49 protein-coding genes and 1 pseudogene (1 of these 50 running past the window's edge) are annotated in these 57,671 nt (G+C 61.0%); 19 read left to right on the forward strand and 31 right to left on the reverse strand.

Annotation, left to right across the window (positions count from 1 at the left end):
- The 3 genes and pseudogenes from DET50_RS16215 to ald form a co-directional block, all read right to left on the reverse strand.
- Positions 1 to 221, reverse strand: a pseudogene (locus tag DET50_RS16215) (carbohydrate porin); the annotation flags it as partial.
- A 340-nt stretch (positions 222 to 561) separates the two neighbouring features.
- Complete coding sequence (locus DET50_RS16220; RefSeq protein WP_113863792.1) at positions 562 to 1,134, reverse strand: glutathione S-transferase family protein; 573 nt, start codon at positions 1,132 to 1,134, stop codon at positions 562 to 564.
- Between the two features lie 14 nt (positions 1,135 to 1,148).
- Positions 1,149 to 2,267, reverse strand: coding sequence for an alanine dehydrogenase (gene ald / locus DET50_RS16225; RefSeq protein ID WP_113863793.1), 1,119 nt, complete (start codon positions 2,265 to 2,267; stop codon positions 1,149 to 1,151).
- Between the two features lie 162 nt (positions 2,268 to 2,429).
- On the opposite strand from ald, the gene DET50_RS16230 reads away from it, so the two are divergent.
- On the forward strand, positions 2,430 to 3,233 hold the full coding sequence (locus DET50_RS16230; protein WP_113863794.1) for a dienelactone hydrolase family protein: 804 nt from the start codon (positions 2,430 to 2,432) through the stop codon (positions 3,231 to 3,233).
- Between the two features lie 39 nt (positions 3,234 to 3,272).
- Here DET50_RS16230 and DET50_RS16235 read toward each other — a convergent pair whose 3' ends face one another.
- From DET50_RS16235 to cysZ, 6 genes are all read right to left on the reverse strand, one after another.
- Positions 3,273 to 3,983: a lysophospholipid acyltransferase family protein gene (locus tag DET50_RS16235; RefSeq protein WP_258546154.1), complete on the reverse strand. Its 711-nt coding sequence runs from the start codon at positions 3,981 to 3,983 to the stop codon at positions 3,273 to 3,275.
- Between the two features lie 133 nt (positions 3,984 to 4,116).
- On the reverse strand, positions 4,117 to 4,323 hold the full coding sequence (locus DET50_RS16240; protein WP_008172950.1) for a cold-shock protein: 207 nt from the start codon (positions 4,321 to 4,323) through the stop codon (positions 4,117 to 4,119).
- 246 nt (positions 4,324 to 4,569) lie between these two features.
- Positions 4,570 to 4,950 (reverse strand): fluoride efflux transporter CrcB, encoded by a 381-nt coding sequence (gene crcB, locus DET50_RS16245; RefSeq protein WP_113863795.1) that lies wholly within the window; start codon positions 4,948 to 4,950, stop codon positions 4,570 to 4,572.
- 78 nt (positions 4,951 to 5,028) lie between these two features.
- Positions 5,029 to 7,479, reverse strand: a complete 2,451-nt coding sequence (locus DET50_RS16250; RefSeq protein WP_113863796.1) for an acyl-CoA dehydrogenase — start codon at positions 7,477 to 7,479, stop codon at positions 5,029 to 5,031.
- Between the two features lie 154 nt (positions 7,480 to 7,633).
- Positions 7,634 to 10,492 (reverse strand): RNA polymerase-associated protein RapA, encoded by a 2,859-nt coding sequence (gene rapA / locus DET50_RS16255; RefSeq protein ID WP_113863797.1) that lies wholly within the window; start codon positions 10,490 to 10,492, stop codon positions 7,634 to 7,636.
- Positions 10,493 to 10,535: 43 nt separating this feature from the next.
- Positions 10,536 to 11,285, reverse strand: a complete 750-nt coding sequence (cysZ, locus tag DET50_RS16260) for a sulfate transporter CysZ (protein WP_113863798.1) — start codon at positions 11,283 to 11,285, stop codon at positions 10,536 to 10,538.
- A 97-nt stretch (positions 11,286 to 11,382) separates the two neighbouring features.
- Between cysZ and DET50_RS16265 the strand changes: the two genes are divergently transcribed.
- Positions 11,383 to 11,787 (forward strand): VanZ family protein, encoded by a 405-nt coding sequence (locus tag DET50_RS16265; RefSeq protein WP_113863799.1) that lies wholly within the window; start codon positions 11,383 to 11,385, stop codon positions 11,785 to 11,787.
- A 411-nt stretch (positions 11,788 to 12,198) separates the two neighbouring features.
- Here the strand turns inward: DET50_RS16265 and DET50_RS16270 are convergent, their stop codons facing one another.
- Positions 12,199 to 12,858 (reverse strand): 50S ribosomal protein L11 methyltransferase, encoded by a 660-nt coding sequence (locus DET50_RS16270; RefSeq protein WP_113863800.1) that lies wholly within the window; start codon positions 12,856 to 12,858, stop codon positions 12,199 to 12,201.
- A gap of 133 nt (positions 12,859 to 12,991) precedes the next feature.
- Here DET50_RS16270 and mnmH point away from each other — a divergent pair, with 133 nt between their 5' ends.
- The 5 genes from mnmH (at position 12,992) to DET50_RS16295 (ending at position 17,577) form a co-directional block, all read left to right on the forward strand.
- Positions 12,992 to 14,095: a tRNA 2-selenouridine(34) synthase MnmH gene (gene mnmH, locus DET50_RS16275; RefSeq protein WP_113863801.1), complete on the forward strand. Its 1,104-nt coding sequence runs from the start codon at positions 12,992 to 12,994 to the stop codon at positions 14,093 to 14,095.
- A gap of 145 nt (positions 14,096 to 14,240) precedes the next feature.
- Entirely contained in the window at positions 14,241 to 15,074 is an 834-nt protein-coding gene (locus DET50_RS16280) for a mechanosensitive ion channel family protein (protein ID WP_113863802.1), read from the forward strand.
- 172 nt (positions 15,075 to 15,246) lie between these two features.
- Positions 15,247 to 15,801, forward strand: coding sequence for an aminoacyl-tRNA deacylase (locus DET50_RS16285; protein WP_113863803.1), 555 nt, complete (start codon positions 15,247 to 15,249; stop codon positions 15,799 to 15,801).
- An 81-nt stretch (positions 15,802 to 15,882) separates the two neighbouring features.
- Entirely contained in the window at positions 15,883 to 17,178 is a 1,296-nt protein-coding gene (locus DET50_RS16290) for an FAD-dependent monooxygenase (protein ID WP_113863804.1), read from the forward strand.
- Positions 17,179 to 17,211: 33 nt separating this feature from the next.
- Complete coding sequence (locus tag DET50_RS16295; RefSeq protein WP_113863805.1) at positions 17,212 to 17,577, forward strand: histidine triad nucleotide-binding protein; 366 nt, start codon at positions 17,212 to 17,214, stop codon at positions 17,575 to 17,577.
- Positions 17,578 to 17,707: 130 nt separating this feature from the next.
- Here the strand turns inward: DET50_RS16295 and phoU are convergent, their stop codons facing one another.
- The 5 genes from phoU to DET50_RS16320 form a co-directional block, all read right to left on the reverse strand.
- The gene (gene phoU, locus DET50_RS16300; protein ID WP_113863806.1) at positions 17,708 to 18,430 is read right to left on the reverse strand and encodes a phosphate signaling complex protein PhoU; all 723 of its coding nucleotides are present in this window, start codon (positions 18,428 to 18,430) and stop codon (positions 17,708 to 17,710) included.
- A 33-nt stretch (positions 18,431 to 18,463) separates the two neighbouring features.
- Positions 18,464 to 19,351 carry a phosphate ABC transporter ATP-binding protein PstB gene (gene pstB / locus DET50_RS16305; protein ID WP_113863807.1) on the reverse strand — a complete coding sequence of 296 codons (888 nt, stop codon included), beginning with the start codon at positions 19,349 to 19,351 and terminating at the stop codon, positions 18,464 to 18,466.
- A gap of 11 nt (positions 19,352 to 19,362) precedes the next feature.
- On the reverse strand, positions 19,363 to 20,637 hold the full coding sequence (gene pstA / locus DET50_RS16310) for a phosphate ABC transporter permease PstA (protein ID WP_113863808.1): 1,275 nt from the start codon (positions 20,635 to 20,637) through the stop codon (positions 19,363 to 19,365).
- Positions 20,630 to 22,018 (reverse strand): phosphate ABC transporter permease subunit PstC, encoded by a 1,389-nt coding sequence (gene pstC / locus DET50_RS16315; protein ID WP_113863809.1) that lies wholly within the window; start codon positions 22,016 to 22,018, stop codon positions 20,630 to 20,632. The genes pstA and pstC overlap by 8 nt, the downstream gene beginning before the upstream one ends.
- Positions 22,019 to 22,159: 141 nt before the next feature.
- Positions 22,160 to 23,212 carry a substrate-binding domain-containing protein gene (locus DET50_RS16320; protein ID WP_113863810.1) on the reverse strand — a complete coding sequence of 351 codons (1,053 nt, stop codon included), beginning with the start codon at positions 23,210 to 23,212 and terminating at the stop codon, positions 22,160 to 22,162.
- A 195-nt stretch (positions 23,213 to 23,407) separates the two neighbouring features.
- Here DET50_RS16320 and DET50_RS16325 point away from each other — a divergent pair, with 195 nt between their 5' ends.
- Positions 23,408 to 23,812: an acyl-CoA thioesterase gene (locus tag DET50_RS16325; RefSeq protein ID WP_092003211.1), complete on the forward strand. Its 405-nt coding sequence runs from the start codon at positions 23,408 to 23,410 to the stop codon at positions 23,810 to 23,812.
- A gap of 3 nt (positions 23,813 to 23,815) precedes the next feature.
- On the opposite strand, the gene DET50_RS16330 is transcribed toward DET50_RS16325, so the two are convergent.
- The 9 genes from DET50_RS16330 to DET50_RS16370 form a co-directional block, all read right to left on the reverse strand.
- Positions 23,816 to 24,808, reverse strand: a complete 993-nt coding sequence (locus tag DET50_RS16330) for a dihydroorotate dehydrogenase-like protein (protein ID WP_113863811.1) — start codon at positions 24,806 to 24,808, stop codon at positions 23,816 to 23,818.
- Positions 24,801 to 28,397 carry a pyruvate:ferredoxin (flavodoxin) oxidoreductase gene (nifJ, locus tag DET50_RS16335; RefSeq protein WP_113863812.1) on the reverse strand — a complete coding sequence of 1,199 codons (3,597 nt, stop codon included), beginning with the start codon at positions 28,395 to 28,397 and terminating at the stop codon, positions 24,801 to 24,803. The genes DET50_RS16330 and nifJ overlap by 8 nt, the downstream gene beginning before the upstream one ends.
- Positions 28,398 to 28,487: 90 nt before the next feature.
- Complete coding sequence (locus tag DET50_RS16340; protein WP_113863813.1) at positions 28,488 to 29,375, reverse strand: universal stress protein; 888 nt, start codon at positions 29,373 to 29,375, stop codon at positions 28,488 to 28,490.
- Positions 29,376 to 29,388: 13 nt separating this feature from the next.
- Positions 29,389 to 30,876, reverse strand: coding sequence for a SulP family inorganic anion transporter (locus DET50_RS16345; protein WP_113863814.1), 1,488 nt, complete (start codon positions 30,874 to 30,876; stop codon positions 29,389 to 29,391).
- 289 nt (positions 30,877 to 31,165) lie between these two features.
- Entirely contained in the window at positions 31,166 to 32,299 is a 1,134-nt protein-coding gene (locus DET50_RS16350) for a tRNA-queuosine alpha-mannosyltransferase domain-containing protein (RefSeq protein ID WP_113863845.1), read from the reverse strand.
- Positions 32,300 to 32,313: 14 nt separating this feature from the next.
- Entirely contained in the window at positions 32,314 to 33,498 is a 1,185-nt protein-coding gene (locus tag DET50_RS16355; RefSeq protein WP_113863815.1) for an MFS transporter, read from the reverse strand.
- 56 nt (positions 33,499 to 33,554) lie between these two features.
- On the reverse strand, positions 33,555 to 34,748 hold the full coding sequence (gene arsJ, locus DET50_RS16360; protein WP_113863816.1) for an organoarsenical effux MFS transporter ArsJ: 1,194 nt from the start codon (positions 34,746 to 34,748) through the stop codon (positions 33,555 to 33,557).
- Position 34,749: 1 nt separating this feature from the next.
- A complete protein-coding gene (locus DET50_RS16365; RefSeq protein WP_113863817.1) occupies positions 34,750 to 35,754 on the reverse strand; it encodes an ArsJ-associated glyceraldehyde-3-phosphate dehydrogenase in 1,005 nt (334 codons plus the stop codon).
- A 40-nt stretch (positions 35,755 to 35,794) separates the two neighbouring features.
- On the reverse strand, positions 35,795 to 36,559 hold the full coding sequence (locus DET50_RS16370; RefSeq protein ID WP_113863818.1) for a metalloregulator ArsR/SmtB family transcription factor: 765 nt from the start codon (positions 36,557 to 36,559) through the stop codon (positions 35,795 to 35,797).
- A gap of 144 nt (positions 36,560 to 36,703) precedes the next feature.
- On the opposite strand from DET50_RS16370, the gene DET50_RS16375 reads away from it, so the two are divergent.
- The 6 genes from DET50_RS16375 (at position 36,704) to DET50_RS16395 (ending at position 41,025) form a co-directional block, all read left to right on the forward strand.
- Positions 36,704 to 38,026, forward strand: a complete 1,323-nt coding sequence (locus DET50_RS16375) for a permease (RefSeq protein WP_113863819.1) — start codon at positions 36,704 to 36,706, stop codon at positions 38,024 to 38,026.
- 32 nt (positions 38,027 to 38,058) lie between these two features.
- Entirely contained in the window at positions 38,059 to 38,151 is a 93-nt protein-coding gene (locus tag DET50_RS19520; RefSeq protein ID WP_220150164.1) for a thioredoxin family protein, read from the forward strand.
- A 3-nt stretch (positions 38,152 to 38,154) separates the two neighbouring features.
- Complete coding sequence (locus tag DET50_RS19525; RefSeq protein ID WP_220150165.1) at positions 38,155 to 38,289, forward strand: thioredoxin family protein; 135 nt, start codon at positions 38,155 to 38,157, stop codon at positions 38,287 to 38,289.
- Positions 38,290 to 38,318: 29 nt separating this feature from the next.
- Positions 38,319 to 39,035 carry an arsenical resistance protein ArsH gene (gene arsH, locus DET50_RS16385; RefSeq protein WP_113863820.1) on the forward strand — a complete coding sequence of 239 codons (717 nt, stop codon included), beginning with the start codon at positions 38,319 to 38,321 and terminating at the stop codon, positions 39,033 to 39,035.
- Positions 39,036 to 39,044: 9 nt separating this feature from the next.
- Complete coding sequence (arsB, locus tag DET50_RS16390; RefSeq protein ID WP_113863821.1) at positions 39,045 to 40,109, forward strand: ACR3 family arsenite efflux transporter; 1,065 nt, start codon at positions 39,045 to 39,047, stop codon at positions 40,107 to 40,109.
- A 118-nt stretch (positions 40,110 to 40,227) separates the two neighbouring features.
- A complete protein-coding gene (locus tag DET50_RS16395; protein WP_113863822.1) occupies positions 40,228 to 41,025 on the forward strand; it encodes an undecaprenyl-diphosphate phosphatase in 798 nt (265 codons plus the stop codon).
- A gap of 190 nt (positions 41,026 to 41,215) precedes the next feature.
- Here the strand turns inward: DET50_RS16395 and uvrD are convergent, their stop codons facing one another.
- Together uvrD and DET50_RS16405 are read right to left on the reverse strand one after the other, a co-directional pair.
- Positions 41,216 to 43,381 (reverse strand): DNA helicase II, encoded by a 2,166-nt coding sequence (uvrD, locus tag DET50_RS16400; RefSeq protein ID WP_113863823.1) that lies wholly within the window; start codon positions 43,379 to 43,381, stop codon positions 41,216 to 41,218.
- A 276-nt stretch (positions 43,382 to 43,657) separates the two neighbouring features.
- Entirely contained in the window at positions 43,658 to 45,106 is a 1,449-nt protein-coding gene (locus DET50_RS16405) for an NAD-dependent succinate-semialdehyde dehydrogenase (RefSeq protein ID WP_113863824.1), read from the reverse strand.
- Between the two features lie 170 nt (positions 45,107 to 45,276).
- Between DET50_RS16405 and DET50_RS16410 the strand changes: the two genes are divergently transcribed.
- On the forward strand, positions 45,277 to 46,290 hold the full coding sequence (locus DET50_RS16410; protein WP_113863825.1) for a histone deacetylase family protein: 1,014 nt from the start codon (positions 45,277 to 45,279) through the stop codon (positions 46,288 to 46,290).
- 10 nt (positions 46,291 to 46,300) lie between these two features.
- Here DET50_RS16410 and thiI read toward each other — a convergent pair whose 3' ends face one another.
- Positions 46,301 to 47,755 (reverse strand): tRNA uracil 4-sulfurtransferase ThiI, encoded by a 1,455-nt coding sequence (gene thiI, locus DET50_RS16415; protein WP_113863826.1) that lies wholly within the window; start codon positions 47,753 to 47,755, stop codon positions 46,301 to 46,303.
- Positions 47,756 to 47,866: 111 nt separating this feature from the next.
- On the opposite strand from thiI, the gene ppnN reads away from it, so the two are divergent.
- The gene (gene ppnN / locus DET50_RS16420) at positions 47,867 to 49,249 is read left to right on the forward strand and encodes a nucleotide 5'-monophosphate nucleosidase PpnN (protein ID WP_113863827.1); all 1,383 of its coding nucleotides are present in this window, start codon (positions 47,867 to 47,869) and stop codon (positions 49,247 to 49,249) included.
- A gap of 27 nt (positions 49,250 to 49,276) precedes the next feature.
- On the opposite strand, the gene DET50_RS16425 is transcribed toward ppnN, so the two are convergent.
- The gene (locus DET50_RS16425; RefSeq protein WP_113863828.1) at positions 49,277 to 49,615 is read right to left on the reverse strand and encodes a c-type cytochrome; all 339 of its coding nucleotides are present in this window, start codon (positions 49,613 to 49,615) and stop codon (positions 49,277 to 49,279) included.
- Between the two features lie 221 nt (positions 49,616 to 49,836).
- On the opposite strand from DET50_RS16425, the gene DET50_RS16430 reads away from it, so the two are divergent.
- Positions 49,837 to 50,940, forward strand: coding sequence for an enoyl-CoA hydratase/isomerase family protein (locus tag DET50_RS16430; RefSeq protein ID WP_113863829.1), 1,104 nt, complete (start codon positions 49,837 to 49,839; stop codon positions 50,938 to 50,940).
- A 4-nt stretch (positions 50,941 to 50,944) separates the two neighbouring features.
- Here DET50_RS16430 and DET50_RS16435 read toward each other — a convergent pair whose 3' ends face one another.
- From DET50_RS16435 to DET50_RS16445, 3 genes are all read right to left on the reverse strand, one after another.
- Complete coding sequence (locus tag DET50_RS16435) at positions 50,945 to 51,637, reverse strand: ankyrin repeat domain-containing protein (RefSeq protein ID WP_113863830.1); 693 nt, start codon at positions 51,635 to 51,637, stop codon at positions 50,945 to 50,947.
- Between the two features lie 69 nt (positions 51,638 to 51,706).
- Complete coding sequence (locus DET50_RS16440) at positions 51,707 to 53,863, reverse strand: tRNA(Met) cytidine acetyltransferase TmcA (protein WP_113863831.1); 2,157 nt, start codon at positions 53,861 to 53,863, stop codon at positions 51,707 to 51,709.
- Entirely contained in the window at positions 53,863 to 54,240 is a 378-nt protein-coding gene (locus DET50_RS16445) for a DUF2237 family protein (protein WP_113863832.1), read from the reverse strand. Before DET50_RS16445 ends, DET50_RS16440 begins: the two co-directional genes overlap by 1 nt.
- A gap of 192 nt (positions 54,241 to 54,432) precedes the next feature.
- On the opposite strand from DET50_RS16445, the gene DET50_RS16450 reads away from it, so the two are divergent.
- Positions 54,433 to 56,751 carry an ATP-dependent helicase gene (locus DET50_RS16450; RefSeq protein WP_113863833.1) on the forward strand — a complete coding sequence of 773 codons (2,319 nt, stop codon included), beginning with the start codon at positions 54,433 to 54,435 and terminating at the stop codon, positions 56,749 to 56,751.
- Between the two features lie 159 nt (positions 56,752 to 56,910).
- Positions 56,911 to 57,671: the 5' portion of an OmpA family protein gene (locus tag DET50_RS16455; RefSeq protein ID WP_113863834.1), read on the forward strand. The gene runs 436 nt beyond the window's last position; the window shows 761 of its 1,197 coding nt (coding positions 1–761); its start codon is at positions 56,911 to 56,913; its stop codon lies off the right edge, out of view.

The following is a 57,671-nucleotide window of genomic DNA, read 5'->3' on the forward strand; positions in this document are numbered from 1 at the left end:
CTTTGCAGGTCGCCATTGAGCAACAGCCCGGAGCGGGCGTAGGTGTTGAAGGAAAACCCTTCGTCACCGGTAGCCTTCGGCTCTACTTCAGCGAGTTTTTCTTCCAGGGCCGCCAGGCGCTCCTCGACGGTCTGCTGCTGGGCGGCCAGGGACGTGCTGGCGAGAGCCAGGGTGACCGCAAGGGCCAGGGGGTTGGGGTTTGGTGCTTTACCAAAGATCATCTGTCGGAACCTCGTGTTGTTTTTGTAAGGTTTGATTTTCGTCCAGTCGATGCTGACTTAATGCATTAAGTCGATAGACCAAAAAAATGGGTCCGTCGGAGTCAGGTGTGGAGCGTCTCCTGTTCTGATGCCACGATCAATGCCTCAAGTCAGTGTCCTTGCTTAACCATCAAGCCAGAGACGGTGGTCCGAATCTGGTCTTAATTGATTAAGTGACAACCAAAGATAAAAGCGATAGTTCGCCTCTGCAACCGTCAGAAGGACTTAAATTCAACTTAAATTTCAGGGGCTCCGGATGGCCCGTAGCGGACCACCCGTAAGCAGGAAGGCAGGGGAAAGATCAGGCCTGGCGGGGATCGGTCTGGGCCACCCAGGGCTTGCCCTTGCGGCTGTCCCGGAACGCCAGCAGGCTTTCAACACCGGTGAAATCCACCAGATCCCGGAAATCCAGCCAGTCCACCAGGCAGTACAGGCAGATCGCCGGGTAGTTCCAGGCCTCGAACTGGCCTTCCTCGACCTGGGCCGCCAGGGTCCGCAGGGTGGTCATGATCCGTTCCCGCTGCAGGTTGAAGAACATCACGTCGGCCTCGACATCAACGCCGGAGCGCTTGGCCAACAGCAGAGTGACTGCGGAATCATTGGCGGCATCGATGAGGGTGAGCTGGTTCTGCTGGTCCCAGGTCAACGGATCACGGTTCTGTTTGGCGCTCAGGTAGCGGGCAATGATGCGGGAGTCGTAGAGTTCCTGGCCCTCATCCTCAAGCATGGGAATCTTCAGCGCCGGATTGTTGCGCCGCAGCTCGTCCCGGCCTTCCCCGTAGATATCCAGGTTGATGAACTCGTAGGGTTCCTCATCCAGCAGGATACGGATTCGGCGCACGTAGGGAGAGGTGGTGGATCCAATCAGCTTCATATCTGCTCCGGTTGTCAGGTTCCCAGCAGGGTTTCAGGGTTTGTATAGGTATACCCGGTGGCTTCGGCCACTTCCCTGTAGGTCACCTTGCCAGCCATCACGTTCAGGCCGGCCAGCAGGTGCGGATCATCCCTCAATGCCTGCCCAGGCCCCTTGTTCGCAAGGGCCGCGATGAATGGCAGGGTGACGTTGTTCAGTGCCAGGGTGGACGTTCTCGCCACCGCACCGGGCATGTTGGCCACGCAGTAATGTACCACACCATCGACTATGTAGGTCGGATTGTCATGGGTGGTGGGTTTCGAGGTCTCGGCACAGCCGCCCTGGTCGATGGCCACATCCACGATGACACTGCCCTCGGGCATGCGCCGGACCATATCCCGGGTGATCAGCTTGGGTGCCGAGGCACCGGGAATCAGCACGCTGCCGATCACCAGATCGGACTCGATGACTGCCTGGTCCAGGGTGTGAGCGGTGGAGAACAGGGTGGAAATCTGGTTGCCGAAACGGTGGTCCAGGTGCCGGAGCACCTCCATGTTGCGGTCCACCACCGTCACCTGGGCCCCCAGGCCAACGGCCATGGCGGCGGCATTCTGCCCCACCACGCCACCACCAATGATGGTGACCCGGGCCGGACTGACCCCTGGCACACCACCGAGCAGGACGCCCCGCCCACCGAGGTACTTCTCCAGGCAGTGAGCGCCGGCCTGGATCGACATACGCCCGGCAACTTCGGACATGGGCGCCAGCAGCGGCAGACGGCCGGCGTGATCGGTCACCGTTTCATAGGCGATGCAGGTAGCGCCGGATTGCACCAGGTCGTCGGTCTGCGCCTGGTCCGGAGCCAGGTGCAGGTAGGTGAACAGGGTGTGTTCCGGCCTGAGCATGGCCCGCTCGCCGGCCTGGGGCTCCTTGACCTTGACGATCAGCTCCGCCTGTTCGAACACCTCCTCTGCGCTGGCCACCAACCGGGCACCGGCCTGCCGGTAATCCTCATCGGAAAAGCCGATGGCCGCTCCGGCACCTTCCTGTACGTACACCTCGTGACCGTGGCCACACAGCTCATGAACCGACGCCGGGATCATACCGACCCGGTACTCATGGTTCTTGATCTCCTTCGGAACCCCGACTTTCATGGACAATCTCCCGCACTGTGCCAAAGTGAATCTGTGAGTTTCTGGCTCAAGTGTAGTAAAAAGGACGGTATTCCGGATGACGCAAATGAATGCATCGGTTTTCCGGCCAAGGCCGTATCAAACGGCACAAGAAAACCAGAACCAGAAGGAACAGGAGGAAGCATGAACCCGATCAGAACGACAACCCTGGCAACCGCTCTCGGCCTATCTCTGGCCAGCACAGGAGTCCTCGCCGAAATGCAGACCGAAACCATCGAATACACGATTGATGGCACTACCTTCACCGGCTATCTGGCCTGGGACGATGAGGATGAGGGCCAGCGCCCCGGCGTGCTGGTGGTTCACGAATGGTGGGGCCATAACGAGTTCGCCCGGGACCAGGCCGAAAAGCTGGCGGCCGCCGGCTACACAGCGCTTGCGCTGGACATGTACGGCTCGGGCAAGGTCACCGACCACCCCGACACGGCCCAGAAATTCATGCAGGAAGCCACCAAGGACATGGACCAGATGAAGGCGCGCTTCCTCAAGGCCAAGGAACTGCTGCAGAACCACGAGAGTGTCGATGGCGACCGTATTGCGGCCCAGGGATACTGCTTTGGCGGTGCGGTGGTGCTGAACATGGCCCGCCTGGGTGTGGATCTGGATGGTGTGGTGAGCTATCACGGCGCCCTGGGCAGCCCGATCAAGGCCCAGGCCGGTGAGGTGAAGGCCCAGGTCCAGGTCTACACCGGCGGTGCTGACCAGATGGTCCCCTCCGATCAGGTCGCCGGCCTGGTCAAGGAAATGCAGGATGCCGAAGTGGACCTGACCCTGGTGAGCTTCCCGGGTGTCCGGCACTCCTTCACCAACCCCGGTGCCGACAAGGTCGCCGAGGAATTCAACATGCCCATCGGTTATGACGAAGAGGCTGCCACCCGCTCCTGGCAGGGCACCATGGAATTCTACCAGCGAATCTTCAGCCAGTAAGCGGCAACCAGCGCGCCTCGGAAGCTCCGGGGCGCGCGCCTACCTTTTCTGCTCCAGAGCACCACCAATCGTTGCCCGCACCTCGTCCATAAGCACCTCCACCGGCTTGTCGGCTGCACTCACCGGGGGATGGATGACAATGTGGATTTCGCCACTGGTAAAGGCGGCATGGCCTTTGGGCAGCCGGTCATGGGAGCCAACAATGGTGATCGGCAGGATTGGCAGTCCACCATCCCGTGCAATCACGAACCCGCCCCGCTTGAAAGGCAACAGTTTGCCGTCCCAGGACCGGGTCCCCTCGGGAAACAACAAGATACCGGTACCATCCGGCAACTGGGCGACGCCCTGCTTGATGCTCTCAAGAGCGTCTGCGCCCTTTGACCGGTCGATGAACAGGTTGCGGGACGTTTCCAGCGCCAGCCCGAACAGGGGCACCTTGCGCAACTCCTTCTTGATCACCCAACGATACTGCAGGCCCAGGGCCAGTACCAGGGCGGGCGGATCGAAATAGGAGGCGTGGTTGCTGAGAATGACGTAGCGCTGGCCCGGCTGGATATGTTCCTTGCCACTGACTCGCAGGCGGATGCCACACACCTTCAGAATGATCCAGGCATAGATCTGGGTGCCGTGGAAGGCAGCATCACCCCGCTTGCCGGCAAGAGCGGCAATCACGATGGGCAGGAACAGGATCAGGGTAAGGAGGACTGCCCAGAACAGGATCCAGGTGGCTTTCAGAGTTCGAAACAGCATGAAGGGGTCCCTGTAATTCTCGACAACCGATTAAACGAGCAAAAGGGGAGCAAAGATTACATATTGCCGGGAAAATCACAAAAAAAGGCAGCCGAAGCTGCCTTTTTTCTGATGTTGCTGAATCCGTCAGGGATTACAGAGCAACAACGTTCTCCGCCTGAGGACCCTTCTGGCCCTGAGTTACGGTGAACTCGACCTGCTGGCCTTCGGCCAGGGTCTTGAAACCAGAGCCCTGAATGGCGCTGTAGTGAACGAATACGTCCGGGCCGCCTTCACGAGTGATAAAGCCAAAGCCTTTAGCTTCGTTGAAGAACTTAACAGTACCGGTAGTAGTAGACATACTTAAACTTCCTGAAATCAATCATTTACTCTACTGCCTCACGCCACAGCGGCGATTGGTCAGCGTTTGCGGAAATACAGAACTCGCTTAATCAAAAACAGGACGGCACTACTTACTACAGGTACGTCTTATTCATGAAACGCTTTACTGACTCTTTCCTTGAGATGCAACTCTACGCGGGAATCAGCGCAATGCCAAGCGAAATTTCAAAGATTTATGTAGGTAAAGATACCCACCACGAGGGAGTCAGCCCCGGATCAGGGAAAAGGTGTAAAAACCGAGGGCGGTCATCAGGATAGAACCCACCACGTGGGCGAGAACGCCGGCGATTGCCATACCCCATTTCCCCTCCTGGAGCGCCGCAAACATTTCCAGGGAAAAGGTGGAGAACGTGGTCAGAGCACCGCACAGGCCGGTGATGGCAAACAGGCGCCACTCGGGCGACAGCGAGGGGCCGTGCGTGAAGTAGCCCATGAGCAGTCCGATCAGCCAACCACCGCTGAGGTTTGCCAGCAGGGTGCCATAAGGAATGGCGTGGTAGGTGGTGTTGAGCCATAGCCCCAGGGCCCAACGGAGGTTGGCACCGATCACCGCCCCCATACTTACCGCCAGAAACGACAGCCACATACCTGCTTTCTCCACCCTGAATAACAGAAGGCGCCCGACGGGGCGCCCTCCATTACACTACGGAATATCCGGCCACGATCAAGCCGGATTATGGTCTATCACGGTTTCCTGGTTGCGGGCAAAGGCATCAAACGGGAAATCATCCACGGTCAACATTTCCAGCACAACCTCCTCGTACTGCCGCATGAAGTCCGCCTCTTCCTTGGTGTAGATCCCCGCCTTGAGAGCGGCTTCAAAGCGCTCTTCCGGATGCAACGCCGTCATCGGCAGCTTACCCTTGGCGTACGCTTTGGTTGCCTTGCGGTACAGCTGCTCTGCCTTGTCATAATCCTTCAGCAGTCCGTTATAGCGAGCCACCGGATTCTCGACCGTGCCCTCACCGTCCGTGCTCCAGATACTGGCCAGAAGTTTGTGGCGGATCGGGGTATCAGTGGAAATAGCCTTGGCCAGTTTGCGGGCCAGGCTGTCGTGCGGCGCATCCCATCGACGGCCCAGGGGCATGGTAATTGCCCGGAGCGTCATCGCCACCGGCCGGTTAGGCAGGTTCTGCAGGAACTCGTCCAGGGCATTCTCGGTGCGATTGATCAGGAGTTCCAGGCTGTACTCCATCACCTCGCGCTCGCCTTCGACCGGCTGGGTCTCATGCCAGTTCTTCAGCACCATGGACGCCAGGTACAGGTTGGACAGCATGTCCCCCAGGCGGGCGGAAATCAGCTCCCGCATTTTCAGCTCGCTGCCCAGGGTGGTCATCGCAGCATCGGCGCACAGGCCGAACGCGGCGCTAAATCGGGCCACCGCTTGGGCGTAGCGGCGGCTGGAGCTGTCAAAGGGCACATCGGCACGACCCAGCCCCAGGGCCTGGGTGAAGGCCCGGGACGCGTTGCCGAAGATCAGGCCGGCGTGGCCGAAAAATGCCTTGTCGAAGGCCCGGATATCGTCGTTGTCCTTGGCCGCCAGTTCCTCGAGAACGTAGGGATGGCAGCGAATCGCGCCCTGGCCGAAGATCATCAGGCTGCGAGTCATGATGTTGGCGCCTTCCACGGTAATGGATACCGCTGCGCCGCTGTAGCCGATGCCCAGGTAGTTACGGGGTCCCAGAGTCACGGTCTTGCCACCGTGGACATCCATGGCGTCGGTAAGGATCCCGCGCTGGAACTCGGTCAGGTGGTATTTCAGGATGGCCGACGGCACCGCCGGTTTCTGGCCGTTGTCGATCATGTTGGCGGTATGGTTCACCGCAGCCTGGGCAATGTAGGTCTTGGCGGCGATACGGGCCAGGGGCTCCTGCACGCCTTCCATCTCGGCCACCGGGGTGTTGAACTGGCGGCGGATACGGGTGAAGCCACCGGCTGTGCCCACCGAGTAGGCCGCAGCGCCCGCTGCACCGGACGGCAGGGTGATGCAGCGACCAACCGACAGGCATTCCACCAGCATGCGCCAGCCCTCACCGGCCATCTTCTGGCCGCCGATGATGTAATCCAGGGGAATGAAGACATCCTTGCCCCGGATCGGGCCGTTCAGGAACGGCGTACCGATCGGGCAATGCCGGCGACCGATTTCCATGCCCTTGGTGTCCCGGGGAATCAGGGCACAGGTAATGCCGTAGTCTTCGGTGTCGCCCAGCAGGCCATCGGGATCGAACATGCGGAAGGCCAGACCAACCACCGTCGCCACTGGCGCCAGGGTAATCCAGCGTTTCTCGAAGTTGAGGCGGATACCCAGCACTTCCTTGCCGTCCACTTCCTGCTTGCACACGATGCCGGTATCCGGCAGCGAGGTGGCATCGGAACCCGCGCGCGGGCCAGTCAGGCCGAAGCAGGGAATCTCCCGGCCATCGGCCAGGCGCGGCAGGTAATACTTTTTCTGTTCTTCAGTACCGTACTTGACCAGCAACTCGCCGGGGCCGAGGGAGTTCGGCACACCGACGGTGACCATCAGCATTTCGTTCGCCGCCAGCCTCTGCAGTACCGCCGTTTGGGCCTTGGCGGAGAATTCCAGGCCGCCATATTCCTTGGGAATGATCATGCCGAAGAACTTCTCTTTCTTCAGAAAGTCCCACAGCTCTTTCGGCAGGTCGGCCCGCTCCACCGCAATATCCCAGGAATTGCACATGGAGATGGCGTGGGTGCATTGGCTATCCACGAAGGCCTGCTCTTCCTCACTCAGGCCATTGTTGCGGTTGATCAGCAGGCTGTGCCAGTCCGGGCGGCCGGTGAACAGCTCCCCGTCCCAACCGACGGTGCCGGCTTCCAGGGCCACTTTTTCGGTATCGGAAACCTTGGGCGCCACCTTCTTGAACATGGCGAAGATACGGGGCGTCAGCCAACCCTGGCGAAACCCCGGCAAGCCGGCTGCGGCCGTGGCAGCGGCACCGAGAAACAGTATCAGCGCCAGCCAGCCGGAGGCGAAGATCCAGGACAGGAACCCGACCACCACCATCACACCGATGGCCGGTTTGGCCCCCGCCTCACGGCGCATGACGATCAGCAGGCCCGCGAGCGCTGCCACAAACAGAATGAAAGTCATCATAGGTTTTCTCTGTCCTCCATGGATTGCGAGAACTCCGGCGGCTGACGGCTGCCAGCCGGCCCCGGAGCACCAAGACTACACTGTGTTACGTTCACGGTACCTCATCAGATGAGGGCTGGCCAGCAATTGCTTCCCGGTCAGGGAGTTACCGCCATCAGGCAGTCACAATGACGCGAATACCCTCCAGCGCCAGGCTGGCATGACTGACCGCCTCCTGGGCCGCCGCCAGCTGGTTGCGGAAATAGTCGATCTCCTCATCCCGGATGGCCGGGTTGACCTTCTGCAGGGCCTCAAGCCGGCGAACTTCCGGGCCGAACACGGCCTCGACACCGGCCAGAGCTTTCTTCTTCATGGGTTCCAGGTGCGGTTCGGACAGGCGCTCGGCGTGATCCACCATGGTCTCCACCTGAGGCCGGATCTGGGGCACGATCGCCTGTGCGGTACGGCGGCGGATGTTGGAGCACAGCTCATTCAGCCGGTCGTGGGGCAAGGCGGCAGACAGCTCCTTGCCATTGACATCCACCAGTAACCGCAGGGGCGACACCGGCAGGTAACGGGTCAGCTGCAACGACTCCGGGGCCGGGCAGTGCACGGTAAACAGGGCCTCCATCAGCAGAGTCCCCGGCGGCAGCGCCTTGACCGAGAGGCTGGCCAGCGCGGCCTTGCCCAGACCGGAGCTGGTCACCGAATCCATCACGCCAGTCACCATCGGGTGCTCCCAGCTCATGAAGGCAAGGTCTTCCCGCTCCAGGGCCTGCTCCCGGCTCCAGGTCACGGTCAGGCCGTCTTCCGGCAAATCGGTCACATGCCCGGCGTGGTAATGCTCACCGGGCTTGAGCACATCCGAGTGCTCGCCGTGGTCTTCCACGTCCACGCCGAGGATGTCGAAGGCCTCGATCATGTAATCCCGGACCTCGGCGGAAGCCTCTTCCTCCTCGATCCGGCCGATCAGCTCCTCGGCCACGTCCCGGCGGCAGGAATTCAGTTCGATCAGGGCATCCCTGCCGTTCTGCAGCATGGTCTTGAGCCGCGTGGTTTCCCGGGCAGAGGCTTCGATCAGCTCCTCCAGTACACCCGTGTCGCCATCGATGGCCTGCTGCCACCGGTCCTGCACAGCCTCCTGCACGGCCACGCCCACGGCGCAACTTTCGGCGAAGGCATTCAGCCCGTCATGGAACCAGCGGTACTGGACCTCCTGGCTGGTGCCCTCCAGGTACGGGATATGGATCCGGATGGTGTCGGTCTGGCCAATGCGGTCCAGCCGCCCGATGCGCTGCTCCAGCAGGTCCGGATTGGCGGGCAGGTCGAACAGCACCAGGTGATGGGCAAACTGGAAATTCCGGCCCTCGCTGCCGATCTCCGAACAGATCAGAGCCTGGGCGCCCTGCTCGCTGTCAGAGAAATAGGCCGCCGCACGATCCCGTTCCACCAGGCTCAAATGCTCATGGAATGCCGCGCTGCGGATACCGGCCCGCAGCTGCAGATAGTGTTCCAGCGCCATGGCCGTTTCGGCGTGGGCACAGATCACCACCACCTTGGCCGGGCGCAGGCCCAGCAGGGTCTTCTCCAGCCAGGCAACACGCGGGTCCTCGGCCAGCCAGCGCTCCTCGGCGCGGCCATGCTCGGGGCTAAGCCCCTCCACCCCCACATCGAGGCCGTCATAGAGTTCCGGGCATGGCAGCGAAACCGGCTCCGGCTGGCGTTCGGGGAAGCCCCGGATCGCCGCGCGGGTGTTGCGGAACAGGATCCGGCCGGTGCCGTGGCGGTCGAGCAGCGCATCAATGATGTTCTGGTGGGTATCGCTTTCCTGCTCCAGCTGGTCCAGTTCATCGCCGAGCCAGCCGCGCAGGGCCTCGCGGTCGGCGTCACTGATCGCCTCGTCCTGTTGCAGGCGACGCACCACCTGGTTGATGGTTTCGTAATGGGCTTCCTCTTCCCGGAACGTCTCCAGGTCGTGGAAACGGGCCGGATCCAGCAACCGCAACCGGGCGAAGTGGCTGGCGATACCCACCTGCTCCGGTGTGGCGGTGAGCAGCAGCAGGCCCCGGGCCCGGGCCGACAGTGATTCCACCACCTCGTATTCCGGGCTCGCCGCCTCCGGCGCCCAGGCCAGATGATGGGCCTCATCGACAATCATCAGGTCCCAGCCAGCGGCCAGGGCATCCTCGCGGGCACCGGCGTTCCTGGTCAGGAAATCGAGACTGCACAGGACCAGTTGGTCGGTCTCGAACGGGTTTTCCGCATTCTCGTCACCAAAGATGTGGTTCACCAGGGCGTCAATGTCATCCTCGTCATCCTTGAGGGCGTCATAACGTTCCTGGTCGATGATGGAAAAACGCAGGTTGAACCGGCGCAGCATTTCCACCAGCCACTGGTGAATCAGGGAATCCGGCACCACGATCAGCGCCCGTTTGGCGCGACCGGTGTGGAGCTGGTAATGCAGGATCAGGCCAGCCTCGATGGTCTTGCCCAGACCGACCTCATCCGCCAGCAAGACCCTCGGCGCGTGGCGCCGGGCCACTTCCTGGGCAATGTAGATCTGGTGAGGCAGGTGCTGGGTACGGGCACCGATCAGTCCCTGGGCGGGCGAAGCCCGCAGACGATCCTGGTGCTGAACGGTGGCGTAACGCAGCCGGAACGCCCCGTTACGGTCAAACTGACCAGCAAACAGACGCTGGTGCGGAGCCGAGAAATTGACCGAGCCGGCCAGCTTCACCTCGGAGATCTGGTGGATGTTCTCGCCGTCATCGGCGTGGTACATGAGCACACCACCGACGTCCTCCACGGCGCGGACGGTGTAGCGGTCGCCGTCAAAGGTCTCGATCTCTTCGCCTATCTGGAAGACGATGCGGGACAGGGGCGCGTTGTCGATGGCATAGGTGCGCTCCTCGTCCGCGGCTGGAAAACCCAGGGTGACCCGACGCCCGGAAATATCTGTGACAATCCCCAGGCCCAGCCCGGTGTCGCTGTGACTGACCCAGCGCTGACCAATGACAAAATCCGATGTTTCCAAGAAGCCTCCAAACCGAAATTACTTGCCGAAATTTATGCAGAACTTATTTAAGGGCCGAGCCGTTTTCCCGCACCCAGTAAGCAGTTGCGCCGCAAACCGCCGCCGGCACCACCACCAGGTTCAGCACCGGCACCATCGCCGCCAGGGCCACCGGCAACCCGAATCCCAGGGCCGAGAGCCGGGTGTCACCCAGCAGCCGGCGCAGGGCGGGAAAGCTGACCTTGTGGTTATCCGCCGGGAAATCCACGTACTGCAGGGCCATCATCCAGCAGTTGAACAGGAACCAGAGCACCGCCGCCACCAGGTTGACCACGGGAATAAGACCGATGATGAACAGGCCGATGGCACGGGGCAGGTAATACAGGATTTTCTGGACTTCCCGCCACAGAGCGCGGGGAATGTCCTTGATGATGGTCGCCCAGCTGTCTTCGGTATTGATTTCCTGGCCGGTGAGATACTTCTCGGTAAGCTCTGCCAGATAACCGTAGAACGGGGAACCGATAAGATTGGCGACAATCACGAACCCGTAGGCCAGCATCAGCAGAATCACCGCGCCGTACAGGATCCAGAACAGCCAGTCGAGAGCCTGCAGCCAGGTCCAGTCCGGCAGGAATCCCATGGCCATGGCAATCAGCGCCGCAAAGCCCTCGGCCATGAAATAGAACAGAATGCCGAACAGGAAGATGTTGATAACAATGGGAATGACGACGAACAGGCGCAGGCCGGGCTGTCGAATCAGGCGGAAACCCTCCCCCAGGTAACCCAGTCCGCGAAAAAAGTTACCCTTGAGCATGGCTGGCTGATCCTCCGCTTCAATGACAGTGACGGGGCGCAAAGCATATCATGTTGGCAAATATCCCACAGCCCGGAAGGACTCTCGGAAACTCCCCATGGCATCATTGAAACAACACGGTCAGGCCCTGCTCCAAAACCGGACACTCTGGCGGGTCGCGGTGGCCGTGTCCCTCATCGCAATCGTGGTGCTGGCTACCATGGACACCCGCTACCCCATGCCCTCCACTCCCAGCGACAAGATCAACCACCTGATCGCATTCCTTGAGCTGACCATACTGACCCGTCTGGCCTGGCCGGAACTGCGGGCACTCTGGTACGTGCCGGCGCTGTTGCTGTTCGGCCTCGCCATTGAACTGGTGCAGGCGACCCTGCCCTACCGGGATTTTTCCCTGCAAGACCTGCTTGCCGATGGCGTCGGCATTGCCATTGGCCTGCTGCCCTGGCCGGGGCTGCCCAGGGCCGGAAAGCTGGATCTGAGAGATTCGCCCGAATCCTTGTGAGATATTTCCTACATTACTGTGCGAACTCTTAGCATCAATGAGTGCGACGGCATCAGCGAGCCCACTTATTGCACCCTAACCCATTGATCTAATTGAAACGGTCCGGAAGTGATACAGCATTGGGAAAGTAGGAATCGCTCACGTCACACGTTTGTCAACGTTCCCTTGCTATAGTGACTTCGTCAGGGATGACAGGGAAGTGGACGACGCATCGGATGCACCCCGGCAAGGAGCGCGGGGAGAGGCAGGGACACAGGGACGCCTCGCTTAAGGGAAAGTTAACCGGAAAGCCGGCTCGGATGCTGGCGCCAGGGATCGGAGACCAGGGACCAGCAACAAGGCAGTTGCCCCAGCGCATGGACGCGCCGACCTGTTCCGAAAGGGTGACCATGCGGTCACCCTTTGTTTTTTTCAGTCCCCGGCTTTTACCCGATAGATTCTCACCATGTTGAATTCCTCAAATTCGTTGAGATCCGGCCAGGTCCTGGCTTCAATCACGGCCTGTTTTTCATAACTGTCGTTACCGAGATTTCTGACCCGGGAATCCGCCAACAAGACCTCTGCCGCTGCGGCCCGAAATACCTCCAGCAAAGGGCGGTTCTCCGGATCATAGAGCACGTCCGCCGCCATCACCAGATCGATACCCTCGGGTCTCCGGTTCCAGTCATCACAAAACTCCAGGACCACGCCGTTGAGCTCCGCGTTGGCGGCCGCAGCATCCAGGGCCGCCGGATCCAGGTCGCACGCGATCACCCGCGCCGCACCGGCCAGCGCCGCCGCCACCGCAACCACCCCCGACCCGGTTCCGAAGTCCAGCACCACCTTGTCCCGAACGACGTCAGGATGCTCAAGGATCCATTGCGCCAGCACCTGCCCGCTGGCCCAGCAGAACGACCAGTAAGCCGGTTCCGCCACCACCGCCTGGGCCTCGTCATGGGACAGGGGGCCTTCCAGCACCGCCGGGTCAAACAGGTACAGGGGGATGTCCGGACAGCCCCCTGGCCGGGTTTCTGCCACTCGTCCGCGGCTCAGGGTCTTGCGCAAGTGTTCATTCAACCGTTCCGGTGACATTGCCCCTCCAGCTCCGGATCCAAACGGCCCGCCATTGTACCCGCCCGAAGGCCCGGAGGCAGCGCCGGATGGGCAGAAAGACGCTCGATCCGTTATACTCTCGCCTCACATTTTCAACCTCCAGGTCCGTGCAATGGCGACCCGACCCGACACCGACGACTACCTGTCCCTGTTCCTCAATGACGTGCCGCTGATGGACGTCCGGGCACCGGTGGAGTTTGCCAAAGGCAGCTTCCCCAGTGCCGAGAATGCTCCATTGATGAACGACGAGGAACGGCATCGGGTCGGGATCTGTTATAAGGAGAAGGGCCAGGACAAGGCGATCGAACTGGGCCACCAGTTGGTCGCCGGTGACATCAAGGCCCAGCGCATCGAGGCCTGGAAACGCTTCGTCGCCCGCCACCCGGACGGTTACCTGTTCTGTTTTCGTGGCGGCCTGCGCTCGCGCCTGACCCAGCAATGGATCAGGGATTCGGGCATCGATTACCCGCTGGTCAAGGGTGGCTACAAGGCCCTGCGCCGGTTCCTGATCGACAGCCTCGAGGAACTCATCGAAAAGAGCGAATTCCGGATTTTGAGCGGTCGCACCGGCACCGGCAAGACCCGCGTGCTGCATAAACTGCCCAATCCGGTGGATCTCGAGGGCCTGGCCAACCATCGTGGCTCGAGTTTCGGCCGCCAGGTCACACCCCAGCCTTCCCAGATCGATTTCGAGAACCGCCTGTCGGTGGCCATGCTCAAGGCGCATCATCTGACCGGCGGCCCGGTTTACCTGGAGGACGAGAGTCGCCTGATCGGCCGCTGCGCCCTGCCCGAGAGCCTGCGGGAGCGTATGGCTGGTGCGCCCCTGCTGGTTCTGGAGCAACCGATGGAGGAGCGGATCGCCATCATTCGCAAGGACTACGTGGAAGACATGCATGCCGACTACGTAGCCCGGGACGGCGAGGAGGCTGGCTGGCTGAACTTCCGCGACTACCTGTTGTCCGCCATGGACCGCATCCGCAAACGCCTCGGCGGCGAGCGCCACAAGCAGTTGCGGGCGCTGATGGAAGCGGCCCTGTCGACCCAGGAGCAGCACGGCGACCTGCACGGCCACGATGCCTGGATCGAAGCGCTCCTGACCGACTACTACGACCCAATGTACGACTACCAGCTCGGCCAGAAAGAGGGGCGGATTCTTGTCCGTGGAGGCCCCGAGGTGATTATCGAGCAAGCCAATCTGGCCCGGTCTGCGTAGATCTCCGGCCTTACCGGTTTTCCCTGCTGTTACACGCCTGACGCAAATGTCTGCTATAAACAAGGCTGGAAGGTACCGGTTTTATCAGCTTTTTTTCGACGTCCGAACTCACTCAGAAAAACTCTAAGGAACAAGGAGTCCCTTGATGGAAGACCTCATCGGCGCCAACGGGCGCGCATCCGAACTGCTGGACCAGGCGATCGCCCTGGTGATGACCTACGCTCCCAAGGTGGTGCTGGCGATCATTACCCTGGTGATCGGTATGTGGCTGATCAACAAACTGGTAGGTGTACTTGACGCCAAGCTCAGCCAGAAAGATCCCACCCTCAACAAGTTTCTCTGCGGCCTGATCGGGGCAGTCCTCAAGATCCTGCTGCTGATCTCCGTGGCTTCCATGGTAGGTATTGCCACCACCTCCTTCATCGCCATTATCGGTGCTGCCGGTCTGGCGGTCGGTCTGGCTCTGCAGGGCAGCCTGGCGAACTTCGCTGGCGGCGTGCTGATCCTGATATTCAAACCGTTCAAGGTTGGCGACGTGATCGATGCCCAAGGCTACCTCGGCTCCGTTCGTGAAATCAGTATCCTCTACACCATTGTCGACACCTTCGATAACCGCCGGATTGTCATCCCGAACGGCCAACTGGCCAACGCCAGCCTGACCAACCTCAGTGCCTATGAGACCCGTCGCTGTGACATGACCTTCGGTATCGGTTATGCCGACGACATCGACAAGGCCAAGGACATCTGCAAGCGCCTGATCGAGGAAGACGAGCGCACCCTGAAAGATCCGGAGCCACTGATCGTGGTGGGCGCCCTGGGCGAAAGCTCAGTCGACCTGACCGTCCGGGCCTGGACCAAGTCCGCTGATCTGTGGCCGTTCTACTGGGATATGCAGGAGCGTGTAAAGAAGGCCTTCGACGCGGAGGGCATCAGCATTCCGTTCCCCCAGCGCGACGTCCATCTGTATAAAACCGAGTGAACCGTATCGCAATTGATACATCCGGTTACTCGCAAACTGCGTAACCTCAACTAAGATGAGCAGTAATGGCAGGGTGTTGAACCGGCACCCTGCCGAAGCCCCCGGCGGAGCCAGGTTCCCCCGACGTTCAACGGCTCCGGGACGCTGTCATTGCTGGTAGGAGGTTGTCGCTATGCCGGTACAGCAGTTGAAGGAGTACCTCGACCAGGCAGGTGTGGAATACATGTGCCTGTCCCACCCCCCGGCGTTCACGGCCCAGGAACTGGCCCACCACGTCAAGATTGCAGGCGACCGGGTCGTCAAGACCGTCATCATCGAACTCGATGGCAAGATGGCCATGTTGGTGATGCCCGCCACCTGGCGTATCCGCTGGGACCGCCTGTCACAGATTCTCGATACCGATTTTGTCGATCTGGCCGATGAACAGGAATTCCAGGATCGTTTCCCGGATTGCGAGGTGGGCGCCATGCCACCGTTCGGCAACCTGTTCGGCATGACCGTTTATTGCGCCGAATCGCTGACGGAGCAGCCGGAGCTGGCCTTCGCCGCCGGCAGCCATACCGAATCGGTGCATATGAAGACCTCGGACTTCCTGAACCTGGTGCAGCCGATGGTGCTGAACCAGGGCTTCGTGAAACCCGGCGCCCGCAAACCGGCCTGGCTGGTGAAACGCCGCCGGCACCGGGAACTGGACGAAGAACGGGTTTCCGGCGCTGCCGGCTACTGACAACCCGGCGCCGGGTTGATCCGGGTCGCTTGTCTGAATGCCTCCATCGCGTAAACTGACGGCATCAGACAGGAACCCGCTATGACCCAAGCATTTGATATTGTGATTGTCGGCGCAGGCATGGTCGGCGCCGCACTTGCCACCGGACTTGGCCGCGAAGGTCTCTCGGTCGCCGTGATCGACCGGGCCTCTGCGCCTCCATTCAGCCCCGACGCAGCCCCGGATATCCGGGTATCAGCCCTGAGCGTCGGCAGTGAACGCTACCTGGACAGCCTGGGCGCCTGGTCCCGCATTCTCGACATGCGGGCCACGCCCTACCGTCGCCTGGCGGTCTGGGACGAGACTCCGCACCCCCTCAGCAAGCTGGTGCCGCGCCGATTAACGGAAGTGACCTTTGACGCCCTGGAGCTGGGCGCTCCACACCTGGGACACATCGTGGAAAACTCCGTCACCCAGCAGGCACTCTGGCAGGCGGCCGAGGCCGAACCGGGGGTTGCCATCCTGTCAGGCTCCGGCGTTGCCAGCGTCGCCCAGGATGGGGAGCAGGCGACGGTCACCCTGGAAGATGGCCAGACCCTGAGCGCCAAGCTGGTGATCGGTGCCGATGGCGCCCAGTCCCGCATCCGCGATATGGCCGGAATCGGCGTCACCCGGGACCAGTATGGCCAGCAGGCCATGGTCATTTCGGTGCGCTACCGCGGAGCGGTGGAAGACATCACCTGGCAGGGCTTCTATCCCTCCGGGCCCCGGGCCTTCCTGCCGCTGCACAGTGCCGGTGAAGCCTTCCCCGGGGAGAGCTGGGCGTCCCTGGTCTGGTATGACTCTCCTGAGCAACTGTCACGCCTGAAAAGCCTGGATGACGAGGCCCTGCTGGCGGAAATCCAGCGCGCCTTCCCGGAAGACCTGCCAGTACTGACCCACATTGATGCCCGGGCCAGTTTTCCCATTGCCCGCCAGCACGCCAAGCATTACTTTGCCGGCAGGATGGTACTGGCGGGGGATGCAGCCCACACCATCAACCCGCTGGCAGGCCAGGGCGTGAATCTCGGCTTCCAGGATGCCCAGAGCCTTCAGGCCATGATCCGGGAAGCCCTCCGTGCCGATGGCGATCCCGCCAGTCCCCACTGGCTGGCACGCTACGAGCAGGAACGCCGCCCCGCCAACCGGCGGATGATGATGACCATGGATCTGTTCTATCACCTGTTCAGCAACCGCATCCCGCCGGTGCACCTGCTGCGTAACCTGGGTCTGGGCACCGCCCGCGCCCTGCCCTTTGCCCGCAACCGGGTTGCCCGCTACGCCATGGGCATCGATGACCAGTTGCCGGCGGTTCTCAAGCAGCTTACCGAACGGCTGCCAGGCCTGGGCCAGCTTTGAACGATCACCACTGAAAACCAACAAGGAGCCACCATGTCAGAGACGATTTTCTCCAAGATCATCAACCGCGAAATCCCCGCCGACATCGTCTACGAAGACGACATCAGCCTGGCGTTCAGGGACATCAACCCGCAGGCACCGGTGCACCTGCTGGTGATTCCGAAAAAGGCGATTGCTTCCATCAATGACATCGAAGAAGGTGACCGGGAGCTGGTGGGGCACTTGTATTACGTGGCCAGCAAACTGGCGAAGGAGATGGGCTTTGCCGAGGATGGCTACCGTACCGTGATGAACTGCGGGGAGAACGCCGGGCAAACGGTGTTTCACATCCACCTGCACCTGCTCGCCGGCAAGCCGTTTGGCTGGCCGCCGTATACCGACAAGATGAAGCAGGCCTGAGGAGTGAAGACGGGGTCAGAAGAAAGCCTTCTTCTGACCCCAACTTGGCGGCAAATCCCGAGGCTTGAGCATGAAAAAGGGGTCAGATGAAAGCTTTCATCTGACCCCCGACCTCGGAGCAAACTCCGAGTCAGCGACCAACCACCCGCTCGGCTTCTTCCACCGGCGTGTGGCGCACGTCCTCGCCCTTGACCATGAAGATCACGTTCTCGGCGATGTTGCAGGCGTGGTCCCCCACGCGCTCCAGTGCTCGCAGCACCCACATCACCGACATGCACCGGGAGATGTTGCGGGTGTCTTCCATCATGAAAGTCAGCAGGGTGCGGGCCGCGGCCTGGTATTCCTCGTCCACCCGCTTGTCTTCCTTCATGATTCGCAGCGCCTGCTCGGAGTCGAGGCGGGCGAAGGCATCCAGGGAGTCGTGCAGCATACCGAGCACGTGGGTGCCGATGTGGCGCACTTCTACATAGCCCCGCGGCGCCTGGCCTTCCTCGGACAGCTTGATCGCCAGCTTGGCAATCTTCTTGGCTTCATCGCCGACCCGCTCCAGGTCCGCCACCATCTTGATCACGGAAATGACCAGCCGCAGGTCCCGGGCAGTGGGCTGACGACGGGCGATGATCAGGGTCGCTTCCTCGTCCAGGTCCATTTCCATCTTGTCGACCTGCTTGTCCTTGGCACGGATCTGCTCGGCAAGGTGGCCGTCGCCGTCCACCAGGGCCTGGACAGCATTCTCCACCTGGGCCTCGACCATACCGCCCATTTTCAGGAACTCGGTCTTGAGCTCCATGAGCTCGTCGTTGAACTTGTGGGAGATATGATCTCCGTAAACATCGTCCTTCTTTGTAGGCATACTATCTTTCTCCAAAATTCCCCGGTTCCGGAATCAGCCGAAGCGACCGGTGATGTAGGATTCGGTCAGTTCATGTTCCGGCGAGGTGAATACCTTGTTGGTCTCGTTCACTTCCACCAGGTGGCCGAGGTGGAAATAGGCGGTGCGATGGGATACCCGGGCAGCCTGCTGCATGGAGTGGGTCACGATCACGATGGTATAGCTCTCGGACAACTCGGCAATCAGCTCTTCCACCTTGGCAGTAGCAATCGGATCCAGCGCAGAACAGGGCTCATCCATCAGCACCACTTCCGGACTGACGGCAATAGCCCGGGCGATACACAGGCGCTGCTGCTGGCCACCGGACATGCCGGTCGCGGTGGCATCCAGACGGTCCTTCACCTCATCCCAGAGACCCGCCTTGCGCAGGCTGTTCTCCACGATATCGTCCAGATCCGACTTGCGATTGGCCAGGCCATGAATACGTGGGCCGTAAGCCACGTTGTCATAGATCGACTTGGGGAACGGGTTGGGCTTCTGGAACACCATGCCCACCCGGGCACGCAGTTCTACCACGTCCCGTTTGGGATCGTAGATATCCTGATCGTCCAGGTTCAGCGAGCCCTTGACCCGACAGATATCGATACTGTCGTTCATCCGGTTCAGGCAGCGCAGAAAGGTGGACTTGCCGCAGCCGGACGGTCCGATAAAGGCAATTACCTCATTACGCCCGATGTCCAGGCTGATGTTCTTGATGGCACGGTCCTGGCCATAGAACACCTCGACATTGCGTAATTTGAACTTGGCATCGTCCGCGAAGGGACGGCCAACTGTCTTGCCCTCCTCGATCACGGTTTCCGCCGGTTTTTCTTCCTGGACAGGAACAACATTCTCTTCAGGCATTTCAGCTTCACTGGTTACCGTTGTATTCAGGGTATTCATAAAACCTCTCCTTACCACCGGCGCTCAAGACGCTTACGCAGCCAGATGGCCAATGCATTCATGCTGATCAGGAAGGCCAACAGCACCATAATGGCCGCTGACGCACGTTCGATAAAGGCCAGTTCCGGACTGCCCGCCCACAGGAACACCTGCACCGGCAGCACCGTAGCCGAGTCAAAGAAACCATCCGGCACATCCACGATGAACGCCACCATACCGATCAGCAGCAGCGGCGCAGTCTCGCCCAGGGCTTGTGCCATACCGATGATGGAGCCGGTCAGCATGCCCGGCATCGCCAGCGGCAGCACGTGGTGCAGGACCACCTGCATCTTGGAAGCGCCGATACCTTCCGCAGCCTCGCGAATGGAAGGCGGCACACTCTTGATCGCCGCACGGCTGGAAATGATGATCGTTGGCAGTGTCATCAGGGTCAGTACCAGACCACCCACCACCGGCACGGACCGTGGCATCCCGAACAGATTGATAAATACCGCCAGACCCAGCAGACCGAAAATGATAGAGGGTACCGCAGCCAGATTGTTGATGTTCACCTCGATAAAATCCGTGAACTTGTTCTGGGGCGCGAACTCTTCCAGGTAGATAGCGGCGGCCACACCGATCGGGAATGACAGGACCAGGGTCACGAACATGGTCAGCAGTGAGCCTACGATGGCGCCCAAAACACCCGCCTTGGAGGGATCCCGGGAATCGCCATTGCTGAAGAACACATCGTTGAACGAGGTGTCGATCAAGCCCTGCTCAAGCAACCGGTCAACCCAGGCCTGTTGCTCCTCGGTGAGTTTAATCGAATAGGCATCATCATCACCGTGTTTGACGTACACATCAACATCGGTGTGGGTCAGGAAGGTCATGGTCTGGGTCGTCCCCAGCCAGTCCGGATTCGCCTGCAGAGCATCGCGAAGGGTAACCGAAGCGTAGGGGTTGATGAGATCCCTGACAGCGTCCCGATCCTCCTCGGTGGCACCCGGGATTTCTTTCATCAGCGCCTGAATCAGTGGCTCCACGAAATCGGCCATCTTGAGCTGGCGCTCGTCCGTGGCGTCATCGATGTACATCATCTCACCGTCCAGCTGCACATCCAGGGTCACGGTGGTTTTGACAAAGCCCGAGTAGCCCTTGCCAATGATATCGGCAAAAAGAATCACCAGCGCCGACAGCGCGATGGCAATAGCCAGGATACCGTAGGCACGGAAACGGCGCTCCTTGCGATAACGGCGCTTGAGTGACTGGCGGACAATCTCCGCCTGCGAACGTTGATCAGTCATACTGTTCCCGATATTTACGAACGATTTTCAGGGCGATGACGTTGAGCAGCAGGGTTGCCAGGAAGAGCATGGCACCTAGTGCGAACGCCGCCAGCGTCTTGGCACTGTCGAATTCCTGGTCACCGGTAAGCAGGGTCACGATCTGGACAGTGACCGTTGTCACGGTTTCCAGCGGATTGGCGGTCAGGTTGGCTGCAAGGCCCGCCGCCATCACCACGATCATGGTTTCACCGATAGCCCGGGATACCGCCAGCAGAATGCCGCCCATGATGCCCGGCAATGCCGCCGGGAAAATGACCTTCTTCATGGTTTCCGACTGAGTAGCACCCAATGCCAGAGAGCCGTCCCGCAGGGTCTGCGGAACCGCATTGATCACATCATCGGAGAGCGAGGAGACAAACGGGATGATCATGATCCCCATCACGGAGCCGGCTGCCAACGCACTCTGGGAAGAGGCTTCGATACCCAGGGACGCAGCGAAATCACTGATAAACGGAGCCACGGTCAGCGCGGCAAAGAAGCCGTAAACCACCGTCGGGATGCCGGCCAGCATTTCCAGCAAAGGCTTCACCGTGCTGCGCACCCGCTTGTTGGCATACTCCGAAAGATAGATGGCTGAAAGCAGGCCCACGGGCACGGCAACCACCATCGCAATCAGGGAGATCAGCAGCGTACCGGTGAACAGGGGAATCATGCCGAAAGCACCTTCGGCGGCTACCTGATCCGCCCTCAACGCAGTCTGCGGGCTCCAGTTGGTGCCAAAGAAGAATTCAACAAATGAAATCTTCCCGAAAAAGCGGAAAGTCTCGAACGCCACCGAGAAAATGATGCCCATGGTGGTCAGGATGGCCAGGGCAGCACAGGCGAAGAACAACCACTTCAGGATCGCTTCCACCTGAGCGCGGGCATTGAGCCGCGGCCGGATACGCAACCAGCCGAGAAAGCCGGCCAGTACTGAAACCGAAATAACCAGAGCGGTCATATAGACCTGGCTCTGCTGTCGCAAGGCCTTGAGGCGTTCCGCCGCCTCCGCCACCGGAGGCTCGACAAACCCGGGCGGCAAAGCGCCACTGGCCACGTTACTGATCTTGCTCAGCAGCAGGCTGGCACGGCCCTGAGTGTCCGGAACCAGTTCCGCCGGCAGCGAGCCGATCACCAGCATCTGGATCACCTTGTCCTGGAAGGCAGCCCACATGCCCAGAACCAGCAGGCCCGGAATAATGCACCAGAGTGCGGCCCGGGCCCCGTAATAGAACGGCAAGGATTTAAGATGACGTATTCCACCCAGCGGCATCGCCAGTGCCCGGGATCGGGAATAGCCCAACCCGTAGGCCACTACGGCCAGGACGAAGGTCAGTAGAAGGAGAGTGGATGCTTGCATGTATTTTCCCGTCTGCCACGTCGATTGGGCAACAAGTGTAAAGCGTTAGGGCCAACTTCGCACTTGGCGCCTTTTACGTACGAAAGGGTGCGAGCCCGTGAGGACTCGCACCCTTGTCAGTTACTTGCTTGTGTAACCGGTTTACATCAGTTCTTCTTTCTTCAGGTTCGGCATATTGGCAGCCTTGTCCTGCAGATCCATCAGGGCATCGCGAGTCGGAACGATCAGGCCAACGCTCTTCAGGTAGCCATTCTGACCCATGGCCGCCGGGCTGACGAATTCCTCAACGTATTCCTTGATACCGGGAATCACGCCAACGTGCGCCTTTTTCACGTAGAAAAACAGGGAGCGGGCAACCGGGTACTTATCAGTGGCAATCGCCTCGTTAGTCGGCTCGACACCGTTGAGGGTGGCAGCCTGCAGACGATCAGCGTTTTCTTCCAGGAAGCTGTAACCGAACACACCATACATGCTGGTGTCGTCGATCAGCTTCTGTACGATCAGGTTGTCGTTCTCGCCGGCTTCGATGAAGGCACCGTCTTCACGAACGCTCTGACAGACCGATTCCATGTCGTCTTCGCTCATGTCGGCAACCGCCGGCAGATCTTCACAGCCACCCTGCAGGGCCAACTCGTTGAAGGAGTCACGGGTACCGGAAGTCGGAGGCGGACCCATCACCCGGATCGCCACATTCGGCAGGTCGGAATCAATCTCGCTCCACTTCTTGTAAGGGTTCGGGATCAGTTCTTTTTCATTCTCGGGGTTCGGCACTTCCTTGCCCAGGGCCAGGAACAGCTGCTCAAGGGTCAGATCCATATTCTGGGCTTTGCTGGAGCTGGCGATAACAATGCCGTCTGAACCAATACGGAACTCGGTGATGTCGGTTACACCGTTGTTCATGCACAGGTCGTATTCAGATGTCTTCATACGACGTGAGGCGTTGGTGATGTCCGGGTGCTGGGTACCGATGCCCTGGCAGAACAGCTTCATGCCGCCGCCGGAACCGGTGGACTCCAGTTTCGGGGTCGGGAAATCGGTCTTGGTACCGAAACGCTCGGCCACCACGGTAGCGAACGGATAAACAGTGGAGGAGCCCACGATGCTGATGGTGTCACGGGCCATGGCCGGTGCGGACATGGCAGCAACAGAGCCGGCCAGCGCAACGGTAGCGAATGCTTTGTTCAGTTTCATCACGTCAAGTCTCCATTATTTGGTTAGGACGTTGTGTCGGATGTGCTTTACCGATGTGTGCATCCTAGGAGGTCTCTGTGACAACTTTGTTACAGCTTCTGAAATATAGTCGTCATCGTGCAAATTTGCTTGCAGCCCGCGTTCAGGCCATTAACATGCGGGGTTAAAACAATTCCAGACTTATTAAAGGCAGGCTCCATGACGGCTTTCGACGATGACAGACCCGCACCCCGGGGCGAACTCACACTCCAGGTAATCCCTCTTCCCGTTGACACCAACGCCAATGGCGATGTCTTCGCCGGCTGGCTGGTCAAACAGATGGATATCGCCGCTGCCACCATGGCGGGCCGGATTTCTCAGGGCCGTAATGCCACGGTGGCTATGGACCGCATGGAGTTCCTGTCGCCCTTGCGGGTGGGCTCCCAGGTGGGTTGCTATTGTGAGCTGGTGGACATCGGGCGCAGCTCCATGAAGATCAATGTGGAGGTCTGGACCCTTGACCGCACCGCAAAAAACCCCAGGAAAGTCACCGAGGGGCTGTTTGTCTACGTGGCCATCGATGAGCATGGCCGGATCCGGGAAGTACCCGAGCAGGGCCTCTGACCGTCAGTGCCAGCCGTGTAACAGGCGGGCATAGTTCAGGCGCTCCCAGGTCTGTGAATCAGGCGCGTTATCCAGTGACAGGGCACCCCGGGCCTCGGACAGGGTGTTGTAGCCCATCCCGCGTAGGCGTCGGCTCATGGCATCGCTGATCCGGGCCAGGGCCTGCGGCCCCTCTGCCAGCAAGGCGGACACCACCTGGACCACGGTGGCGCCGGACAGCAAAGCCTTGGCGGCATCGTCACCGGTATGGACACCACCGGAGACCGCCATTTCCAGCCCCGTGCGATTGAACAGCATGGCCACCGCGTGCAATCGCAGGGGCAATTCCGCACTACTGGACAGAACCAGTTCCCGGCTCAGGATCAGCTGGTCCAGATCGATGTCCGGCTGATAGAAACGGTTGAACAGTACCAGTCCTCGGGCGCCGGCGGCTTCCACACTCGCCACAAAGGCGGGTAAGGCCGAATAGAACGGTGACAGCTTGACGCTCACCGGAATCGACACCTGCTTCACCACCGAGCGCACCACATCCAGCTGCCGCTGTTCCAGCGTTGCCGCCGTATCGGCAGGGTCCGTGGCCAGATCGTAGAGATTGAGTTCGATGGCGGACGCACCCGCGTTCTCCAGTTCCCCCGCATGCTGGACCCAGCCGCCGGGGGAAATGCCATTGAGCGAGGCAATCACGGGAACATCCAGCGCACCCTGCAATTGTTCCAGCCGCTTGAGGTAACTGCCGGAGCCCATCTCGAACAGCTCCGAGCCGGGAAAGAACGAGCGCGCCTCGGCGTCCATATTGATCCGGGAATCGATGAAGCGATGCGCCGCCATCTGCTCTGCCACCAGCTGCTCTTCGAACAGTGAGTGCATCACCACGGCACCGGCGCCGGCATCGACACAGGCCTTCAGGGCATCAAGATCATCGGTCAACGGGCTTGCCCCCACCACCAGGGGCGAATGCAGGTCCAGCCCGAGCCACCGGGTTGTCAGGTCAGTCATGCGATTCCCCCTCCCCCTCGCCGGATTCCGGGTGTTCGTGAGGCTCGAAATGGATGCCCACCAGCTGTTTATAGAGTTCCCGCTGGTCGTGCGCCGCCTCCGTGGCGGCTGCCACCAGCTTTTCGTACCTTTCCGGGTCCCGCAGTTCCAACATGCGGAAGCGGGCCTCTTCCTGCATGTAGGTTTTCATGGGCACTTTCTGACGCACCGAATCCAGCTGTAGTGGCGGCAGACCCTCCTCAATGCGCCGGGGATCGAAGCGGTACAGCGGCCAGGCCCAGCTGTCCACCGCCCGCTTCTGCTGGGCCGGCGAGTGCACCAGGTCGTAGCCGTGGGCGATGCAGGGGCTGTGGGCAATGATCAGGGCGGGGCCATCGAAACTTTCGGCCTCCTGCAGGGCTTTGGTGGTCTGGTTGCTGTGGGACTGCATGGCAATCTGGGCCACGTACACATGGCCATAACTCATGGCCAGCAAGCCCAGGTCCTTCTTGCGGGTTTCCTTGCCGGCCGCCGCGAACTTGGCAATCGCGCCCAGGGGCGTAGCCTTGGACTGCTGGCCGCCGGTATTGGAATACACCTCGGTATCCAGCACCAGCAGCTTGAGGTTCTGGCCGGAAGCCAGGGCATGGTCCAGGCCACCATAGCCGATGTCATAGGCCCAGCCATCACCACCAATCACCCAGACGCTCTTGGGGCACAGCTCATCGGCCAGGCTAGCCAGTTCCTGTACCTCGGGGCTTGGTTGTTGATCCTCCAGCCAGTCACGTAATCTTGCGACCGCCTTGCGCCGTGCCGCCATGGCCGACTCGTCGAGGGTGGCGCAGGGGCCCGTCAGGTTGCTGTACAGATCTTCAGGCAGACGATCCCTCATGCCTTCCAGCAACTGTCGGGCCCGGCCCACCAGCTTGCTCAATCCCAGGCGCATGCCCAGCCCAAGTTCCGCGGCATCTTCAAACAGCGAGTTGTTCCACGTTGGCCCCCGACCGTCGGTATTCACCGTGTACGGTGTGGTGGGCAGGTTGCCGCCATAAATGGAGGAACAGCCGGTGGCATTGGCAATCAACAGACGGTCGCCCAGCAACTGGGTCAGCAGGCGGATGTAGGGGGTCTCGCCGCAGCCGGCGCAGGCGCCGGAGTATTCGAACAACGGGATCAATAGTGGCAACGATTTGAAGTCCCGCGGAATACGGTCCCTGGGAACATCCGGCAAGCTACGGAAGAACTTCAGGTTTTCCGCCTCAACGTCGCGATGCTCTTCCAGAGGCTGCATGTTGATCGCTTTGCGTTTGGGCCGGGTGCGATCTTTCGCGGGACACACCTCCACGCACAAACCGCAGCCGGTGCAGTCCTCCGGCGCCACCTGCAGCCGGTAATCCAGACCCTCCAGTTCCGCAGTGTGGGTTTCGGGAACGGTCTCGAACGTTTCCGGCCCGTTGCGCGCCGCCTCCGGCTCAAAGACCTTGGCGGTGATCGCGGTATGGGGGCAGATCATCGCGCAGAAGTTGCACTGCACGCACAGATCGGACTCCCAGATCGGAATTTCCTGGGCAATGGACCGCTTCTCGAACTGGCTGGTACCCGTTGGCCAGGTACCATCCGGCGGGAAGGCACTGACCGGCAGTTTGTCACCCTGCCCCTCCAGCAGCAGCCGGGTCACCTTCTGGACAAACTCCGGCGCATCCTCCGGCACCCTGGGTGGTCGGGTGCGGGTCGCCGTCACCTTGTCCGGTACCGGCACCTCATGCAGGTTGTCCAGGGCGGAATCAACCGCCTCCACGTTACGGCGAACGACCTCAGGCCCGCGACGACCCCAGGTCTCGCGGATGGCGTCCTTGATGCGATCGATGGCCTCGTCCTTCGGCAGGATATCGGCGAGGGCAAAGAAGCACACCTGCATGACCGTGTTGATGCGCCGCTCCAGCCCGGCTTTTTCCGCCACTTCCGCGGCGTCGATGACATACAGGCGAGCCTTGCGCTCCATCAGGACCTGCTGGACCTCGACCGACAAGCGGTCCCAGGCCTCATCCTTTGACCAGGGGACATTGAGCAGTACCGTTGCCCCCTCGGCGGCATGCTCCAGGACATCGAAGCGCTCGAGAAACTGGGGCGCGTGAATGGCCACAAACTGGGCCTGGTGAATCTGGTAGCTGGAGCGGATGGGCAGCGGTCCGAACCGCAGGTGGGACACCGTGGTGGCCCCGGATTTCTTGGAGTCGTAGACAAAGTGGCCCTGGGCATAGAGGTCGGTGCCTTCGCCCAGGATCTTTATGCTGGCCTTGTTGCTGCTGACCGTGCCATCGGCGCCCAGGCCGAAGAACAGAGCCCTGCGCGTTTCCGGGGACTCGATATCGAGCTCGCTATCCACCTCCAGCGACAGCCGGGTGACATCGTCGCGAACACCGACGGTAAAGCGGGTTTTTGGTTGGTCGGCCTTCAGTTCGTCGAAAACGGCACAGACCATGGCGGGGGTGAATTCCCGGGAGGACAGGCCATACCGGCCGCCGATCACCCGTGGCAGGATCTGCCGCTCGCCCCGACTCCAGGCTTCCATCAACGCCCCGCTGACCTCCAGCAACAATGGTTCGCCCTGGGCCCCGGGTTCCTTGGTCCGGTCCAGGACCGCCAGAGATTTTACGGTGTCGGGCAGTGCCGCGAGGAAGCGGTCGGTGACGAAGGGTCGGAACAGGCGCACCTTGAGCACACCGACCTTCTCCCCCTGCTCGAGCAGCCAGTCCACTGTTTCATGGGCGCACTCCGCCCCGGACCCCATCAGGATGATCACCCGCTCCGCCGTGGGATGACCGACGTAATCAAACAACCGGTATTGCCGGCCAGTGATTCCGGCAAACCGGTCCATCATGGCTTCAAGCTTGTCCGGAAACGCCTGATAGAAAGGATTGGTGGCCTCCCGGGCCTGGAAAAAGGCGTCGGGGTTTTGGGACGTCCCCCGGATAACCGGCCGATCCGGGGTCATGCGGCGCTCCCGGTGCGCCTCCACCCCCTCACGGGGTATCAGGGCCTGCAGTTCGTCATCGCCCAGGGCGACAATCTTGGAGATTTCATGGGAGGTCCGGAAACCGTCGAAGAAGTGCATCACCGGCACCCGAGCGTCCAGGGTGACCGCGTGACCAATGGCGGCCAGATCCTGGGCTTCCTGAACCGACCCCGAGGCCAACAGGGCAAAGCCGGTGCCGCGGGCGGTCATGACATCGGAATGGTCACAGAAGATCGACAGCGCATGGGTGGCGACGCTGCGGGCAGCGATGTGCATACAGAATGGGGAGAGTTCACCAGCAATCTTGAACAGGTTGGGGAGCATCAGCAGCAGCCCCTGGGAGGCGGTGAAGGTGGTCACCAGTGATCCGGCCTGCAGGGCGCCATGCACTGCCCCTGCGGCGCCGGCTTCGGACTGCATTTCCACCACGCTGGGCACCTGGCCCCAGAGATTGGGCCGGCTCAGTGCCGCCCAGTCGTCGGCGTGTTCGCCCATCACCGACGCCGGAGTGATCGGATAGATGGCAATGGTTTCGCTCAAGCGATAGGCCACCGAGGCCACAGCTTCGTTGCCATCAAGGGTCTGGAACGCCATGGCCACTTCTCCCTGTCATAACCGTCCAACAGTCATGAGTCTAGGCAGGGCTTGTCACAGCCGCAAGCGACCGGGCGTTCCTCTGGCGACTCAGCGCAGAATCACCAGGGGCTTTCTGGCGGTTTCCAGCATACGGGTGGTGGTGCTGCCCACCAGGAACCGGCGTATACGGGAGTGGCCATAGGCGCCCATGATCAGCACATCTATGTCGTGCTCTTCCTGATAGGCGTGCAAGGTCTGCTCCACATCGCCTTGGCGAATGGCAAGGTGCAGGTCCATACCCTGGTTCTTCAACGCTCCCTCTGCCCGCTTCAGCTGGGCCCGGTGTTCTTCGGTATCCGAGCCGACCATCACCAGATGCATGGGCATGCCCTTGAACACCGGCGTCCCGGCCAGTAACTCGATGCTTCGAAACGCCGTCGGGCTGCCATCGAACGCCAGCATGGCGCTTTTCGGTGCCTCAAATTCGACCGGAACCAGAAAAACAGGCCGGTGCACACTGCGGATCACGGTCTCCAGCTGGCTGCCGACATGACGACCGGCAGCGGCACTGCTCTCGCCATGCAGGCCCATGACGAACAGCCTCGCCTCGGGCTCCAGTTCCACCAGCGAACCTGCCAGCTCATCATGGCGCTGGCGCTTGGTAACCTTGCCGACACCCGCTGCCAGCACCCGCTTTTCGGCTTCGTCCAGCATCAGATGGCCATGCTTGAGCGCGAGCTTGCTGCGCTGCTGATCCAGATTGACCAGCTCCTCCTGCAGTTGCTCCCGGCTACCGAGCCCGATGCTGCCGCTCATATCGGTGCGGGCCGGGTATTTTTCCTCGTCCAGCACGTGCAACAGCATCAGGGGATCGGCCATTCGGGAACTGGCCCAGGCTGCGTAGTCACAAACCGCCAGGGCCGCTTCGGAGCCGTCGATACAGGCCACCACCTGAAGGGTATCCGGAACACCGGTCTCTGAGGTTTCAACGGTCATTGTTTCAACTCCTTTAGTGGGCCATCAGACGTTCGACAGCATCTGGCTTATCGTGCACGCCAAAGCGGTCAACGATGGTGGCACTGGCCTCGTTCAGGCCAACCACCTCGACATCGGCACCTTCCCGGCGGAACTTGACCACCACCTTGTCCAGCGCCGCCACGGCGGTGATATCCCAGAAATGAGCCCGACTGAGGTCGATCACTACATTGTCGACGGCTTCCTTGAAGTCAAAGGACTCGATGAACTTCTCGGAAGAGCTGAAGAACACCTGCCCCACCACGTTGTAGCGTCGGGTATCGCTCGCTTCGTCATAGTCCGACCTCACCAGCATGTAGTGGCCCACCTTGTTGGCGAAGAACAGGGCCGCCAGAAGCACGCCAGCCATTACGCCGAAGGCGAGGTTGTGCGTCGCCACCACCACGATCACGGTAACCACCATCACGATGTTGGTTGAGAGCGGGTGCTCCCGGAGATTCCTGATGGACTCCCAGCTGAAGGTACCGATCGACACCATGATCATCACCGCCACCAGCGCCGCCATGGGTATCTGGACCAGCCACTGGTCCAGGACCAGCACCATGACCAACAGGAAAGCACCGGCGGTGAAGGTGGAGAGCCGGGTACGGCCACCGGATTTGATGTTGATGATGGACTGACCAATCATCGCGCAACCGGCCATGCCACCAAGCAGCCCGGCTCCGATGTTGGCCACACCCTGGCCCTTGCATTCACGATTACGGTCGCTGGTGGTGTCGGTCAGGTCGTCCACGATGGTCGCAGTCATCATGGATTCCAGCAGGCCGACCACGGCAAGCCCCAGGGAATACGGCAGGATAATCATCAGCGTTTCGAGGTTGAGCGGCACATCCGGCCACAGGAACACCGGCAGGGTGTCCGGCAATTCACCCATATCGCCCACGGTGCGGATATCCAGACCCAGGAACATGGCAACCGCTGTGAGAGAGATGATGCACACCAGCGGCGACGGCAGGACCTTGCCGACCACCGGAACCAGGGGGAACAGGTAGATGATCGCCAGACCCGCTGCGGTCATGGCGTAGACATGCCAGGTAACATTGGTCAGTTCGGGCAGCTGGGCCATGAAGATCAGGATCGCCAGAGCGTTGACGAACCCGGTCACCACCGAGCGGGAGACAAAGCGCATCAGTGCCCCCAGCTTGAGGTAGCCTGCAATAATCTGGAACACCCCCGTGAGCAGGGTCGCGGCGAGCAGGTATTCGAGGCCATGCTCTTTCACCAGCGTGACCATCAGCAACGCCATGGCGCCGGTGGCGGCTGAAATCATCCCGGGGCGACCGCCCACAAACGCGATCACGACAGCAATACAGAAGGAAGCATAAAGACCCACTTTCGGGTCCACACCTGCAATGATGGAGAAGGCGATGGCCTCCGGAATCAGGGCAAGGGCCACCACGATACCGGCGAGCAGATCGCCGCGAACATTGGAGAACCAGTTGTTTCGTATACTGCTGAGCATATTCGTGTAATCCGATTAAAGGTTTCAAAAGCCGGGCAACAGACACCAGGCCGATTCCTGTGGAGCCAGAGTCTGGAGAAAAACCATGACAATCGCGGTTCCGCGAGCAAGATATCGAGAGCTACGAATCCACTTGGCCGATGACAGCGCACCGGCTGGATGCTCAAGCCTTGCTGGAGTATCGAGGGAGAAGGGAAGTCTGAATGCTAGGGTGGAAGGATCGTCACAGTCTGGTTTCAGTATCTTTGATGAAAATCAGGCGTCGGCCGAAAATAGGGCGCGAAGTCTATCAGAGCCGTGATTGAAAAGTAAGGTCGCTCTTCCCGGCATGGATCAGGTCATCAAAGAGCTTCTGGTACTGTCCTGCCAGCACCGATGCCCCCCAGGCATCCGGTCCGGAGGGCTGTGGCCGGCATCGCATCAGTCGTTCCAGTAAGTCTGCCGCGGCGTCCGCTTCAGCGTCAGCGTCCTTTTCGTAGCTATGGTATCGGCAAAGGTCCGGCACATACTCCGGGTAGGCCAGCCGGTCCGGGGCCAGGGGCACACACCCGGAGGCCATGGCCTCCAGCATCGACAATCCCTGGAAATCATGCAGGGCTGTGGAGAGAACAATATCCGCCCGGCTGAGCAACCGGTCATAATCACCCCGGCTTTCGAGGAACCCCCACTGTTCTATCCGGTCACCAAACTCCTCACGGATCCGGCCGAATGCCGCTGGCTGATTCCTGAAACTTTCGCCGACAACACTGAGCCGGAACGGTACCGAGCGCCTGTCGAGCACCTGCAGGAATTTCAACAGGCGATCCGGTCCTTTGTCGTATTCCCAGCGATGGTTCCAGAGCAGGTGTGGTCGGGCCCAGTTCACACCACGATCATCGGTAAACAGGCGGTCCTCAATTGGTACCGGTATCACCCGGGACTTATCACTCAAAGTTTCGATCAGCCCTTCGGGCACTCTGTCTGGCAGTTTTTGGACGAAAGTATCGACACCGTTCAGAAAACTGTCCCGGCTCCAGCCACTGTTGAACACCACGCAATCGGCAGAAAGCGCACTGTAGAGGTTCACCATCTGTGGATCGACACTGCTGTTCTGACCACTTGATACAGGAAAGGCGAACTGGTTTTCGTGCATGTACAGCAGGCAGGGCGTACTGGCCAGGCGCGGGTGCAGACCGCGCAGGGTGGCCAGATCCACCATCGATGTAGCGATAATCAGATCCCAGCGCTCCTGCAGGAGCGGCTCATTCAGCCAGCTCAGTGGATTGCCCCGGATGCGCCAGCGGAAGAACCTCGGAGGCAATGCCAGGCCGTGCCAGTGGAAGTCCGGCAACAGTGCCGCCAGCTGCTCACGCCAGCGCTTGTGACTGGCGGCGTCGTAACCGGACAGCACTAGTACTCTCGGTTTGGACGTATCGGGCTTCATCAGGCTCACACCCATTAACCAGACTTAGCGCCAGGTCGCGCTCTGGACAGCGACCACAGCCCGAGCACCGGCCCGGGCACCAGCAACAGAACCACCCAGACATCCAACTGGCCCCATAATCCGCTGGTCAGCCAGATGGCGGGCAGGGTCAGCCCAAACCCGACGGCGTTCATGACGGCAAGTGAGGACCCCACCGATTCCTTGGGCGCGGTCGCCGCAGCCAGGGCCGAAAATTGCGGCGAATCTGCAACCACCGCAATCCCCCAGACAACCAGCAACGCGATCAGCAAGACCGGGGCGAGCCCATTCAACCATGGATACACAAGGCAGAAAGCCCCTGACACCATCAGCGCCCGCCGGGCCACCCACTCGCTACCCAGGGTTCGACTGAGCCGACCACCACCGATGCAACCGGCAGCGCCAATACCGATCACCGCGAACGACAGCCAGGGAACCAGTGCTTCGCCCTGCCCGAGGCGCTGAAGTTCCCGGCCGATCAGCAAAGGCGTCAGCGTCCAGAAGGCATAAAGTTCCCACATATGGCCAAAGTAGCCGCCGGCCACTGCCCGGAATCTCGGGATACGTAAAGCCGCCAGTCCCTGGCTGAGGGGCAGCCGGCCACTGCTTTTGGGCAGGTGCGGTCCGTCGCCCAGCAGGAAAACCAGCATCCCGCCGGCCAGTGCGAGACAGGAGGCCGCCATCAGCGGTAGCTCCCACGGCATGCCCAGCGTTGCGCCGCGCATCAGATGCGGCAGAGCGGTACCCAGGGTAAGCATACCCACCAGCCAGGCCAGGGCTGCACCGGCGTACTTCGGGGTCCAGGCAATCACCATTTTCATACCCAGGGGATAGATACCCGCCAGGCAGAGACCGGTAGCGAATCGGAGGATGAAATCCAGGGGTGGCTGCCCGGCTGCAAAGACAAATCCGCCATTAACCAGGGCGCCCAGCAGACTCGACAGGGCAAAGATCCGGCTGGCGCCAAAGCGGTCCGCCAGACCGGTCACCGCAATGGTCAGGGTACCCGTGATAAAACCGGCCTGAACCGCCAGGGTCAGCCGGCCGAGATCGGTTTCAGTCAGCCCCAACTGGGCCGCGAGGGACAACCAGACGCCATTGATGCTGAACCAGAGGGAGGTGCCGAACAGCTGGGCCAGCACAATCACAGGCAGTGGAAAACGCCGCAGTAACTCGATCATTGTTATTATCTTGCTTCGGGATATCTTTCCAAGACTATAACGCCAGGGGCGCCGGATCACATGCTACTTTGGTGCCTGGCTGGCAACCACAGCGACAGCAGCGAGGCCGTCGCCACCAGGGCAGCGGATATCCAGAGGCAGACCTCCAGCCCGAAGGCCTGGTAGACCCATCCGGACAGAATCGTACCCAATAACCGTCCGGCGGCATTGGACATGTAATAGAACCCCACATCCAGGGATACCCCATCGCCCCGGGCATAGCTGACGATCAGGTAGCTGTGCAGGGAAGAGTTGATCGCAAACAGCACTCCAAACAGCAACAAACCGCCGATCAACACCACCTGCGGCGACCACCCTGCCATCAGGCCAATCGCAATCGCCGCGGGAATCAGGGCGAGAGCTGCCGCCCAGATTACCGCCGACCGTTTTCCTTCGGCATGGCCGGTGATGCGCGGGGCAATGGTCTGGATAAAGCCATAGCCGATAATCCAGGTGGCCATGAATCCGCCCACCTTCCAGAAATCCCAGCCGAAGACCGTGTGCAGGTAGACCGGCAAGGCCACCACAAACCACACATCCCGGGCGCCGAACAGAAACATGCGGGCCGCCGACAGCACGTTGATCGCCCGGCTCTTGGACAGGATCTCGCTGAACTTCGGCTTGGCCTTGCTCTTGCCCAGGTCCTGCCCCAGCAGGAACAGGCTGGCCAGCCACACCAGCCCGAGCGCCAACGCCATCAGGATCACCGCGCCCTTGAAGCCGGCCGCCATCAGCAGTACACCACCGAGGAAGAAGCCGACACCCTTGAGAGTGTTCTTGGAACCGGTGAGAATCGCCACCCACTTGTACAGGGTTCCTTGCTGCTGATCCGGCACCAGCAACTTGATGCCGCTTTTGGCCGACATCTTGTTCAGGTCCTTGGCAATGCCGGACAGCGCCTGCGCCGCCATCACCCAGGGCACCGTCAGCATCGCCGCGGGTACCGCCAGCATGGCGAGGGCCACAATCTGCAGGAACAGCCCGATGTTCATGGTGCGATTCAGCCCCATGCGGGCACCCAGATAACCGCCCACCAGGTTAGTCACCACCCCGAAGAACTCGTAAAAGATGAACAACAGGGCGATTTCCAGCGGCGAATAGCCCAACTGGTGGAAGTGCAGCACCACCAGCATCCGCAGGGCACCATCCGTCAGGGTAAAGGCCCAGTAGTTGCCGGTGATGACCAGGTACTGTCGGATGGCTGCCGTCATATCAGGCAGAGCCCACCCGGCGCGCCAGTTCCGCGGTGCGGTTGGCGTAACCCCACTCATTGTCATACCAGGCATAGATCTTCACCTGGGTGCCGTTGACCACCATGGTGGACAGGGCATCGACGATGGAGGAGCGGGGATCGGTCTTGTAGTCGATAGACACCAGCGGGCGTTCTTCGTAGCCCAGGATGTCTTTCAATTCGCCCTCGGCGGCCTCTCTGAGCAGCTGGTTAACGGTGTCGCGGTCCGTCGGCTTCTCTACTTCAAACACGCAATCGGTCAGTGAGGCGTTGGTGAGCGGAATCCGCACCGCGTGGCCATCCAGCCGGCCCTTCAGTTCCGGGAAGATCTCGATAATCGCGGTGGCCGAACCGGTACTGGTGGGAATGAGCGAACTGCCACAGGCCCTGGCCCGTCGCAGGTCCTTGTGGGGCGCATCGATGATCGTCTGGGTGTTGGTCAGGCTGTGGATGGTGGTGATGGAGCCGTGCTTGATGCCCAGCTTCTCGTGAATCACCTTGACCACCGGCGCCAGGCAGTTGGTGGTGCACGAGGCGGCAGTGACGATACAGTCGTTGGCCGGGTCGAAAATCCCATCGTTCACGCCTACCACGATGTTCTTGGCGCCCGCTTCCTTGACCGGCGCAGTGACCACAACGCGCTTCACGCCCTGATCAAGATAGGCCTGCAGGACACTGACCTTCTTGTTCACGCCACTGGCTTCGATTACCAGATCACAGCCGGACCAGTCGGTCTCATCGATGCCCTTGTTATGGCTCACCCGGATGCGGTGACCCTCGATGATCATATCCTTGCCGTCTGCGGCCGCTTCGTGGCTCCAGCGGCCATGAATACTGTCAAAATTGAGCAGGTGCGCCAGGGTACCGGCATCGGCGCCCGGGTCGTTGATGGCGACAAACTCCATGTCCGGCCAATCCCAAGCCGCACGCAACGCCAGCCGGCCAATCCGCCCGAACCCGTTAATACCTACTTTGATCTTGCTCATGCTGTTCTCCTTGCGCGTTGGCTTATCTATGCGTGGATCGTCAGGGGCAGTGCACAACCGGGCGATCCGCCATGGTCTGTAATCTGGCCAGCGGCTGCTCGATCAGTTCCACGTTGTTCCGTGCGGTTTCATCCAGAATCCGCGCAACCCATTCTGGCAACCCCGGATTAAGGTAATAATAAACCCACTGACCCCGGCGTTCCGTTTCCACCAGGCCGGCATCCCGGAGTGAGGCCAGATGGCGGCTGACTTTTGGCTGAGATACCTCAAAGGCCTCGGTCAGTTCACACACGCACAGCTTTTCCTGGTCCTTGATCAGCATCAGCGCGGCCAGGCGAAGCTCGTCTCCCATCGCCTTGAAAATGGTCACCGGGTTATAGCTGGCCTGCTTCAGGCCAGTTTCTTTCTCGTGCACCAGGGTGAACAGGCCAATGCGCTCTTTCAGCTCCTTGAGGGTCAATGCAAAGGTGGCGTGGCGGTTAGTTTCGGCCGGGTCCGGAAAATCCCAGGCAATCTGCTGGGCACCGGAGGCCACCAACGTGCACTCCCGTGCGGCTTTTTCACACAGGGTAATCACGTAATCCCAGTACTGGCCCTGTACCTCCGCCAGCGGCTTGCTGTAAAGCCCATCAGTTGGAATGCCCGCCTCCTGCAACACCTGTATCGCCAGGGGGTGGGGCCGGGAAGGCTCGGTACCGGCACTGGCCACCTCGAACCGGTCACCGGCCATGTACCGGAGCAGGGCTTCCGCCATCAGGGAGCGGGCGCTGTTGGCGGTGCAGACAAACAGGACTCTTCTTTTCATACGTTTTTCCGTATATTTGATTTGCCATATATTCAGTTTTTGCGATAATAGCGTCCAACTGTGACAGAGTAAAGACAGCAACCCAACCTGTGGCCCGGAAAAGGCCAGCGTTGGATAACCTGCCGAAGGACACCGGAAAGAGTCATGACAGAAAAACTGCTGGAGATTTATCGAAGCAATCAGCGGGAGGGCAACCTGCTGTTTTTCATGGTGCTCGCCTTTCTGGCCATCTTTTTCATGCCCGCCGGCACCGAGCGTTTTGACAACGCCGTGCTGGAAGCCTTCCGGCTGACCAACTGGTATGCCCGGGAACACGTCATCCTGTGCCTGCTGCCCGCATTTCTGATTGCTGGTGCCATGGCGGTCTACATCAGTCAGGGCTCGGTGATGCGTTATCTTGGCCCCTCCGCCTCCAAGCCGGTGGCGTTCAGTGTGGCATCAGTGTCCGGCACCTTACTGGCTGTCTGTTCCTGCACCGTGCTGCCGCTTTTCGGTGGCATCTATCGCCGGGGCGCGGGCCTGGGCGCAGCCGTAGCCTTTCTCTACTCCGGCCCCGCCATCAACATCATGGCCATTGTGGTCACCGCCAAGGTACTGGGCGCCGAGATCGGCCTGGCCCGGGCCATTGGAGCCATCGTATTTGCCGTGGTCATCGGGGCTATCATGCACCTGATCTACCGGAAAGAAGAAGCCGAACGCTCCGTCAGCAATGCCCGGGGTTTTGGCGGTGATGACGCCGACAAACCTGTAGGCATCATTACCCTGTTCTTTGCCCTGATGGTGGGCATTCTGGTGTTTGCCAACTGGGCTGCCGCCGACAACAGCGCCTGGATGGCCGTCTACGACCTGAAGTGGCCGATCACCGCCGCCCTTGGCGCTGCCTTGGGCGTGCTGCTGGTCTGGCGCTGGCACTGGCCGCCCCGTCAGCTGCTGATTCTGGCAGCAGTGGTTGCCATCGCGGCCACCCTGACTCCAGCCATGCCGGAACTTCCATTTGTGATCGGTATTGGCGGACTGATGCTGATCGCGACTATGCGGGATGAAGACCGGGAGTGGCCGCTTCAGAGCTGGGATTTCGCCAAGCAGATCTTGCCGCTGTTGCTGGCCGGTGTGTTTGTCGCGGGCTTCGCCCTCGGCCGGCCGGGCCATGAAGGCATGATTCCCTCGGCATGGGTTGCCGCTGCCGTGGGCGACAACTCGTTGATCTCCACCATTTTGGCCTCGGTGCTGGGCGCCCTGATGTATTTCTCCACGCTTACCGAAGTACCCATTGTTGAAGCCCTGATGGGTTCAGGCATGGGCAAGGGGCCGGCACTGGCACTGTTGCTGGCAGGCCCGGCCTTGTCGCTGCCGAACATGCTGGTTATTCGCACCATACTGGGCACTCAAAAAACCCTGGTGTATTGCGCCCTGGTGGTGGTGATGGCCACCATTACCGGCTTTATTTACGGAAACTGGTGGGTATAGACCTGCCCAACACAAACCCGAAGGAGATGGTTATGAAATTCACGATCTATGGCAGTGGCTGTGCCAAGTGCAAACAACTGACTACCAACGCCGAGGAAGCGGCAAAGGCGCTCGGTCTGGATTAAGAAGTGGAAAAAGTGACCGACGTGAACGACATCATTGATGCCGGCGTCATGCGCACACCTGCTCTGGCCGTGGACGGCGACATTGCCGTGGAAGGCAAGGTGGCCAGTGCCGACGACATCAAGAAACTTCTGAGCTGAATCTGTTTACAGGAAAGCTGACACTGACCATGAATCCATCCGATCTGCCGAACATAGATACCGGGCTATTCCGTGCCCCAACCAACGAGGAGCTGTTTGCCGCGGCGCCTTCAGGCCACCAGCCAAGAATTCTCCTGCTTTACGGCTCACTGCGCGAGCGCTCCTTCAGCCGCCTGGCGGTGGAAGAAGCGGCCCGCTTGCTTGAGGCCATGGGCGCGGAGACCCGCATTTTTAACCCGCGCGGCCTGCCGCTGGCCGATGCAGAGGATGCCTCCCACCCCAAGGTTCAGGAGCTGCGCGACCTGGTGCAATGGAGTGAAGGAATGGTGTGGTGTTCGCCGGAGCGACACGGGGCCATGACCGGGATCATGAAAACCCAGATCGACTGGATTCCGCTGTCGCTGGGTGCGGTTCGGCCAACCCAGGGCAAGACTCTGGCGGTGATACAGGTGTGCGGTGGCTCCCAGTCGTTCAACGCAGTGAACCAGCTACGGGTGTTGGGACGCTGGATGCGTATGGTCACCATTCCGAACCAGTCATCGGTGCCCAAGGCGTTCATGGAGTTCGACGACAACGACCGGATGAAGCCCTCGCCCTACTACGACCGCATCGTGGATGTCATGGAAGAACTGGTAAAGTTCACCCTGCTGGTGCGGGACCGCAGCGACTACCTGACCGACCGCTATTCCGAGCGCAAGGAAAGTGCGGAGCAACTGTCGAAGCGTGTGAACCAACGTTCCATTTGAGGATGTTCAATGAGCAGTAACGAACTGGCCGCTGACACGTCATCCGGCGGCATGGGGATTTTCGAACGCTACCTGTCGGTATGGGTGGCACTGGCGATTGTGGCCGGCGTGGCCCTGGGGCAACTGGCTCCGTCGGTGCCGGAGACCCTGTCGCGCTTCGAATACGCCCAGGTGTCCATCCCCATCGCCATCCTCATCTGGGCGATGATTTTTCCGATGATGGCGCAGATCGATTTCAGTGCCGTTGTCGGTGTTCGCAAAGAACCAAAAGGTCTGGCCATCACTACTACTGTGAACTGGTTGATCAAGCCGTTCACCATGTTTGCGATTGCCTGGTTTTTCCTGACCGTGGTGTTCGAACCGCTGATTTCGCCACAGCTGGCGAGCGAATATCTGGCCGGCGCGATCCTGTTGGGCGCCGCGCCCTGCACCGCCATGGTGTTTGTCTGGAGCTATCTGACCCGTGGCGATGCCGCCTACACCCTGGTGCAGGTGTCCCTGAACGACATCATCATGCTGTTTGCCTTCGCGCCGATTGTGGTGTTTCTGCTGGGCATTTCCGACATTCAGGTCCCCTGGGATACCGTGCTCCTGTCGGTGGTGCTGTATATCGTGATTCCGCTAACCGCAGGCTACCTGACCAGACGCACCCTGATCGCCCGCCATGGTCAGCGCTGGTACGACGAGGTGTTCATGAGGCGGCTGGGGCCGGTCACGCCGGCGGCGCTGATTGTCACCCTGGTGCTGCTCTTCGCCTTCCAGGGTGAGGTAATCCTGAACAATCCCCTGCACATTGTGCTGATTGCCGTGCCGCTCATTGTGCAGACCTTCCTGATCTTCTTCCTGGCCTATGGCTGGGCCCGGCTGTGGAAAGTGCGACACTGCATTGCCGCGCCAGGCGCCATGATCGGCGCCAGCAACTTCTTTGAACTCGCCGTGGCCGCGGCGATTGCCCTGTTCGGCCTGCAATCGGGGGCTGCGCTGGCAACGGTGGTTGGTGTGCTGGTGGAGGTGCCGCTAATGCTGGTTCTCGTACGCATCGCCAACAAGACCCGGGACCGCTTCCCTGCCTGAAACACGGATGCCAGCGCCGGCCCGGCGCTGGTATCAGCCCGGCAATCTGTTCAGCCCATCGCCACCCTGCTAATATCCCGCCCACATTTGATGCTCTGAACCGAACGGAACCCACAGAATGGATCTTTTCCAGGCCCTGTTCCTTGGCCTTCTCCAGGGACTGACCGAATTCCTGCCCATCTCCAGCTCCGCCCACCTGATCCTGACCCCGGCGTTTTTTGGCTGGACCGACCAGGGCGTGGGGTTTGACCTGTCGGTGCATGTCGGCACGCTGCTGGCGGTGGTGCTTTACTTTCGGAGGGATGTGTTCGGCATCGCCCGTGACGGGCTGATCTCCGTGGCTAAGCGCAGGATTGTCGGCCAGGGTGCCCTGGCCTGGTACCTGGTGATCGGGACGATTCCGGCGGGTCTGGCCGGTCTGGCCTTGCTGGACATGATCGACAACGAACTCCGGGGCGCCTCGGTGATCTTCGTGACCACGCTGGTGTTCGGTATTTTGCTCGGCATCGCCGACTGGCTGCCGAAACGGCAACGCACCCTGGACTCACTGAACTGGAAAGACGCCCTCCTCGTCGGCATCGCCCAGGCCATGGCCCTGGTGCCCGGCACCTCCCGCTCCGGCGTCACCATCACTGCCGGCCTGTTCCTGGGCATGACCCGGGAGACCGCCTCCCGTTTCTCGTTCCTGCTGGCCATTCCCATCATCGTGCTGGCCTCGGCGGTGAAGCTGCTGGAGGTGGCGACTTCCGATGTGATTGTGGACTGGAGCGGGTTCCTGATAGGCGGGGTGACGTCGTTCCTGATGGCCATTACTGCCATCCACTTCTTTCTGAAGTGGCTGAACAAGGTGGGGATGTGGCCGTATGTTATCTACCGGATTATTTTGGCTGGGGTGATTTACGCGGTGCTGATGTAGGCATTCTGGATGTGGGGAAGGCAGATGCCCCAAACTCGGAGAAACCCCAGGGGTCAGATGAAAGCTTTCATCTGACCCCGTTTTTACCGCGGAGTCTGACCCGAGATCGGGGTCAGAAGAACGCTTTCTTCTGACCCCTTTTTCATCCCGGAAAGCCTCACCAGCCCTCTGCTACGCCCCAGAGAAAACCTCAGCAGGCCTCAAGCGGCGCATAAGCCAACACCAGCCACTTGGCCCCGTCATCAAAGTTCACTTGCACCCGCGTATGGTGCCCGCTGCCCTCGCAGTTCATCACGATGCCCTCGCCGAACTTCGGATGCCGAACCCGCTGACCCAGGCTGAACCCGGCCTGCTGGGCGGAATCCTGACTGAACAGGCTCTCGTTGGGGCGTTCCACCATGGCCGGGCGGGTCACGGTGTTGCGCAGACGGACTTCCTGCAGGCAGTCGCCCGGGATCTCGCGCACGAACCGAGACAGGGCGTGGAATTTCTCCTGGCCATATAACCGACGGGACTCGGCGTAAGTGAGCACCAGCTTTTTCATGGCCCGGGTTATGCCAACATAGGCCAGCCGGCGTTCCTCTTCCATGCGGCCGGGTTCTTCCAGAGACATGCTGTGGGGGAACAGGCCCTCCTCGACACCGGCCATGAACACCAGCGGGAACTCCAGGCCCTTGGCCGAGTGCAGAGTCATCAGCTGCACGCTGTCCTCATGGGCGTCCGCCTGGGATTCACCGGCATCCAACGCCGCCTGCGCGATGAATTCTGACAGCGGGTCCACCCCTTCCTCCACCTCGAAGTCCGACAGGGCACTGACCAGTTCCTCCAGGTTCTCCACCCGGGCCTGGCCTTTCTCACCCTTCTCACTGGCGTGGTAATCCTTCAGCCCGCTGACCTCGATCGCCTGTTTCATCAGGCCCTGCAGGGAGGCATGGTCCACCATCTCGGACAGGCCGTTGATGATGTCCATAAACGACTGCAAGCCGGTTTTCGCCCTGCCCTTCACCTGGCCGGCCGCCAGCAGTCGCTCGGCGGACTCCCACAGGGAGATGCCCTGCTCTGTGGCGTATTCCCGCAGTTCCGCCAGGCTCTTGGCGCCGATACCCCGCGTGGGCACGTTCACCACCCGCTCGAAGGCGGCATCGTCCCGGTGGTAATGCACCAGGCGCAGATAGGCCAGGGCGTTGCGGATTTCCTGGCGATCGTAGAAGCGCAGGCCGCCATAGACCCGGTACGGAATGCCCTGGCGCATCAACGCTTCTTCCAACACCCGGGACTGGGCATTGGAGCGGTAGAGGATCGCGGCCTCACTGCGCAGGTTGCCCTCGTCCACCCAGGCACTGATGGAATCGGCGATATAGTTGGCCTCGTCCTGCTCGTTGAACGCGGCGTAGAGGCTAATCGGCTCACCCTCGGGCCCATCGGTCCAAAGTTCCTTGCCAAGACGCCCCTGGTTGTTCGCGATCACCGCGTTGGCGGCCTTGAGAATGGTCTGGGTCGAGCGGTAGTTCTGTTCCAGACGCACCAGCCGGGCGTTGGGAAAGTCCCGTTGGTACTGCTGGATGTTCTCGATTTTCGCGCCGCGCCAGCCGTAGATGGACTGGTCGTCGTCACCGACGATGGTGAGCGGCACGCGGTTACTGGCCAGCACCTGCAGCCAGGCATACTGGATAGTGTTGGTGTCCTGGAACTCGTCCACCAGCATATGCTGGAAGCGCTGCTGGTAATGGGCCAGCAATTCGGGCTTGTGCAGCCAGAGTTCATGGGAGCGCAGCAGCAGTTCGCCGAAATCCACCAACCCGCCCTGCTGGCAAAGTTTTTCATACTGCCGGTAGATCTTCAGCATGGTGGAGGTGAAGTGGTCGCCCGGATTCTCCTGGATGTGGTCCGCCCGCAGGCCTTCATCTTTCTGGCTGTTGATGAACCACTGGGCCTGCTTTGGTGGCCAGCGGCTCTCGTCGATCTGGTTCTCCCGCATCACCCGCTTGATCAGCCGCAGCTGGTCGTCGCTGTCCAGTACCTGGAAGTTCTCCGGCAGGCCGGCATCCTGCCAGTGCGCCCGCAGCAAGCGATGAGCAATCCCGTGGAAGGTCCCGATCCACAGCCCCCGGGTGGGGATTTGCATCATCTGCTCGACCCGGTAGCGCATCTCCTTCGCTGCCTTGTTGGTGAAGGTCACCGCCAGGATGGCCGTGGGCGGCACCCGGTCCACGGTCATCAGCCAGGCAATCCGGTGCACCAGCACCCGGGTTTTGCCACTGCCGGCGCCGGCCAAGACCAGCAGGTGGTCGTTCTGGGCGGTGACAGCTTCACGCTGGGCATCGTTCAGGGGATCGATGATGTGGGAGACGTCCATAGGGATTCGGTTCGCTACTGGTTAAATAAACAGGTTTGGGAGTATAACAGGGTATGGCAAGGCTTGTCGGGGGCTCGGCTCTGGCTTTTGACTTCGGGTTTTGGAGTTAACGCACAGGGGCGGGGCCTTCTTTCCAGGACACGCTACAAGCACGTCCCTGTGCGCTTGACTGTGGCCATCCATGGCCACAGACAGTCCTGGAAAGAAGGCCCCGCCCCTGCGCTGTCTCGCATCGAAGGGAAGTCTCGCCCCTTCGACACTAGACGTTTGCCGAGATCAGAAACCCCGCGGCACGGTCTGCGGTTCGACAAACTCGAACAGACCTTCGAGGCCACCCTCACGTCCGATACCGGAGGCCTTCATGCCACCGAACGGCGCTTCCGGGGTCGGGCCGGTGCCGGTGTTCCAGCCGACGTGGCCGAATCGGAGGCCGGCGGCCACGCGCTGGGCGCGTTCGGCGTCGGCGGTGAAGACGTAGGAGGCCAGGCCGAATTCGGTGTCGTTGCCGGCTTCGATGACTTCCTCTTCCGTGCGGAACAGGGCCATGGGTACCAGCGGGCCGAAGGTTTCTTCCTGGTAGCAGCACATATCGCGGTTGACGCCGAGGACCACCGTGGGCGGGAAGAACAGGCCATCGCCGAGTTCACCCGGCTGTTTGCCAGCCACCAGGCTCGCACCCTTTTGCAGGGCATCGTCCAGGTGGCGTTTGACCTTGTCGAAGCCCTGTTTGTTCACCAACGGGCCAATATCGACGCCTTCGTTCATGCCGTCACCAACGGTCATTTTGTTGACCCGCTCCGCCAGTTTCTCGCCGAAGGCGTCGGCCACTTTCTCGTGGACGAAGATGCGATTGGCGCACACGCAGGTCTGGCCTCCGCCACGGAATTTGTTGGCGATCAGGTTATCGGCTGCTGCGTCCAGATCGGCGTCTTCAAATACGATGTACGGAGCGTTGCCGCCCAGTTCCAGGGCGAGTTTCTTGACCTGGTCGGCGGTGTCTACGATGAGCTTGCGACCCACTTCGGTGGAGCCGGTGAAGCTGAGCATGGGCACGTCCGGGCTTTCGCACAGGACTTTACCGATCACGCTGGCCTTGCCCATCACCAGGTTGACCATGCCGTCTGGCAGGTCGAGTTTGTCCATCAAACTGAACAGGGCAATCATGGTCAGCGGGGTTTCGCTGGCTGGCTTGATCACCGACGGGCAACCCGCCGCCAGCGCCGCCGACAGTTTCTTGGCGATCATGCCGATGGGGAAGTTCCACGGCGTGATCAGGCCTGCGACACCGATCGGCCGGTAGTGGACGGTCCAGGTGCAGTCCTTGGGTTTCTCCGGGATGGTATGGGCGTCGAGGGCCTGGATGTGCTTGGCGCAGTAATCGAAGAAGCCGGCGGCGTAGTCCACTTCGCCCTGGGCCTCTTTCCACGGTTTGCCGTGCTCCATGCAGAGAATGCGGCCAATTTCCTCGCGGTTGTCCTTCAGACCGTCCCGGATGTCTTCCAGCCATTTGCGGCGGGTTTCGATGGAATACGGGTTGGTGAGCTTCAGGGCCGATTTGCCTGCCGCAATGGCAGCCTCGATGTCCTCCGCCGGCATGGAGGGCACTTTCGCAATCACCTCGCCGGTGGCAGGGTTGTAGACATCGAAGGTGTTGCCCTGGGCGCTGTCCGTCCAGCGACCGCCGATGTAACCAGTGAGTTTCTCCAGCAGGGGTGACTCAATCATCTCGGCTCCTCTTCAGTGTTTGTCTGCGCCCCGCACGGGACCAGTTGCGTCAGTGGATGATGTCTTTCATAGTGAGTGTTGTAGCGTAGCCTGTAAAGTCAAGGGCGGGCTTTTGAACATCCTCCGACTGTGCCTATACTCGGAGCATTACCATTTCAGGAGGCCGGACAATGAAAGCGTTTTTCCATCCCGCACAGGATCAGCATATTCCCCAGACCTACTTTACCCGTGGGCAGATGCGTCAGCCGCAGGAAGTGCCTGATCGCACTGGTCAAATGCTGGACGGCCTGAAGGAGATGGGTGTTTCGGTTCTGCAACCGGCGGACCAGGGTGCCGGCCCGATATCAAAGGTTCATGATCTGGGCTATCTCCGCTTCCTGGAGTCCGCCCACCGCCGATGGAAGCAGATGGATGACTGGGGCGACGAGGTGATCTCGAACATTTTCGTCCGCTCGCCCAATCACCTGACCGGCATTCTCGCCGAGGCGGCCCGCTACCAGGCCGATGGCAGCTGTCCGATTGGTGAAAACACCTGGCATGCGGCCTACTGGTCAGCCCAGAGTGCCCTGGGTGCGGCCGATGCACTGATTGCCGGCGACAGGACGTCCTATGCGGTGTGCCGCCCTCCCGGGCATCACGCGCGCCGTGACGCGGCCGGCGGCTTCTGCTACCTGAACAATGCTGCCATTGCCGCCGAACACATGAAATCCCGGTTCCCGAAAATCGTCATCTTTGATACCGACATGCACCACGGCCAGGGTATCCAGGAGATTTTCTACGATCGCAGCGATGTCCTGTACATCTCCATCCACGGGGATCCCACCAACTTCTATCCGGTGGTGAGTGGCTTTGAGAACGAACGTGGCGAGGGCGAAGGCTTCGGCTACAACATCAATATGCCCATGCCCCATGGCTCCAGTGAGGAGGATTTCTTCGCCAAAGTGGAAGAGGCCCTGGCCGCCATCAAGCTGTTCCAGCCTGATGCCCTGATCCTCACCCTGGGCTTCGACATCTACAAGAACGACCCCCAGGCCAAGGTATCGGTATCCTCGGAGGGCTTCCACCGGCTCAGCACCCATATCCGCCAGCTGGGCCTGCCTACGCTGATTGTTCAGGAGGGCGGTTACGACCTGGAGGCCCTCAGCACCAACGTGCAGCAGTTCTTCAGGGGCCTGGAGGGCTGAGTTTCACTTCTCAAGAAGCCGGGGCATAGACCTTGACGTTGTCGTGCCCCTCGGCCTTCAGGTGGCCGGCGTGCATGCGGCTCATGGTGCCCCGGTCACAATACAGCAGGTACTGCCGATTCTGCGGCAGTCCCTCGATCTGCTGGTTGAGTTCATAGAACGGAATCTTCAGAACCCGGTTGTTGGTCAGGGCCAGCGGTGACCGCTCCTCTTCCGTCGGATGGCGCACGTCGATGATGACGTCGTTCACCGCCGGTGTTTCCACCAGCTCCACTTCTTCCGGGGTGATCGTGGTTTCCAGCAGACGGTTGACCGGCGTTTCGGTCCGCTCCCCGATGGCGCGGACCAGCACTTCGGCGTCCATGTTCGCCTCATCGGCCTCGACCCGGTGCAGCTTGGCGCGGGTGGCCGGCTTCTGGGAAATCACGCCACAGTACTCGGGCATGTTGCGAGCGAAAGACTCGGTGCCGATGTCGTGGGCAATGCGGATGATTTCCTGCTTGTCCATGGCGATCAGTGGCCGCAGGACCACTTCGTCGCTGGCCCGGTCCACCACGTTCAGGTTCGACAGGGTCTGGCTCGATACCTGGGCCACCGCATCCCCCATCACCAGCCCGGCAACGTTGAGATCACGGGCAATCTCGGCCGCCGCCTTGAGCATCTGGCGCTTGAGTACCACGCCCCAGTGGCGGTTGTTCACCGAGCGCATGATCTCGGCCACCACGCCTTCGAACGGCACGGAAATGAACTTCACGTTGTGAGAAGCGCCATAGCGATCCCACAGGTAATGCACCACCTGGCGTACGCCGACCTCGTGGGCGGTGCCGCCAAGGTTGAAGAACAGGAAATGACTGCGCAGGCCACGGCGCATCATCAGGTAGGCGGCGACGGAGGAGTCGTAGCCACCGGATATCAGGGTCATGACGCTTTCCACCGAACCCAGCGGGTAGCCGCCCAGGCCCTGGTGCTTGCGCCGGGCGATGTGGAATCCGTCCTCCTTGACCTCGATCCGCACTTCCACCTGCGGTGATTTCAGATCGACGCCGGCGGTATCGAATGCTTTGCACAGTGCCGCTCCCACCGCGCGTTCGATATCGATGGAGCGGAAATCATGGCTGCCCAGGCGTTTGGCACGCACAGCGAAGGTCTTGCCATCCAGACGGCCGGCAAAGGCGGCGACGGCCTTCGCACCGATATCCTCCGGGGACTGGAGCGGATACACCGCGATTTCCTGAATGCTGGAAATGCCCGGGATACGCAACAGCGCGTCAATAACCGGGCTGTAGAGGCCCCGATCATCTGGAACATCGACGTCCACCCGATCCCAGCTGCCCTCCACGAGGATATCGTGATCGAGTCGGGCCAGGAGCTTGCGGATGTTCTGACGGAGTTGTTTCATCTGTTGCCGACGAACGGGCTTACTCTTGATGGCAACTTCCGGAGCGGGACGTATCAGTAATTTCATAGATCGGAGTTTTGTCGGGTGGCGTACAAAGAGGAAAGCGCTTAGTGTACCGTTTTGTCAGAGTGCCTCAAAATCCGGCATTGCCGAAACCTTCAGGAGTTCCACCGTTCAATGACAGAACCCACGATCAATGCCCTCGTTTCCCCGGAGGGAGCCCTCGAGATTCTCTCCAACCACGAAGTGAACCGGCTCAAGGACCGGAGCGAGGGTGGTCTCTACCAGCTGTTCCGACAGTGCGCCCTTGCGGTGTTGAACACGGGCGTGGAAACCGACGACTGTAAGGCGCTGATGGAGGCCCACGCCGATTTCGATGTGCGCCTGGTACCCCAGCCCCGCGGGCTGAAACTGGAACTGGTCAACGCCCCCGGTTATGCCTTTGTCGATGGCGAAATGCTGCGGGCCATCCGCGAGCACCTGTTTTCCGTGCTCCGGGATATCGTGTATACCCACTCCATTCCACAGACCATTGCCGGGTTCCGCCGGGACAATCCGGAAGACATCACCAACCTGGTCTTCCACATCCTGCGCAATGCCGGGGTGCTGGAAGCCGGCCGCCAGCCGGACATGGTCGTCTGCTGGGGCGGCCACTCCATCAGCCAGGCGGAGTACCAGTACAGCAAGGAGGTGGGCCACCAGCTGGGCCTGCGCGGACTGAGCATCATCACCGGCTGTGGTCCCGGCGCCATGAAGGGACCGATGAAAGGCGCCACCATCGGCCACGCCAAGCAACGGGTCAGGAATGGCCGCTACGTGGGCATTACCGAGCCGGCGATCATCGGTGCCGAGGCACCGAACCCGATCGTCAACGAACTGGTAATCATGCCGGACATTGAAAAACGCCTCGAGGCCTTCGTGCGCTGTGGTCACGGTGTGATCGTGTTCCCGGGTGGCGTGGGCACCGCAGAGGAGATTCTTTACCTGCTCGGCATCCTGCTGCATCCGGATAACGCGGACCTGCCGTTCCCGGTCATCTTCACCGGTGAGAAAGAGAACGCGGAGTACTTCGAGATGATCGACAAGTTCATCCGAAACGCCCTCGGTGACGAGGCCGCCAGCAAGTACGAGATCATCATTGATGATCCGGCCCGCGTCGCCCAGGCCATGAGAAAGGGTATGAAAGAGGTGGAAACCTTCCGCCGGGCCATGCAGGACGCCTATTACTTCAACTGGATGCTGAAGATTGATCCGGTGTTCCAGCTGCCGTTCGAGCCCAACCACGACAACATGCGATCACTGGAACTGCACCGGGACCAGCCCGTACACATGATTGCGGCAAACCTGCGCAAGGCATTCAGCGGTATTGTCACAGGAAATGTGAAGGAAAGCGGGATTCGCCAGATTCAGGAGAAAGGGCCGTTCGAGATCGCCGGGGATCCCTCGCTGATCAAGCCCCTGGAAGCCATGCTGGAGCAGTTTGTGGCCCAGAACCGGATGAAATTACCGGGAGCGCAGGCGTATCAGCCCTGCTACCGGATTGTCAGCGGGGCCGCGTAGGCCCCGCCGGAACAGCAAACGTGGCGCTTACTTGCCGCCGTCTGCCGGCAGGCTGGCGAAGTAGGCTGCCAGGTTGGCGATGTCTTCATCGCTCAGGGCCGCCGCCTGGCCTTGCATGATGGCGGCCTGACCACCGGAGCGCTGCTTGTTCTTGTACGCCTTGAGCGCAGACACCAGGTACTGCTCGTTCTGACCCGCCAGATTCGGATAGGTCGGAATCTGGGCCAGACCATTCTGACCGTGGCAAGCGGCACAAACTGCGGCCTTGGCCTTGCCGGCGGCAACGTCACCTGCGGCAGAAGCCAGGGTCGGCAGGGCAACAGCAGCAGACATCAGTCCGGCAATCGCGAAGTTCTTGAATTTCATAGTTACTACCCTCTCATCGTTGTCGGCGTAAAAACGCCGTCAGGTGTTATTAAAACTCGACTGTAATGCACTTATAGCACAGAGCGCGCCCCGCTCAAATGTGATAGATCAAGGCGCTCCTTTCGACAATCGTCCCCTTTACCGCACTCGCGGGTTAGTGGGAAAGTACGATTAGGTAGAATACCCAGATTTCTGATTTATCCAACCCGGAGACACACCCCATGTCCGTAGAGGTCCAGGAACTCCCCTGCCGTGAAGGCTTTCTTGGCTTGCTCACCCTGAACTCGCCGGGCACCCTCAATGCACTGAGCGAAGCCATGGTGGAGCAGGCCCAGGACGCCCTGGATCGCTGGGCGACAGATGACAGGATCTGTCTGGTGCTGCTCCAAGGGGCTGGAGAACGCGCCTTCTGCGCCGGCGGCAACATCCGCCTGCTCTATGACGCCATGACCGGCCACGGTGACCAGCAAGCCCCTTTCCGCTTCTTTACCCGGGAATACCGGCTGGATTACAGCCTGCACCGGTTCCCCAAGCCGGTCGTCGGCATTGGCCACGGTGTGGTCATGGGTGGCGGCCTGGGCCTGCTGTCCGCCTGCCGCTACCGGCTGGTTACACCGGACCTCACCCTGGCCATGCCGGAGATTTCCATCGGCCTGTTCCCGGATGTCGGCGCCAGCTGGTTCCTCAACCGTCTGCCGGGCCGCCTGGGGCTGTTCATGGGTCTGACCGGTGCCCGGCTCAACGTTACCGATACCCTGCGAGTGGGCCTGGCCGATATGGCACTGCTGCCTGAAGATCGGGACACCCTGTTCTCCCGGCTGCAGGAACAGCGCTGGACCGGGGAAGCCGCTGGCGATGACAACCGGCTGTTCCGGCTGCTGAACCAGATGCCCGCACCGGATTACCGGGCGCTGCCACAAAGCAACCTGGAACGGCACGAGCAGGCGATTTCACGCCTTAGCGCCGGGGAGGAACTGCCGACAGTGGTGGATCAGCTGCTTGGCTCGGATATTGACAGTGACTGGTGGCGTGCCTGCATCGACAACCTGCGCGGCGGTTGCCCGGTCTCTGCCTGGCTGGTGTGGACCCAGCTCAAGAAAGCCCAGCAGATGTCCCTGAAAGACGTGTTCCGGATGGAGCTGGCGATGGCCCTCGAGTGCAGCCGGCGCCCGGACCTGCCCGAGGGAATCCGGGCGAGAATGGTGGACAAGGACCAGAAACCGTCCTGGTCCTATGGCTCGGTGGCCGAGGTCCCGGAGGACGTTGTCGCCGCCCATTTCGAGCCGGAGTGGGACGACGAGACCGACCCCATGCAGCTGCAGTAAGGACTTACAGCCGGGCCCCGGCCTGGACCAGCAACATCTCCAGATCCCGGCTGTTGATGGCCCGGGCCCGGCTCAGGGCGGTACTGCCGTCTCTGGCCCGGTAGTTGACGTCGGCGCCGGCCGCCAACAGCATTTCCGCGGTCAGCAGATCCCCGCTGCCGACAATTTTCATCAGCAACGACTCACCACCCTGACTGACATTGACGTTGGCCCCGGCGGCCAGCAACACCTTGACCACGGACAGATTGCCCTGCTCGGCCGCCCGAACCACCGGCGTATACCCTAGTTTATCCACCGCATTGACGCTGGCACCGGCCGAGAGCAGCAGCTGGACCAGCCGACGGCTGCCATCGCCGGCCGCGACCATCAGCGGCGTTGCCTCCCCCGGCGCGGCGAGGTCCGGATCCGCGCCCTCGCTGAGCAGGTACCAGGCTACCCGGTCCTGGCCCGCGCGCACGGCCGCCATCAGGGGGGAGCCTCGTTCGGTCAGGGTGTTCAGTGAGTGACCGGCTTCCGCCAGGGCTGCGACCTCTTCAAGGTTACCGTCCGCCGCTGCGTGAACAATCGGTGTGGATACCCCGGAGGCCGTCCCCCGGGCCAGGTTACTGGGCGCATCCTGGACTGCGCAGCCGGACAACAGGGTTAAAGCAAGAAACGACAGGAACAATGCGTGTAGGGTGCCGGATCCCTTGGCCATATCAACAATCTCTGTTTTGGAATGTTGGCCTATTCTGGGCAGCGCACGGCGGGAATTAAATCGAGCGGTTCACATCTCCAGCCCGTTTTCCTGGAGTTGGCGCACCACTACCCGCAGCCGGTCTTCGCCATCCCGCTGGCCGCGGCACAAGCCGGCGGCCTGCAGCTCAGCCCAGGAGCGGCCCTGCAGCACCGCCGCTGTCCACAGGGCCAGATCTTGCCGGGTTCGGAGCCAGTTCATGACGCCCGGCACCTGCCCGAGTTCCCGGAGTACCGGCAGGCAAAGATCAAAGCCACGGTGGCCGTGGGCAAAGTTGTCCAGGTCACGTAGGTCATCGTCACCCAGGACGCGGGGTGCCGGCAGGTCGTCGCTAATGGCCGCCAGCAGCTCCGCAGGCATCCCGCACCAATGCCGCGGGACCAGCGTCAGCCAGTGCCGGGCCAGCCGACCCCTCAGTCGATCCACCAGTTCGACACCCTGCGGACTCGATCCGGTCAGCATCTGCAGCGGATATTCACCACTGGTGTTCTCCCGCTGGAACCCGACGCGAACCACATTCATTCCACAGGACTGCCAGAAGGCCAGCAATTCCGGGCTGCCACCAAAGCTGGTACCGAGAGTATCCAGCTCCTGCTCTGCCACCCACTCCCGCGCCATTGCCACCAAGCGCTTGCCCACACCGCTGCGGCGAGCGGGACTGGCCACGGCAACCCGGACTACCCGGAGGGTCTTCTGGGTTGCCGCTTCCGGAAAGCCACTGTGGGATGCCAGGGACTGGGCCAGCAGGTGGCCCCGGATGCGGCGCTGCCCCCGGGTAACCTTCTGTGCCAGTTCCTCGTCAAGTCCGCCCTCGATGGCTCCCCAGAGCACCCCGACGATGCGGCCCTCATGCCAGGCACACCAGCTAATCACAGACGGATCATCCAGCCACTGGCGAAGATCGGCCGGGGTGGTCCGGTAGTGGGCATCGACCAGCAAACCAAAAGCTTCGGCGAGTTCGGGCTCCGGCGCGTCGGCGGGGCACCACCGATCAATCCGGATATCCCGGGCCGGAACCCGGGCATCGTCGCTGGCCATGCCTGAAGCGGATAACAGGAACAGATTGGAGGCCAGCGCTTCCAGCGGATCCCCCGTCGCCCAGCGTACCGGCCGGGTCAGGTTGGCGGATTGCCAGTGCGGAGTCTCGCGGTCCAGCACGGAGCGGAATCGGATGGCGAAGCCTCTGCCCGCGCCTTCATAGCCGTGGACAGTGGAACAGAAGGCCACCCTCGGCCATCCCAACAGAATGCCCTCAAGTACCTGGGGTGGGATCGCTGCCGCCTCGTCGACCAGGACCACTTCGGCTGCCGGTCGCTGTGTCAGCAGTTCATGCACCGGCAAAAAACGGAGCTCGGCCCCGGCCCGGGTGAGAAGGCTGTTGCCGTCGTCAGTTGCCAGGTCCTTCCCGAGGGTTTGCCGGGCGTGGTGGAACAGAGTATCCACGCTCTCGCGGCTGGGCGCCGTCACCAGGACGCGCTCGCGGCCCTGCCGTAACAGTCTGGCAGCGGCGATACCCAACGCGGCGGATTTACCGCGGCCCCGGTCCGCGGTGACCACCAGGGGGCGCCGGCGCCGGCCCTGGCCGAAATGCATGAGTTGATCGATCAGCCGCTGCTGGTCGGCGGTGGTGGCCACGGAGAAGGAAGTGGCTGGCATCGGCAGTGTCGGCATCCGGGTTCGTCCGGGATCGCGGGCATCAACCCGGATCACGTCGGAATCGCTGCCGAGAATCGTCGCCATGCGGCGAGCAAACGGGTGGTGCTCGGAGCTGTCTAGGCCGGTACGCCGGTAGTCCGGATCGGCAAACCGGTCCCAGTCGGCCAGGGGCGGCATCAGCCAGAACAGCAGGCTCCCGGCCTTGAGGGTACCGGCAATCGCGGCCAAACCATCCGGCGGGTTACCCTGCCAGCCGTCCCAGACCACCACCGATAGTTCCCGGCCCAGCCAGTTTCTGGCTTTGGCCGGTGGTACAGATGTGAGGTCTGCCGAGGGATTGTCATCACCGGGGCCGGTCCAGATGCCCGGTGACGGCCGCAGGTGCGGCAGGAGTTGTCGAAGCCAGGTCAGTGCACTGTCCCGGTCGCCTTCGACGAGGACAAGGCGTCGCTCGCCGCGGGCGCCGAGGTGTTCGGCCAATCGACGCCAGGTTTCATGACTTGGGGCTTTGTCACCGGCGGCTGGGGGCATCAGTTGAGGTCTGCGGCGTGGGTTTTGAGGTCGTTCAGGTCGCATTTTTCGAGGGCGGCCTGGTGTGTGGCCCGGAGCCGGACCCTGGGCGCGCACCCGGCTTCGAAGGCTTCCTGCCAGCGGGCGGCGCAGAGGCACCAGTTGTCGCCGGCTTTGAGGCCGGGGAAGCCGAATTCCGGTCTGGGGGTGCTGAGGTCGTTGCCGCGGCTTTTTGAGAATTGGAGGAAGTCGTCGGTGAGGACGGCGCAGACGGCGTGGAGGCTGAGGTCATCGGGGCCGACGTTGCAGCAGCCGTCGCGGTAGAAGCCGGTTTCGGGGTCGGTGCCGCAGGTTTCCAGTTTTTCGCCCAGTACGTTGATGGACTCCCCTGTATTCATCTTTACCTATCTCCCAGAGTTTCGGAGTTGGCAAGGCATTGGAAGGGCAATCCAAAACCCGCTCCTGGCGGCACATCCTTGTGACGCTTGAGCTCCGCCATCCATGGCTCCGCACAGTTTTGGATTGCCCTTCCAACACCTTGCTATCGGAGTTGTGAGTTACGGTCACTAAAAACTGAGTTGCCAGCAATTATGCGGGACTGGTATCCGCACTACCAGTTGGCCAGTACAATACCGGCCATGTCGACCAACCCCCAAACCCCTGACACCTCGAACCTGCCGGATTTTCTGACCGACGAGCAGCGGGCGATTATTACCGCCGGCTACGAGCATTCGGTGATTACCGCCGTGGCCGGCAGTGGCAAGACGTCGACACTGGCCTGGCGCATACGGTACCTGCTGGAGCAGGGCCATGATCCGGACCGGATGCTGGTGTTGATGTTCAACCGCAGTGCCCGGGTGGATTTCGGGCGCAAGCTGCAGGAGGTGTGCCATCAGTCGGGGCTGGCGTTGCCGGAGATCCGGACGTATCACGCCATGGGGCTGCGGTTGTACAAGCGGTTTGTGCGGGAAGGTTATCTGCCGGGGTTTTCGGAGAAGATTCTGACCGAGCAGGAGATCAGTTTTCAGGCCTGGCAGCTGACGCGGCGGTTGGCGCCGGAGGATCTGGCGGATGAGATCCGGCGCAACAAGAAGGATTTTGTGGAGACGGCCACCGGGTTTATTGATCTGGTGAAGACGACGCTGTCGCCGGCGGAATTTGTGTTTGAGGAGCTGGGGTATTCGGAAAAGCACCGGTACCTGATTGACCTTTTTCACAGCTTCGAGCAGTGGCGTAAGGGCCAGAGTCGGATCAGTTATGCCGATATGCTGTACGAGCCGGTGATGGCGATTCATCAGAATCCGCCGCTGCAGCGGTTGGTGGGCAACAAGATGGATCTGATTCTGGTGGATGAGTACCAGGATACCAATGAGATCCAGCACCTGTTGCTGCGCTATGTGGCCGGAGACCGGGCGCGGGTAACGGTTGTGGGGGATCCGGACCAGACGATCTATGAGTTCCGGGGCGCGAAGCCGGAGTTTATTCTCAAGCGGTTCAGTGATGAGTTCGAGAGTCCGCTGGAGCAGACGCTGAGCTATACCTTCCGCTATGGGCACCGGGTGGCGCTGCTGGCCAATCATCTGATCTGTCACAACACCGGGCGCAAGGATGTGCTGTGCCACTCCCATCCGTCCACGCCGGATACCGCGATTCACCTGCACCGGGTGGAAAGCGACAGCGATCAGGTCCTGCAGATTCTGAAGAACCAATCCCACGAGTCCTTGTCGGCGACGGCGATTCTGTTCCGGGTCTGGAGTCAGAGTGTGCCGATCGAGCTGAAGCTGCTGGCCCGGCAGATCCCCTACCGGATTGATGCCGGCAAGGGGGCGCTGTTCAGCCGCGAGGTCCAGGCCATTACTGCACTGCTGATGGTGGTTACCGGCAAGCTGGGGCAGCTGCCGGATGCGGATCGGCTGGAACTCGCCCGGTTATTGCTGCGGTTTCCCCATGTCGGGCTGAAGGAGCCGGAGCTGGAGAATCTGGCGCAGTTCCTGGCCGGTTTTGGCGACGCCTGGCATGAGCGGATTCTGGCGATGGATTTTGATGCCTTGGCACCCATGCCCGCTCGCAAGTTGCGCAAGCTGGGCGAGGTGCTGGGCCAGCTGTCCGGATTCAAGGGACCAGTGGCGGGGCTGATCAGTGTCTATGCCGAGCACACTGACCTGTACGAGGGCATTCGCAGCCTGGCGCTGACCCATGAGAGTGCCGAGGAGCGGATCGATACCGTGCAGGGATTCCGGCAGTACCTGAAGGGTCTGGATGTGGACGCCGAGGGAGCGTTGACGCATTTGAAAACCCTGAAACAGCAGGCCGGTGAGAACAAGGAAGGAGGCGTGCTGCTGTCCACCATTCACCGGACCAAGGGGCTGGAATGGCCGGTGGTGATCATTCCCGGCCTGCAGGAGAAGTACCTACCCTATTCCCCCCGGTCCCACGACGATGCCCGGGCGTTTTTGGAGAGCGAGCGCCGGCTGTTGTACGTGGCAATGACCCGGACGCGGGAGTCCCTGCACCTGATCAGCCGGCCGGTCAGCAAACGACCTCACCTGGACGGTGACCAGGGGCCCAGCCGGTTTGTGGAGGAGTGCTGTTTCGAACTCTCGGAGGAGCTGGGGCACCATCTGAGATCTGACCGCCAGACCACTTCATCCATCAGGCTGGAGGCACCGCTTACCCCGGTCAGCCAGCGCTATGCCCAGCGGGAAGGCGTCTCCCTGGAAGGCACCGTCCCGGCCACGGATGATCGGCAGGCGCCGGTCTGGCACAGCCAGCGCGTGAGCCATGCCATTTTCGGGGCCGGTAGCATCGTCGGTGAGGATGAAAGCTCATTCGAAGTGCGTTTCGATAACGGCGACGCCTTGAACTTCAGCAAGAAAAGCGCCCACCTGTATTTCACCACAATGGCCTGATCCACCGCTTTGGCTGCGCCGTAAGTCCGTATAATTCCGAACGTAACAAAACATTTCAATTTTTTGTCTTTTTTGGCCTACTGGCCTAGCTTTCAGGTAACACCTTAATTTTCTGCAAAAAAGCAGTCGCAAGAACGACAACCGAACAGGAGGTTCAGCATGAACATCATGCGTCCAATAGCCGTGGCAGCTCTTTCCGCTGTAATGGCCACACCCGCGCTGGCCGAGGAGCGCCAGGAAACCATCTATCTCAACCCGTTTGCCGGCTTTCAGTATTTTGATGACAAGAGGGATCTCAGTGAGACCGGCACTTTTGGGGTGGGTGCAGAATACCGCTTTACTCCGCACTGGGCGGTGGAAGCGGTCTACTCCCGCGCCGACGCCGACCGCAAGTATGTTGAAGGATCTTCCGATTTTGATGAGCTGCGCCTGGACGGGCTCTACTACTTCGCCGGTCAGGATGAAGCCTGGAACCCCTATCTTGCCCTGGGTGCTGGCCATGCTGACTTCGGTGAAGACGTATTAACTGTTCCCACCTCTGGCAGCAACCACGAGGAAACCAGGGTGAATGTCGGGGCCGGTATCCGCTACAACGTCAGCGATAGCATTTCCCTGCGCGGCGACCTGCGCGAGTTCCACGGTATCGACGAGAGCACCTTCGATACCATGGTTTCCCTGGGTATCAGCTTCGCTTTCAACCGCACCGTGGGTGAAGCCGCACCTGTGGACAGCGACAATGACGGCGTGCCCGATACCAGTGACCAGTGCCCGAACACGACGCCGGGCGCGGTTGTGGACAGCACCGGCTGTGAGCCGGATGCAGATATGGACGGTGTTGCCGATGCCCGCGATGCCTGCCCGAACACCCCCGAGGGTGCGAACGTGGATGCCCGCGGCTGTGAACTGGACGGCGACAATGA

The sequence above is a fragment of the Marinobacter pelagius genome (assembly GCF_003315345.1).
GTDB classification, from domain to species: Bacteria; Pseudomonadota; Gammaproteobacteria; order Pseudomonadales; family Oleiphilaceae; genus Marinobacter; species Marinobacter pelagius_A.

What these genes read in the sequence shown, in the direction of transcription:
- DET50_RS16220 (WP_113863792.1), bottom strand. Translation starts at nt 1,134, where the DNA reads ATGAAGCTGATTGGATCCACCACCTCTCCCTACGTGCGCCGAATCCGT.
- ald (WP_113863793.1), bottom strand. Translation starts at nt 2,267, where the DNA reads ATGAAAGTCGGGGTTCCGAAGGAGATCAAGAACCATGAGTACCGGGTC.
- DET50_RS16230 (WP_113863794.1), top strand. Translation starts at nt 2,430, where the DNA reads ATGAACCCGATCAGAACGACAACCCTGGCAACCGCTCTCGGCCTATCT.
- DET50_RS16235 (WP_258546154.1), bottom strand. Translation starts at nt 3,983, where the DNA reads ATGCTGTTTCGAACTCTGAAAGCCACCTGGATCCTGTTCTGGGCAGTC.
- DET50_RS16240 (WP_008172950.1), bottom strand. Translation starts at nt 4,323, where the DNA reads ATGTCTACTACTACCGGTACTGTTAAGTTCTTCAACGAAGCTAAAGGC.
- crcB (WP_113863795.1), bottom strand. Translation starts at nt 4,950, where the DNA reads ATGTGGCTGTCGTTTCTGGCGGTAAGTATGGGGGCGGTGATCGGTGCC.
- DET50_RS16250 (WP_113863796.1), bottom strand. Translation starts at nt 7,479, where the DNA reads ATGATGACTTTCATTCTGTTTGTGGCAGCGCTCGCGGGCCTGCTGATC.
- cysZ (WP_113863798.1), bottom strand. Translation starts at nt 11,285, where the DNA reads ATGCTCAAGGGTAACTTTTTTCGCGGACTGGGTTACCTGGGGGAGGGT.
- DET50_RS16265 (WP_113863799.1), top strand. Translation starts at nt 11,383, where the DNA reads ATGGCATCATTGAAACAACACGGTCAGGCCCTGCTCCAAAACCGGACA.
- DET50_RS16270 (WP_113863800.1), bottom strand. Translation starts at nt 12,858, where the DNA reads ATGTCACCGGAACGGTTGAATGAACACTTGCGCAAGACCCTGAGCCGC.
- mnmH (WP_113863801.1), top strand. Translation starts at nt 12,992, where the DNA reads ATGGCGACCCGACCCGACACCGACGACTACCTGTCCCTGTTCCTCAAT.
- DET50_RS16280 (WP_113863802.1), top strand. Translation starts at nt 14,241, where the DNA reads ATGGAAGACCTCATCGGCGCCAACGGGCGCGCATCCGAACTGCTGGAC.
- DET50_RS16285 (WP_113863803.1), top strand. Translation starts at nt 15,247, where the DNA reads ATGCCGGTACAGCAGTTGAAGGAGTACCTCGACCAGGCAGGTGTGGAA.
- DET50_RS16290 (WP_113863804.1), top strand. Translation starts at nt 15,883, where the DNA reads ATGACCCAAGCATTTGATATTGTGATTGTCGGCGCAGGCATGGTCGGC.
- DET50_RS16295 (WP_113863805.1), top strand. Translation starts at nt 17,212, where the DNA reads ATGTCAGAGACGATTTTCTCCAAGATCATCAACCGCGAAATCCCCGCC.
- phoU (WP_113863806.1), bottom strand. Translation starts at nt 18,430, where the DNA reads ATGCCTACAAAGAAGGACGATGTTTACGGAGATCATATCTCCCACAAG.
- pstB (WP_113863807.1), bottom strand. Translation starts at nt 19,351, where the DNA reads ATGAATACCCTGAATACAACGGTAACCAGTGAAGCTGAAATGCCTGAA.
- pstA (WP_113863808.1), bottom strand. Translation starts at nt 20,637, where the DNA reads ATGACTGATCAACGTTCGCAGGCGGAGATTGTCCGCCAGTCACTCAAG.
- pstC (WP_113863809.1), bottom strand. Translation starts at nt 22,018, where the DNA reads ATGCAAGCATCCACTCTCCTTCTACTGACCTTCGTCCTGGCCGTAGTG.
- DET50_RS16325 (WP_092003211.1), top strand. Translation starts at nt 23,408, where the DNA reads ATGACGGCTTTCGACGATGACAGACCCGCACCCCGGGGCGAACTCACA.
- DET50_RS16330 (WP_113863811.1), bottom strand. Translation starts at nt 24,808, where the DNA reads ATGACTGACCTGACAACCCGGTGGCTCGGGCTGGACCTGCATTCGCCC.
- nifJ (WP_113863812.1), bottom strand. Translation starts at nt 28,397, where the DNA reads ATGGCGTTCCAGACCCTTGATGGCAACGAAGCTGTGGCCTCGGTGGCC.
- DET50_RS16340 (WP_113863813.1), bottom strand. Translation starts at nt 29,375, where the DNA reads ATGACCGTTGAAACCTCAGAGACCGGTGTTCCGGATACCCTTCAGGTG.
- DET50_RS16345 (WP_113863814.1), bottom strand. Translation starts at nt 30,876, where the DNA reads ATGCTCAGCAGTATACGAAACAACTGGTTCTCCAATGTTCGCGGCGAT.
- DET50_RS16350 (WP_113863845.1), bottom strand. Translation starts at nt 32,299, where the DNA reads ATGAAGCCCGATACGTCCAAACCGAGAGTACTAGTGCTGTCCGGTTAC.
- DET50_RS16355 (WP_113863815.1), bottom strand. Translation starts at nt 33,498, where the DNA reads ATGATCGAGTTACTGCGGCGTTTTCCACTGCCTGTGATTGTGCTGGCC.
- arsJ (WP_113863816.1), bottom strand. Translation starts at nt 34,748, where the DNA reads ATGACGGCAGCCATCCGACAGTACCTGGTCATCACCGGCAACTACTGG.
- DET50_RS16365 (WP_113863817.1), bottom strand. Translation starts at nt 35,754, where the DNA reads ATGAGCAAGATCAAAGTAGGTATTAACGGGTTCGGGCGGATTGGCCGG.
- DET50_RS16370 (WP_113863818.1), bottom strand. Translation starts at nt 36,559, where the DNA reads ATGAAAAGAAGAGTCCTGTTTGTCTGCACCGCCAACAGCGCCCGCTCC.
- DET50_RS16375 (WP_113863819.1), top strand. Translation starts at nt 36,704, where the DNA reads ATGACAGAAAAACTGCTGGAGATTTATCGAAGCAATCAGCGGGAGGGC.
- DET50_RS19520 (WP_220150164.1), top strand. Translation starts at nt 38,059, where the DNA reads ATGAAATTCACGATCTATGGCAGTGGCTGTGCCAAGTGCAAACAACTG.
- arsH (WP_113863820.1), top strand. Translation starts at nt 38,319, where the DNA reads ATGAATCCATCCGATCTGCCGAACATAGATACCGGGCTATTCCGTGCC.
- arsB (WP_113863821.1), top strand. Translation starts at nt 39,045, where the DNA reads ATGAGCAGTAACGAACTGGCCGCTGACACGTCATCCGGCGGCATGGGG.
- DET50_RS16395 (WP_113863822.1), top strand. Translation starts at nt 40,228, where the DNA reads ATGGATCTTTTCCAGGCCCTGTTCCTTGGCCTTCTCCAGGGACTGACC.
- uvrD (WP_113863823.1), bottom strand. Translation starts at nt 43,381, where the DNA reads ATGGACGTCTCCCACATCATCGATCCCCTGAACGATGCCCAGCGTGAA.
- DET50_RS16405 (WP_113863824.1), bottom strand. Translation starts at nt 45,106, where the DNA reads ATGATTGAGTCACCCCTGCTGGAGAAACTCACTGGTTACATCGGCGGT.
- DET50_RS16410 (WP_113863825.1), top strand. Translation starts at nt 45,277, where the DNA reads ATGAAAGCGTTTTTCCATCCCGCACAGGATCAGCATATTCCCCAGACC.
- thiI (WP_113863826.1), bottom strand. Translation starts at nt 47,755, where the DNA reads ATGAAATTACTGATACGTCCCGCTCCGGAAGTTGCCATCAAGAGTAAG.
- ppnN (WP_113863827.1), top strand. Translation starts at nt 47,867, where the DNA reads ATGACAGAACCCACGATCAATGCCCTCGTTTCCCCGGAGGGAGCCCTC.
- DET50_RS16425 (WP_113863828.1), bottom strand. Translation starts at nt 49,615, where the DNA reads ATGAAATTCAAGAACTTCGCGATTGCCGGACTGATGTCTGCTGCTGTT.
- DET50_RS16430 (WP_113863829.1), top strand. Translation starts at nt 49,837, where the DNA reads ATGTCCGTAGAGGTCCAGGAACTCCCCTGCCGTGAAGGCTTTCTTGGC.
- DET50_RS16435 (WP_113863830.1), bottom strand. Translation starts at nt 51,637, where the DNA reads ATGGCCAAGGGATCCGGCACCCTACACGCATTGTTCCTGTCGTTTCTT.
- DET50_RS16440 (WP_113863831.1), bottom strand. Translation starts at nt 53,863, where the DNA reads ATGCCCCCAGCCGCCGGTGACAAAGCCCCAAGTCATGAAACCTGGCGT.
- DET50_RS16445 (WP_113863832.1), bottom strand. Translation starts at nt 54,240, where the DNA reads ATGAATACAGGGGAGTCCATCAACGTACTGGGCGAAAAACTGGAAACC.
- DET50_RS16450 (WP_113863833.1), top strand. Translation starts at nt 54,433, where the DNA reads ATGCGGGACTGGTATCCGCACTACCAGTTGGCCAGTACAATACCGGCC.